The organism is Arthrobacter sp. E3 (genome assembly GCF_017353415.1).
GTDB lineage: Bacteria > Actinomycetota > Actinomycetes > Actinomycetales > Micrococcaceae > Specibacter.
Genome location: NZ_JAFMPX010000002.1, coordinates 115,344 through 173,014 on the forward strand (window position 1 = coordinate 115,344; position 57,671 = coordinate 173,014).

Here is a 57,671-nt window from a genome sequence, read left to right on the forward strand (position 1 = left end):
CTCAGCGGCACTGCGAAAATTATGGGGTCGACGCCAAATCGGGCCGTGACACCGGCTGCTGCAAAATACCAAAACAGCCCTGCCATTGCCCACATTACGGCAGCCACCACAATAAGAGCGGCGGACGGCGTCGGGCCAGCTGGGCCAACAGGTATGGCATTTGCGGCTGGACTGGTCGGAAGTCGGCGCATTTTGGCCAAGAGGGGGATCAACAGCACGGCAAAGACGCTCGCGCCAATGGCTGCAGGCACCCTTCGGGACGTTCCGGCCAGCTCTATGTTCAGCAGTGCCACGATCAAAAAAACAAGGGCGACGGCGGCCGTTGCCACCATGAGGGCGGCAACACGGCCCCTGATGGTTCCGCCAAACGGGGCCGAGGATGAAGCAGAGGCTGGCGGCATTAACGCGACAATGCTGCGCTGAGCCGTTCAAACGCGGCAGCGGCCGGGACGGTTTCTGTCTGTGCGGCGTCGCCGCTGCCGGAGAGCAGCGTCCACGTTTCCGACTCATCTCGTTTGAGATGAGCCGTCAGCGTAGTGCCCGAGGCGGGGTGGAAGGTGACCATTGCGGAGGCAGGAAGCCCGTCAGTGGCATCTTGGAGGTAGGCCTGTGAGAGCAGTACACCCAAACGGGGAAGCCCTTCGGCGGTGTCGACGGGACGCACCTGGTGCGCCCCTAGTCGGTTTAGGGACAGCAGGAGGGAACCATGCTCAGAGGCGGCAACGAACATGACGTGGTCTGAGCTGGGCGTCACGAAGGCGACCTCCAGCCACTCGGTGGCCGTTGTCAGGACCGCGGCCACCAGAGCGCCGCGTTCCACCGGGATAATGTCTTCGCCATTGGGTTCGGCCATGCCGCGGGCCAGCAGCGTAGTGACGCCGGCCCGTTCCAAGATATCGCGGTTCGCCACGGTTGACAGACGGAACAGGTCGCGTGTGGCCGCCGCGGCGTCGGTTGGATTCATGGCCAACAGTGCCAGGAGTTCGTGGTCGGTCAGCAAAAGCTCTGATTCGTCGGTCATTGTTTCCTTATGGTTGAAATCATGGTGGGAGTTCGGTACCAGCAGTTATCAACTCTATCCACCAGATAGCCAGCCCCACGCTTTTTTGGCCACATTTGCGCTCTGTTCACCAATCCAGCCGGCGCCTTCGGCAGCTTTGCCGCCCACCCATTTAGCACCGTCGCCGACCATCTCGCTGGTGCTGTCGTAGCCCATGGAATTAGCCAGCATGCCCGCACCCGCCCACGCAATTCCGGCAACAGCGAAGGCGGGGCCCACCACTGGGATGAATGAGCCAGCGGCCAAAACGGTGGTGATTCCGCCGTCGAGCATCTGGTTCGTGTCGCCATTCATGAGCCCATCGGCAAATTGGGCACCTCCGCCAATGATGCTGAGTACTCCTGCGGCACGTCCCAGCATGGAGAGCCCGTTGAGCAGTTGGGTTCCCTTGGCGTATTGTCCCAGTTGACCGGTCCGGGCGGAAAGCAGGGCCCACGATGATTCACGCAGCACCCCGGCCTGAACAAGTTTGCCCAGCACGACGTCGGCGAAGGTGCCACTGATCGAGGCGAGAAGATTGGCGCTTTGGTAGACGGAGTTTGAGCTGGCGTCCACCAGATCATCCAGTGACAAGTTGGCACCAGCATCGCCGCCCGGCCAGGCCGGAAGGCGGTCGCCGGGGCCGGCAGGCAGTTGGCTTCCGGTCCCAGGACCAAAACCGCCGGCCGCACTGGCTTGGACTTGCTCGTCCGCCTGATTTCGCAAAATGGTGGAGTACTGGGCCAGTACGTCGCCGGTGGAGTGCAGCTTCGACCGCATGCCGTTGTGCCACTGGCTGCGGAACCTGTCGCTGTCGGTGCCGGACCAACGTGCACCGGTGATGACACTGTTCAGTGATGTGGACAGCTGCTTGAGTGTGCTGCCCGAGGTCTCCATGGTTTTGGCCAACTCGCGCAATTGTTCGGGGTCTGCGCCGATCATGCCATCCGTCATGGAAAGTCCTGTCCTTGGATAAAGTGCGCCGTCATTGGGCCAGTGCTGCTTGTCCGTTTCACCCTATTCCACGAAGTGCCCATCGGACATGGGGAGAACTCACCACCGCGCCCGTCCCGCTACAATCAACAAATGCCTGCCGACTACAATCCCCGCACCGACTACTCGCATTGGGACTGCGGTTTATGGAACCGCGTCCTGGCCGCGTCGCGCGTGCGGAACCCGTTCACAGAAGAGCCTTTCAGCGAAGTGGCACTGGCGGGTCTGGGTGGGGGCATCGGCTTCATGATCTTCACTTTTGAGTACACGGACACCACCACCGCCTCTGTGGTGACACGCTTTCATCCAGGGCCGTACACCGAGAACTTGCTGCGCCGTTGCGGGGCCAACATCAATATTCAGCAAACCGGAAGCGCGCCCCTGGCCCAGTCGAGACTGGACGCTGCGTTGGAAACCGGGGTGCCCGCCGTCGTGCGGGTGGTGCACGGAACACTCCCGTGGGTGCCGGCAGATCCGCTCGCGGACATGGATTCCGTGGATGTAGCGGTGGTAGCCCGGGACGGTGAAGACTACCTCGTGGACGACGGCGGTGGGCGCCTTGAGCGGATCAGTGTCCCAGCGCTGGCTGCAGCGCGCGCCTCACGCAAAGCCGACAAACACTGGCAGGCCCATGTGGCAGGCGGCGGCGGGGAGGCGTTGAACGCGGAGGTGCTGCGCCACGCTATGGCTGAGACAGCGCAGGAACTTTTGTCGCAGCAGGCCCCACCTGGGGTTCCGCCCAGCTACGCGAAAAACTTCGGCATCGTAGGTATGCAGTCGTGGGCACAGCGGCTCCGCGACACCTCCACACGGCAAGGCTGGTCGCGGATCTTCGGTGATCCGCAGCGCGCAGTGGAGGGCCTGGGCATGTTGCACGGGCTGCTGACTGGAAAGCGGTTTAGCGGGCCCGGTGCGTTGCGGCCGTTGTATGCGCAATTCCTGCGCGAGGTGGCGCGGTACGGGCAGGGGAGTTCCGGCGTCGAACTTTCCGGGGTGAACCTGGAAAAACTAACGGACGCGGCTGAACATTACGATCTCCTGGGGGAGCAGTGGGAGGAGCTAGTTGCGTCGATTGGGGCTGCTGGAGAAACGAGCTTTACGCCCATGGCGGCGCAAGTCGAGGCGATAGCAGAACGGGAAACCGCGGCCGCGCTGGCCCTGCAATCAGCCGTGCGCGAAGCATTTTGAAGCCCGGGGCCCTCGCTGAGATAGGCTAGGGGGCGTGACTTATGAGATTGAGATTGGCCGTGGAAAGCGTGGACGCCGCGCATATTCGTTGGACGAGATTTCGATTGTGCCCGCCAGGCGCACGCGTGATCCCCAAGATGTGTCGGTGAAATGGCAGATCGACGCCTACCAGTTTGAAATGCCCGTCATTGGCGCGCCCATGGACTCGGTCATGTCCCCGGAAACTGCCATTGCCCTGGGCAAGTTTGGCGGCTTGGGCGTGCTCGATTTGGAAGGCCTGTGGACCCGCTACGAGGATCCGCAGCCGGTGCTGGACGAGATCGCAGCACTGGAAGGCTCCGTCATTGACCCGGAGACTACCCGCCGCCTGCAGGAGATCTACAGCGAGCCCATCAAAGCGGAGCTGATCACGGCACGACTGGCGGAGATCCGTGCTGCGGGCGTGACCGTGGCAGGTTCCCTGACGCCCCAGCGCACACAGGAGTTCTACAAGACCGTGATTGCGGCTGGCGTTGACATCTTCGTCATCCGTGGAACCACCGTTTCAGCCGAGCACGTCTCCAAAACCACCGAATCGCTGAACCTGAAGCAGTTCATCTACGAGCTTGACGTCCCCGTCATCGTGGGCGGCGCGGCAGGCTACACCTCAGCACTGCACCTGATGCGCACCGGCGCGGCAGGGGTTCTGGTGGGCTTCGGCGGCGGCGCCTCCACCACTACAAGCCGTGCGCTGGGCATCCGTTCACCGATGGCCAGCGCCATCTCCGATGTGGCAGCAGCACGCCGCGACTACATGGATGAGTCCGGCGGGCGCTATGTACACGTCATCGCCGACGGCGGCATGGGTTCCAGTGGGGACATGGTCAAGGCCATCGCGATGGGCGCCGACGCCGTCATGCTCGGTGCTGCATTGTCACGTGCCGCAGAGGCGCCTGGGCAGGGGTGGCACTGGGGTGCCGAGGCACACCACCAGGTGCTGCCGCGCGGTCACAGGGTGAAGATGAACACTGTGGGAACCCTGGAGGAAGTTCTATTTGGGCCTGCCCACCGGGCCGATGGAACCTCAAACCTGATTGGTGCACTGCGTCGCGCCATGGCCACCACAGGGTATTCAGACCTGAAAGAATTCCAGCGGATCGACGTCATTGTTTCGCCGTAATTGATTTGCGCAATGATGCCCCGGACCACTGTTGTGGACCGGGGCATCGTTGCGCTTGGGGCGGTTACTGCGCACCGATTCTGCCAATGCACAGGGTCTAGACTGGTAAGAGCTTCTTTGACCAAACGTCGCGAAAGGTACCAATGACATCGGGTTCGCTGGAACGCTACAACACAGAATTGACCAACCCCGGGTTGGTGATTTTGGAAATGGTGGCTGAATCCAAAGAGGACGCCGCCGCCCAATTGGCTGCCAAACTGTTTGAGCAGGGCAGGATTTCGGACCTTGATGGCTTCCTACGCGACGTCAACGCCCGCGAACACCAGATGGCTACCGGCTTGCCCGGAGGGATCGGCCTGCCGCACGCCAGAAGTGAGTACGTCAAGGAAATTTCTATCGCCGTGGGCGTCACCAAGTTCGACCACAGCCTCAATTTTGGTGCAATGGACGGCCCCGCCACCGTGATCTTGCTGATAGCCACCCCGGCCAGTTCATTCTCAGCCCACTTGGAAGTTTTGGCGACACTGGCGCGCTCGCTCTTCAAAGAGAATTTCCGCGAGTCCCTGCGCCGGGCACACGACGCCGAGGTCATCGCGGAGTTGATCAACTCCTCGCTGGTTTTCTTCGATCACTAGGGGCAGCATTCGCTGTTCTACAGAGAGACGAAGTAACGTTGAAGCGTGTTGAAAACTGCCGTCAAACCCAAATGGATCGCCGCGCTGGTGTTTGCGCTGGTCGTGGCTTCCGTCTTTGTCATCCTGAGCCAATGGCAGTTCTCCCGTTCGTTGGAAAAGGACGTGGCACCGCCTGAGGTGACGGAAAAGGTCCAGCCGCTGCTGGATACCTTGAAGCCGGGGGAGCCGATGATGGGCGACGTCGAAGGGCAGATCGTCACGGCGAAGGGCACCTTTGATCCGACGAAGCAGCTGCTTGTTCCTTCGCGGTTGCAAGATGGCAACACCGGATACTGGGTGGTAACGGCGTTCGAAGTGGATGGTGCGCCGGTTCTCAGCGGGGTGGCCGCCACCAAGGAAGTGGTCATCCCCGTTGCCCGCGGCTGGATTGCCTCCCCGGACAACGTGCCCGCCGCGCCAACCGGCAGCATTGATCTTGTTGGCCGGATGCTCAATTCCGAAGGTCCGGAACTGAATAAGAATCTTCCCGCCGGTCAGATCAGCATGCTGTCCTCTGCCGAGCTGAGCAACATTTGGAACGTCAGCACATACTCCGCTTTCGTCGTCTCCCAAACCGAGCTGGCCGACGGGCACGAAGTTGGCGCGGCGTCCACCAGCAGCGGCCTGATTCCCATCACCGTCACCGCAACCGACCAAAACAACAAGGTCAACTGGCTGAACATCTTCTACTCCATTGAATGGGTGCTGTTCGCCGGGTTTGCCGTGTTCGTGTGGTGGCGCCTGGTGGCCGATGACTACCGCCGTGGCCAGGACGAACTCTTTGACCTCGCTGGCGACGACGGCAGCGTCGAAGAAGACGACGCCAGCAGCTGACATCCCACAGGACTGACCCCCGCAGTGACAGAGAATTTATCCGGACTGGATTTTGGCCAGTCTGACACCACCCATAGATTGAGGAGAGCCGGCACCGTGACCGAGCCCAACAACGCCGAACCAACCAATACAGTGCCGAGCAACTCAGTGCCTGCCAGCGCCCCCGCGGCAGTACCGGCTGCCACGGCTGCCACGGCTGCACCGAAGCGCCGCTTCGGTGGTACGCCAGCACAGATTCTGAGCGCACTGAAGTTCTACAAGGTTCTTGCCTATGCAACCGGCACCATGCTGCTGCTGCTCGTCGTTGAACTTGTAGTGCGCTACGGGTTCCAGAGCGTGCTTGTGGCAGGCGGGACCGACACAGCAGGGGCTGCCCACGGGCTGGGGTTTGTCAGTCTTGACGGCGGTGTCATGGCCATCAGTGGCGGCGTGAACCTGTCCACCTTGGTGCTGATTGTGCACGGCTGGATGTACGTTGTCTACCTCATTGCCGACTTCCGCCTGTGGACGCTGATGCGTTGGCCGTTCGGCAAGTTGGTGCTGATTGCGCTGGGTGGAGTGGTCCCGTTCCTGTCGTTCATTGTTGAAGGACGGATCCACAAGGAAGTACTGGCCGAGGTTGCGGCCAATCCGAAGGCCGGCAAACGGTACTAACCCGCTGAGGCCCCCACCGCCCCGCTGACCTCCCGTACCCCACCGACGCTCGTGCACTTTTCGGGGCCTTTTCACGGACCCTTCTTCAATTGGGTGCGGGAGCGTTGTCCGATTGCCCCCGGAAGGTGCTGGAGCGTCGGTGGTGGGGAGGGGCTTGGCTGCAGTCTTGCTCATGAACACCTGCCAAACCACGTGAACACCTGCAAACCCACGGCAATTTTGAGTCTCTTGTCACGGAATGCTCGGCACCGTGACGTGGCGACTGCGCTGTGGGTTAAGATTGTTAGGTGACTAATCCCGCTCCGGCCCAGACATCCCAGAAGCCCGTCCTGGTTGTGGACTACGGCGCCCAGTACGCCCAGTTGATCGCGCGCCGTGTGCGTGAGGCCAACGTGTACTCGGAAATCGTTCCGCACACCTACACCACTGCGCAGCTGCTGGCCAAGAACCCAGCTGCCATCATCCTCTCCGGGGGACCCTCAAGTGTCTACTCTGAAGGCGCACCCAACGTTGGTGCAGACCTGTTTGAAGCCGGCATCCCGGTCTTGGGCATTTGCTACGGCTTCCAGGCCATGGCTGCTGCCCTCGGTGGAGTTGTTGCCCAAACCGGTCAGCGTGAATACGGTTCCACCCAGGTGCAGGTCCTGGGTGAAAGCCGTTCCATCCTGAGCGCCACAAACGCGGACCAGACCACCTGGATGAGCCATGGTGACAGCGTTCAGCAGGCGCCCGAAGGCTTTGACGTGCTGGCAACTTCGGCTGGCGCACCCGTTGCCGCGTTTGCCAATGAGGAAAAGTGCCTCTTCGGCGTCCAGTGGCACCCGGAAGTCAAGCACTCGGAGTTTGGTCAGAAAGTGCTGGAAAACTTCCTGTTCAACGGTGCCAAACTCGAGAAGAACTGGACTGCCACCAGCATCCTTGACGAGCAGGTGGATCGCATCCGCGAGCAGATCGGCGACGCTCAGGTCATTTGCGGCCTCTCCGGCGGTGTTGACTCGGCTGTTGCAGCCGCCCTCGTGCAGCGCGCCGTAGGCGACCAGCTCACGTGCGTGTTCGTAAACCACGGCCTGTTGCGCCAAGACGAGGCAGAGCAGGTGGAACGCGACTTCGTCGCAGCCACCGGAGCCAAGCTGTATGTTGCCAACGAACAGGACCGCTTCCTGAACGCGTTGGCCGGAGTCTCTGACCCCGAAACGAAGCGCAAGATCATTGGCCGCGAATTCATCCGCGCCTTCGAAGAAGCAGAGCGGGCGATCATGGTCGCTGCCGCATCCGAAGGCGAAGAGATCAAGTTCCTAGTCCAGGGAACCCTGTACCCCGATGTGGTGGAATCTGGCGGTGGTGAAGGCGCAGCCAACATCAAGAGCCACCACAATGTGGGCGGGCTCCCGGAGGACCTGCGCTTTGAGCTCGTTGAGCCACTGCGTGCCTTGTTCAAGGACGAGGTGCGCGCCGTGGGCGCCGAGCTCGGTCTGCCTGCCGAAATCGTCGGCCGTCAGCCGTTCCCGGGCCCCGGCCTAGGCATCCGCATCGTTGGCGAGATCACCGGCGAACGGCTGGAACTGCTGCGCAAGGCAGACGCCATTGCCCGCGCCGAACTAACCGCTGCCGGCTTGGACAATGAAGTGTGGCAGATGCCAGTTGTGCTGCTCGCAGATGTGCGCAGCGTTGGTGTCATGGGCGACGGCCGCACCTACGGCCACCCGATCGTGCTGCGCCCGGTGTCCTCCGAAGATGCCATGACAGCTGATTGGTCACGCCTGCCTTACGACCTGCTGGCGAAGATCTCCAACCGGATCACCAATGAGGTGGACGGCGTAAACCGCGTTGTCTTGGACGTCACGTCCAAACCACCGGGAACGATTGAGTGGGAGTAAATCCCCTCTAGGTACGCTGGAGGGCGCCTGAGTCACCTATTTCAGGCTTATTTAGGCACCCTCCAGTGTGCCGAACAGGCATTCTCAGGCTAGGAGCGATAGCCTTAAATACATGTCAGTATGGTCAAGACCGTTCCGCTCAAGTGCAGAGAAGAAGGCACCCGTGTCCGAAGTTGCAGGCCCCAATGAGAGTTCATTGGAGCTCCAAACCTGGCTTGCTGGATTGGATTCCTATTCCGGAGCCGACACGGCGCTTGCCTTCACCAAGACCGAGTATGGCAGCATCTCTCTCACGCACGCCCACCCCTCGGGCCTCGCCCAGCTTTTGGCGGGCCGCAAAACCCGCCTCTCCACGCTGATCCGCGAACCCGAACTCTATGCTGCAGCCAAAACAGCTGCCGCCGCCCTCCGTGCCAAAATCTTTGAACTCAGCACCGATCGCGGGATCGACGTCGGATACCTCGCCGCCGGGATTGCCCGCTGGTCCGCAGTCGGGGGACCAAGCAGTGGCGACGTCTGCGCGCCCGTGCTGCTTGCCGCCGTCGCACTCACCGTGCGTCCCGGGCAGGATGACTACGAGTTTCAGCTGATGGAGCAGGCCCAAGTCAACCCGGCACTGGTGAAGTACCTGGCTCAGCACTCCAATATCCACTTGGACGCACCCGCCCTGGGCCGCTTGGCCTACAGCACCGCACGCTTTGACCCCGCACCTGTCCTGGACCGGGTTCGCACGCTGCTGGCACCCATCGCCGGAGCCGAGGTGGAGCATGAACTCATCGTTTCAACGTTCGCCTTCCTCGCCGACAACCTGAACGATCCGGCCCTGATGGCCGGCAGCCCGCTGCTCGAACTCCTGCAAAGCCACAGCGGAGACGACGTCCTTCCGGTGGAGCTGGAACCGGACTTTTCTCAGTTTGACAGCCTGGACGAGAGAGACCCCAAGGACGAACTCCTGGTGCTGGACGCCGATCCGCAGCAGCAATACGTGCTGGACATGGTGCGCAACGGAGAATCCGTACTGGTCTCCACACCTCCAGGCACGGGCCAGACACAGACAGCCATCAACGCCATTGCCGCGTTGGTCCACGACGGCAAGAGTGTTCTGGTGGTGGGCGAACGCCGCGGAACTTTGAATGAGCTGGCGCAGATATTTGGAGAGCACGGCCTGGATTCACTGCTGCTGCAATTGAGTGCGCAAACCGGTCCGCAGCAAATCAAGTCACAGCTGATCAGGGCCATCACTCGCAACGAAAAGGCTGAAGAACCGAAACTGGGAAGCCTGCATGAGCTGTTGGTGGACCACCGCCACCAGTTAGTTGATCATGTGGCGAGCCTGCACAATGTGCGTGAGCGCTGGGGATGCTCGCCCTACGAGGCCATGCAGTCACTGGCTCAGCTGACGTCAATCCACCCGGCACCCTCCACCACCGTGCGTCTGAAGCGCAGTGTGCTCGACAGCATCCGCGACCGCACGGACCTGAAGGTGAGCTTGGGCCGTGCAGCCGATCTTGGCGCATTCAGCCGGGCCGCTGTGAGCAGCGCCTGGCACGGTGCCCGCATGGTGACCCGCAAAGAAACCGAAACGGCGTACCAACTGGCCGAACAACTGTTGACGCAGGTGCCCGACTTCGCGACAAAAATGCATGAAGTGGCAGAGTTTGGCCAGATCCGCCAAGGACATTCCTTTGCGGAATGGGGCCGACAGCTCAACATGCTGGTGGCCATCCGCGAAAGCCTGGACAAGTTCAGCGCCGATATTTTTGACTGGTCGACCGATGAAATGATCGCCGCCACAGCCACCTCCGCTTGGCGCAAGGAACACCGAGTGGAGATGCCTGCCCTGCAGCGCGCCCGCTTCCGCCGCAACGCCAAGGATCTGGTACGCCCTGGCGTCCACATCGCCGATCTGCATGCCTCACTGCTGCTCGTCAAGAAACAAAGCGTGCTGTGGGCCAAGGCCGCCAATGGCAAGCGCCACCCCACAGTGCCTTCCGGTTTGGCTGATTTAAGCCGGACTTACATGGGCTTGCGCGAAAAGCTCCTGACTTTGGGCGCTGTTCTCGATAAGACGGTTGACGGCGGGGACCTGCTGAATTTCAATGCAAGCGAACTCGTGGGCCGCTTGGAGGCGCTGGTTGCCTCGAAGGAGTCGCTGGAGACACTTCCCGAGCGAACCCTCCTCGTGGAAGGCATGCGTGAGCAAGGCCTGGGCGAGTTGCTCGATGACCTGGCCCGCCGTGAGGTGCCTGCAGGCCTAACTGGGCCCGAGCTTGAACTTGCTTGGTGGCAGTCCGCACTGGAGGCCATGATCAGCGGGGATGAATACCTTGCAATGTCCGACGGCGAGAACCTCCGCCGTCTCGAAGCAGAGTTCCGCATCGCAGACCAGGCACACGTTGCTTCCGGGCCGGGTCGGATCCGCTGGCGGTTGGCTCGGCGGTGGGCCGAGGTACTCGTTGGTGGCAACCGCCAAGGCGAGATGCTGCGCAACGTGTTGAAGGACGGCCGAGTCTCACTGGCTGCCTTGAGCGCACAGGCACCTGACCTGCTGCGTAATCTTGCTCCCGTTTTTGTACTGAGCCCACTTGTGGTGCCCACGGCCATTCCTGAAGGACTGCGTTTTGACGCCGTCGTGATTCTGGATGCCGAGGCGACATCTCTGCAATCCGCACTCCCGGCGTTGGCACGTGCTGAACAAGTAGTGGCGTTCGGCGACGAACAAACAGCGTGCCCGAAGAGCTTTAGTGTTGCTGTCAGTGCCCCGGGGAGCCGGGGTGCGGACCAGCACCCCTTGGAAAGCGTGTTTGGTGCGTTGTCCAGGGTTCTGCCCCGCCACCGGCTGACCATTGCGTACCGTTCCGTCGACGAGGACCTGGTACGTCAGCTCAGCTCCGGATTCTATGATTCCCAGCTCGAATGCCTGCCGGACGGCAGGGCACTGACGGGACTTGACCGTTCACTCACCGTGGACTATCTCCCGGACGGCAAGGGGCTTCCCAGCAGCGACGGCGTGGAGTCCGTGGTGGCCGAGGTGAACCGCGTCGTTGATCTTGTTTTTGAACACGCCAGGATCCGGCCGCTTGAGTCTTTGGCCATCATTACAGCAAGCGAACGTCATGCCGTCAGGGTTGCCCAAGCCATTCGCGTCCACATGGCGAACCACCCGATGCTTGCAGACTTCTTCGCCTCCGGCCCCGAGTCGTTCCGCGTAGTCACGGTGGACAGGGCTGCCGGGCTTGTCCGGGACCGGGTCATCTTCTCACTCGGCTACGGACGCACGCCCCACGGCAGGGCATTGCACGGTTTGGGCCCGCTGTCTGAACCGGACGGCCGGGCGAAGTTTGCGCTGGCCATGACCCGGGCGCGTTCGCATATCCACATTGTCACGTGCTTCAGGGCGGAAGATCTTGACGAGAGCAGGCTCAGCCATGGGGCTGTTGACTTGTTCGAACTGTTGAACCGTGAACTTGCCGGCAACTCGCTGCTAGGCACCCCTGCAACACGTGCACAGGACAGCGAACGGGAAACCGGGGAAGACCCGCTGGTGGCCGACCTTGCAGACAGGCTCCACGCCCGCGGCGCCCGTGTTTGGCACCACTATGACGGCGCCCTTGACATGGCGGCAGCCCCGGACCCGATCCAGCTGCTAGGCCGCGAGGAGCAGGAGATCCCGGTGCCAGTGGCCGTTGAATCCGACGGCACTGCCAAGTACAGGAACATGAGTGTGCGCGAACGCAGCCGGCTCCGCCCGCAAATGCTTGAACGGCTGGGCTGGCGGTATGTGTCGCTGTGGACCATTGAGGTCTTCACCGATCCTTCCAGCTGCGCGGATGAGATTGGGCGCTACTTGGGGCTGCCCTCCACTGCCGGAGATGCAGACTTGGCATCGCTGATAGGCACGTCCATGGACACGTCCATGACAGCCGTCATGGACTCACCCCGTTCCCGCCGCCGCAGCGGCACAGTAACTCCCAGTGCCGAGGACGCTACTTCGAATGCTGACACCGACAATACAGACTCCGCAGCTAGCGATGACGGCAGTGTTGCCGGTACCGATGACACTATTAGGGATGACGCAGGGGATTCCACGGAAACTCAGGTATGCGCCAACGACGTCACAGCACAGACGGACAACGCTACCGCTGACGGCAGTGCAGCTGACAACGGCAGCGCCGACAACGGCGCCGCAGCCGAGGCCGCTGCAGCAGCTAAGGAAAACGATGAAAGTGTGCCGCCAATGAGTGAAGAGGCTGGGGACCAAGGCAGCGAAGGGAAAGCTGTTGAAGCCGAGTCGAAAAGTGCTGCAACACCAGCAACACCGTCCATAGAATCGGAGGTGTTGCCCAAGGAGCCGCCGAACGACGCCGCACACACATGGGGTGACAACCCCGAGGACCGCGGCCATGACGCATGGCTGCGCGAGAACAAGCCTCCACATTGGGGCTAGATATTCAAAGGAATTCAATGGACACTCCGCCAAGGGTGCCTGGTCTGGGCGCCTTCCTGGACAAGGACACAGGTACGCCGAAACCACCCACACCACAGCTGGTGACAGTAGCCTCACGGCTGCTGTTGCTCGCCGCGGTTGTTCAGGCAATAGCCTCGGTGATTGCTGTGGTCTACGCCGCCTCACCTGCACGGCTGGATGCCATCCAGCTCCAGATTGACGCCATGACGGGGAACACTCCGAGCCTGGCAATGATGCGGAATCTGGGAATCCTCACCGTGGTCATCTCAGGGATCGCCACGATAACCGCGTACGTGCTCTTTGCCTTTTTTCTGGCCAAAGGCCGTTCCTGGGCCCGAGTTGCCGCTGGCGTGCTGGCGCTGCTCACAGTGATGCAGTTGCTGGGGATCACCCTGCCTGAAGGCCTGACTACCGTGGCTCAGATTGTGTTGGGTGCCGTGGCCGTGGGGCTGTGCTATCTGCCTGGACCCAATCATTTCTTTGCGACTGTCAAGGCAGCGAGAAGCTAGCCGGATCCTTGGCGCCTACCCGGTGTCAGGAAAAGCAGCGCAGGGCTAGTTCAACAAGATCAGGAAGACTTTCCCCCGGCTGATGGTCCCGGCCAGCCGCACGGCCTGCTCGGCAGAAGCTGCCACCACCACAATTCCCTCATTGTCTTGCACGGGGAGCAGCCCGCCATTTCCTTGTGACAGTGCTGGCGTCCACAGCACGGGGACTCTTTCGGCCAGGAGTTCATTGCCAACCGGTCCGTCAAGTCCAGCGCTGCTGCTGAGCACCACGGTGACAAGCTGACCTTGGCGCAACAGCGTGAGGGTGGAGGGATCACTGAGGCGCACAGGGACTGCCTGGCTTCCGGCCGGTGCACCAACAAGCAACCCATTCCCCAACAGCGATGCATCTGTGAGAACTTCCCCGCGCCTGACGGGACCGGAAAGCTGCTGGCCCTCCCAGACTGCTGCGTCAGCCCCATCCGCGACAAAAGTTGTCTTTGTGTCTGTGCTTGTGTCGGGGGGAGCGTTGGGTGCGGCCAGTGCGCCGTCGGGCACCATTTTGGGGCTGAGCGCGGCGGTGGCAAGATCTCCGCTGCGCAGAAGATGGCCAGCCGGAAGGTCGCGGGAAGCGACCATTACAGAAGTTGTGGACGGACTTGTGGGTGTGAGCTGTTGGACGGCTATGGCCGCAGCTGCGCACAAGAGCAGGGAAGCAAAGAGTCGCCGGCGACGACGGATCAGCCTGCGCAGCCGGGCAAGGGGCGATGACGGAGGGCCGGTCCATGGCTGGGACCGCCAAGCCGGCCCCGGATAGAGCGGAGGGGTTGGCGGAGTGCGAGAGCGCTTCATAATCCAACGCTAGGCCCATGTAGGTGGCGGGGGCTGGGGCCGTGGACACATTGTGGGCCGCTGTGCGCTGCGAGGTACTTGTGGAGGAAGCACTAGCCGGTTGTGGCGAAGCCAGCAGCCGCAAATCAGCGAAAAGTGATTAGCTTGCTGCCGTCGCGGGGGTTTTGGTCGCCTTGTTGCCGGAGGCTGAACCACCGGAAACTGAGCTACTCGAAGCCGAGCTGCTCGAGCCTGCTGTTGCAGACGAGACCTTGGCTGCGCTGGCCTGATCGCTTGAAGCCGCCGCGGGGACAGAACTTGAGATGGACCGTGAATCGGTGCGGTAGAAGCCGGAGCCTTTGAATACGACGCCCACGGAGTTGAACTTCTTGCGCAGCTTCCCGCGGCATTCGGGACAGACAGTCAAAGAGTCATCGGTGAATGACTGTTGGATGTCAAAGGCGTGGCCGCAATCTTTGCAGGCGTAAGCGTATGTGGGCACTGAATTTCCTCCTGGATGCATGCGTGGGGACCATGCGACGGGCAGTAATGTGGCTGGCAGTCCAAGGTCCCAAGTGCTAATTCTACCATCGCAAGGTACAACGGCATTGGGCGCCAGCTCATTCCCGCAACCTGACGCTGTGACGGCAGCCAACGCGTACCCCACTGGGGTCAGGGGCAGGGTTTAGGGAAGCGGCTCTGCAGGGGTGCCCAGCGCCTGGTATCGGTCGGGTGTGAGCGCATAATTCACCGGAGCGTCAAGTTCGTTGTGGGGAAGTTGCCCGGCAGGAAAGACTTCATGTTCATACACGAGCGCAGCGACCGGAATAGTGGTATTCGAAGGCAGGAACCGGTCATAGTACCCGCCGCCTTGGCCCAATCTCATGCCCGTGAAATCCACGGCCAGCGCTGGGATGAGGACGGCTGAAACTGTTTCCAGTCGCTCGAACGGGAGGCGGGGTCCAATGGGTTCCATGACGGGAGCAAATGCGCTGCGAACCATGGGTACTGCCGGGTACCAAGGTGTCCAAGACAGCTGGTGCGACGGCTCACATACGGGCACATAAACTTTACGTCCTGAGCCAAACAGGATCTGCAAAAGTTGATCAGTGGGTGGTTCCCCGGCCATGGAAACATAAGCACATACGCTCTCCCCGGCACCCAGGGAATCCAGGAAAGCAAGCCCTGTCCGGGCCAAGTCCCGACCCACGGTTTCCTGGTCCACAGTGGCGGTAGATGACACTGTCGCCGTAAGGTTCCCGGCGGCGTCGTACGTTGCTTGTCGCCGGGCACGCAGTAAGGTGCGCCATGCTGCCTTGTTCGGTGTATTCATGCCGTTCCTGTGCAGGGATGAAGTTGCTGTGTGACTAACAGTATCCCGGCAAACAGGCGAATTTCAGTTACCCTAGTGGCATGACTTCTGTAAAGCATGTACGCAAGGCGGTAATCCCCGCAGCCGGTTTGGGAACTCGTTTTTTGCCCGCGACCAAAGCGATGCCCAAGGAAATGCTGCCGGTGGTTGATAAACCTGCCATTCAGTACGTTGTGCAGGAAGCAGTCAGTGCCGGCTTGACCGATGTCCTGATGATCACCGGGCGTAACAAGCGTGCGCTCGAGGACCATTTTGACCGTGTCCCGGTGATTGAGCAGTTGCTCGAAGCTAAGGGCGACGTTGAGCGTCTCGCCGCGATTCAGCACGCCACCGACCTGGGTGAGATTCACTATGTCCGTCAGGGCGACCCTAAGGGGCTGGGGCACGCAGTGCTGCGTGCCAAAACCCATGTGGGCAATGAACCTTTCGCCGTGCTTCTCGGTGATGACTTGATTGATGAGCGCGACGAGCTCCTGAACACCATGATTGCGGTGCAGGAACGCACCGGCGGTTCGGTCATCGCACTGATCGAGGTGCCGCAGAACAAGATTTCAGCGTACGGCTGCGCCGACATGGAGGCTATTGAAGGCGAGGACTACGTCCGAGTCCGCCACTTGGTGGAGAAGCCGGCTGTGGAAGACGCACCGTCCAACTTGGCGGTGATCGGCCGTTACGTGCTGCACCCTGCCGTGTTTGAGGTGTTGGAAAACACCCCTCCGGGACGTGGGGATGAAATCCAGCTCACCGACGCCCTGCAGACACTGGCCTCCATGGAAGGCGAAGGCGGCGGAGTGTACGGGGTCGTGTTCCGCGGCCGCCGCTATGACACAGGAGACAAGCTCAGCTACCTCAAGGCCGTGGTGACTTTGGCCTGTGAAAATGATGAGCTCGGTCCTGATCTGCGCGAGTGGCTGGGCGAATTCGCCAACGGTATCAACGGCTAATTGAGTGTTGGATCAGGCCATCTGGCCGGTGACGTTGAAGTGTGGCGATTTAATTCTGCGTCCCATCAAACTGCGGGACAAAGCTGAATGGACGCGGGTGCGCGCCCGCAATGCCGCCTGGTTGCAGCCGTGGGAGGCGAGCAGCCCGGCCGGTCAAGACGGGCTGCCCACCTACTCGGGCATGGTGCGGGTTTTGAACCGGCAAGCACGGGAGGCGTCCGCGCTGCCGTTCATCATCACTGAGCGGGTCCCCTCCGTGCCCAAGCCCGTCATCGTGGGCCAGCTGACGGTCTCAGGGATCCAGTGGGGATCTGCCATGACGGCAACCTTGGGATATTGGGTGGACAAGGACCGGGCCGGCCGTGGCATTGTGCCCACTGCGGTGGCCATGGTTACCGACCACTGCTTCCGCCAGTTGGGGCTGCACCGGATGGAAATCAACATCCGGCCGGAGAACGCGGCAAGTTTGCGTGTGGTGGCAAAGCTGGGTTTTCGCGATGAGGGGATGCGGCCCCGCTACCTGCACATCAACGGCGAATGGGCCGACCATAGGAGTTTCGCCATCACGGATGAAGAAATTCCCGAGGGCATCCTCAACCGATGGCTGGCAACGCGGTAGCAGTGCTGGCCCAGCAAGTAAGCGATGAGCCAGCCGGCTCGCAATGTTCGCGACTCGGGGCGTAAGAAATGCGTGATTCGTCTCCTTCGAGGGCGACACACCGCCAGCAATGCAGGTGAGGACATGTTTCCCCTTTAGGGTTGAAATGTGGCCGGACACGCGGTGCCAGCCCACCACATCCAGCAGTCGCAGGAGACGTCCATGGAAAGCTCAAATTCCGACGCCCACATCCGTGTGGGGCCGGGACCTTCAACGGCTGTGCCTCCGGCTGTTGAGAAACCTTTGAAAATTCGCTGGGGCAGGACTTTCCTCGCCTTGGCAGGCCTGCTCGCACTCTTGGCGGCAGGCATCTCCGGAGCGTTGAACGTGTTCTCCTTGGGGTCCGCAGCTGTTTCCTGGACAGGACTGGTCGTGTTCGTCGCCGTGATCTTTGCCCTGCGCACTCTGGCTGTCCGCGATCAAACCGCACGCCGGGCAGCGCGCCGAGCTGCGAGCACGACGTCGATTGCACCACTCGCTGTTTCGCAGGCAACTGCGCTCGAACATCGAGAGACGGAGCTTTTCGATGGGGCCGAAGGCGCTCCTCCAGCGGCTGTTCAGAAGCCGCTCACGGCGGCTGAGTTACGTGCAGCCGCCCTGCGGGTCGCGGCCAAGGGAACTGCCGATGCTAAGTTGGCAGACACTGAAACTCTCGCCGATACGTGGGTGCCTGTTGAGGTCCCCGTGCCTGGCTACGTCACCGCAGCCCGTGCCCTAGGTTTGGAGAAGCCGCTGAACCTGCCGAAAGCCCCGACGTCCACAGGAGCATCCATCAAAGCCGACCAGGCTGGCGTGGGGGAGGGCCTCAACGGAGTTGCAGCAGTGCCGGAAGTTCCCGGTGTCGAAGCACCCAAAAAGAACGCTTCGCAACCTACAGCCCCGCCGGTATCCGTTCCTGCCGCAGAGCGCGGGAGCTACGCACTGAACAACCTGGATGACGTGCTGCAGCGCCGCCGCGCCTAGACTTTCCCAAAAGAGCCGGGTCCTTCGGGGCCCGGCTTTTTATTGCCTGGCACTGGTTTGTTCAGCACAGCCCGCGCGGTTCAGTGAACTGCTAGCCCGCGGCAACACTTGCATACATTTCTGCTGTGCACTGGCCCGCGAAGGGTTCCCAAGGGATTTGGTGCTGCCAGCCAACGGCCACCTGGGGTAGCTCAGGCATCAACCGTTACCCCCAACGGCAGTCCAGCAAAAACACTTCGGGCGGGCACCAGAATAAATTCCCGTGCCCGCCCGAAGGTTGCATTAATGCGATGTTGCGTGTCGGTGCTACCTGACGTTAGTGACTTGCAGACCTGCGGCGGCTTGCAGCGAACACGGCTGCACCGGCGATGAGCAGCAGGACTGCCATCCCGCCGAGCAGCGTGTTGTTGGCACCGGTGTTGGCCAGCTCATTCTGGGCTGCTGCACTGCCTGCAGCCGTTGTTTGAGCTGTCGCATTCCCGGCAGCACTGGTGGAAACCGTTGCCGTTGCGCTGGCAGCTGCGGCGGTGATGGTCAGGGGTGTACTTACCTGATGCGCCTTTCCGTCCAATCCCACACCGTCAATCATGATGCGGTGCTGGCCCGCCGGAATGTCCGACGGCACAACCACGCTCAAGCTCACAACTCCGTTGGCATCAGCGGTAGCCTTGCCCAACTGCACCGGCTCCGAGAGCAGCGTGAAGGTTGCGCTGCTCCCCGCTTTGAAGTCCTCCCCCGTGATGATGAGCTTGCCGCCCTGTGCCACGGTGTCCGCGCTCAGTTTGATGCCGGCCTTCGTTGGCTCCTGAGTCGGTGCCGCGGAGGTTGCAGAGGCCGACGGCGTCGCAGTCACCGAAGCGCTTGGCGTTGCCGTCGGTGCTGCTTCCAGCTCCGTGGTGCTGAGCTTGTTCCAACCTGTGGTGGATCTGTCGCCAGTCAAGGCCAGCTTGATGGCCGGGACGCTGTTGCGGGTTTTGTCCACGATGGCAACGGCGAAGTTGTAGCTGCCGGACGGAACGTCTGTGGGTGCAAATGCCGTGCTGTCGTTCGCATTGGTTCCCTTGATCCACGAACCGGGATCTACATCAGACTGCACCTGGTAGACGGGTTCGCCGGTGGCCTGATCGAACAATGCATAGGAAACCTGGTACTTGTTGTTCCACTGCGGATTGTTGTTGGGCATGCGGCCCACGCCTGTATTGCTCCATGTGGAGTCAATGGTGGCTTCGCGTGCGCCAATTGGAAGAACTGTGGGGATGCTGACGCTGCTGGGGGCCAAGCGGTAGCCGCCGTTGACTGCGAAGTCCTCCACGAGGTCAGGGTTGTCCACCACCCAAGTCTTTACATCCGGCTCGTGGCGAAGGTCGAGGTAGTTGGCATGCAGGTTCTTGGCGTTGGCGACGACGCGCTCCAGCATGGGGCGGTACGGCTTGGCGCCGGGCACCTTGAAGCTGTCGTCGCAAGAGGTCGCCCGCACAGTGAAGTTCTGGTAGCAGTTTTCGCCGACCAGGATCGTGCCTGGGAAGCGTTCCGCGATGGCGTTCTTTTGATCCTGAGGGAACCACAACGTGCTGCCGAGGCTGTCGCGCCGCATGATCGAGCCCTTGGCGATCTGCTCATCCAAGTGGTCGTAGTTGAGGGCAGGCGCAAAATTCAGCGCCAATAGAACATTTTGGAAGGAATCTCGGTAAAGATCACCCAACCAGCGCACGGTAGCTGCCGTTTGGGATGCGTTCAGCCCCTTCATATTGTGCATTTCACCCCAAGCGCCGATGGTGTTTGTATCGACGAAATCCACCTCTTCAGGGTCGTCGAAACGAGCACCGAAGGAGGCCATGAAGTTTTCAAACTTCTTCATGAAGACCGGGTTGTTCACATAGGGAGTGGTAAATGATGGTTCCGGATTTGATGCGTAGCCAGTGGCTCCGGCTTTGAAGACGAATTGGGGTGTTGCTTGCTGATGGGTGTCCCGGCTGTCAACAAAAACCCGGAAGGCCAAGCGCTGGCCGTGGTCCTTGGCCTGTTGGATGAAGGACTTGAAGTTGTCGTCCTCGTTCCAGGCGTAGTGGCCTTCCGTCGGTTCCAGCCGGGACCATGGAATACGCAAGTACACCACGGAGGAAGCGGCAGAATTCGGGCCCACTTCGCCCCAAAACTCATCGGCGTTGGCCAAGGCATGGTCAAATTCCTCGACGTACGCCATCCAGCCCATGCCCGGGTTACGCAGGACACTGGTTGTGTCGCGTTCCGGGGTAACAGTGGTCATGCCCGGCAGAACACCTAATACCAGTATCAACGTCTTATTTTTAGGTGAACTGCGCCGGTCAAACCAGGAACGAGACCTGTTCCAGCGGAGTGATGTGCACTTGCACCTGCGGAGGCAGACGCTAGTTGGTGTGGAACAGCTGGCAGGCGCTGGAGGTCGCCAAGGGTAGTTGGGCTGGGTCGTCCACTTCCCAGCGGTCATGGGGGGCCCAGCCAAGATCTGCAAGAGCATTCTCGGTGTTCCAGCGCTGTGCCGAGTCGAGGGAGACCGCGTGGTAAATGCCAAAGCCGGGCGAACGGTTCAGTGAGGCATCGACCAAACTACGCAAATCAGCTGTGGAGAACCATGTGTGCGCAAACTGTTGCTCAATCAACGGCCAGCCGGTCAAGCCGAGTCTGAGGCAGGAGACCGCATTGCCTTGTGAATCCTGGTGGAGCCTGGACAGCGCCTCGATGGCGATTTTGCTGGCTCCGTAGGGACAGCAGGGACGTGGGGCTTTCGTGGGGTCAATGGTGCTGACCCCGTCGCGGTAGTCCAAGCCAGTGGCGTGAACGGAGCTTGCGATGACAATGTGTTGCACATTGTTGTCCATCGCCGCACTGAGCAGATGGTCCGTCATGGCGATATTGACCAATGCCTCCCCAACCGAAGAGGCTGGGGAGGCGTTGGCGGCAAGGTGGACGATTGCATTGCAACCGTCCACCGCGACCCGGCAGAAGTCTGAATCTGCCAGATCACCGACCAAGAGTTCGTCTTCTGTGGCAAAGATGGAAGGACGCGCATCAAGCGGACTCCTTGTGGTGATCCTGATCCGATAGCTGCGGCGCAAGTGATCCAACAGCAGACGGCCAACCGTGCCATTTCCCCCGGTGAGGAGGAGAAGAGGTTTCAAAGCCGGGTGTTCCTTTCGATTATTTGCTAATTCCTACTGTCATGCCTTCAACAATCCGCCGTCCCAGCCAGATGAACAGTGCCAGAACGGGGGTGACCACCATGACGATGCCGGCAAAGAGCCCGCCCCAGTCGGCGCCGTTGAATTGCGCCTGGTCAAGGAAGGCCAGCAGTGCGATCGGCAGCGTGCGGTTTTCCGACGTCGTCAGCAGCACCAGCGAGAATAGCGTCTCGTTCCAGCCGGTGATCACAGCGAGCATGAACGCGGTGACCAATCCTGAGCGGGCAAGCGGCAGCACGATCTGAATAAAGGTGCGGATACCGGAGGAACCGTCGATGGCGGCAGCTTCCTCAATTTCGACCGGCAGGGAGCGGAAGAACCCTGCGAGCAGGAACACGGTGAACGGAATGCCCAGACCGACCAGGACGAGGACGAGTCCTTGAATGCTGTTGAGCATTTGCAGGTGCGAGATGTCCTGAAACTTGGCCATCATGATGTAGACGGGCACCAGCAGCACCTGTCCCGGAACGCCAAGCCCCAGCACAAATAGCAGCGTGAAGGTGGAGGAGAGCTTCCGGGTGGATTTGGCCAGAACATAAGCGGCAGGTGCCGAAATGGCAACCACCAGCAGGGAAGAGACGAGAGTGGCAATCACTGAGTTGATTGCCGCAGTGCCAAATCCTCCTGTGTTCCAGGCGTTGGTGAAGTTCTCCACGAACGGCACGGCGGGTACGCCGAGCGGATCGCGGACAATGTCCCGGGTATCACGCAGGGACGTTACTGCCATCCACACCAGGAGGAAGAGGTTGAAGGCCACCAGCAACCAGGCAACGGTCCGGCCCACATAGCCGCCGGGACTGATCCGGTCCTTTCGCGAGGACCGGCGACGCATGCGGGGTCGCGAAGGACCGGGGGCCGACACCGATTCGGTTGGAAGCGGGGGCTGAGTTATGACTTTGTTCACGGGTTCAACCTTGCTTCCTAGATTTCAATGGCTTCACGGCGCAACATGCGTCGCAGTCCGATGGTCAGGACGGTGACCAGGATGAGGCTGACAATGGCCGATGCGGCAGAGATGCCGAACTCCCGGTCGCCACCGCTGCCAAAGGCCGCCTGGTAGACATATAGGGCTGTTGACCAGGTGCTTGTGGGCGGTGCTTTTGCGGTGGATCCGCCAAAGACGAGAATCAGCTCGAAGACCTTTACCGAACTCATGGTCCACAGCACAGCACATACGGAGATGACGTCCCAAGCCAGGGGCAAGGTCACGTGCCGGAACTTGGCCCAGGGACCAGCCCCGTCAAGTCCCGCTGCCTCGTAGTAATACGCTGGGATTTGGTCCACGGCGGACATGATGATGGTGGTGAAGTAACCGGTAGCGCTCCAGATCATCACGATCATGATCATGTTGAACAGATTGTCCTGCGCCAACCACTTGGGCGGATCCTGAACGCCTACAAGCAACAGCAACTTGTTGACAGGACCGGCAGGGCTGAATAGGAAGCCGGCAAAGATGCCAAATACCATGGCGTTGATCAACGTGGGGAAGAACAAGACACTGCGCACAAACTTCTTGCCCATCATGTCCCTGAGGATCATGGTCAGGCCAAAGGCGAAGACAAAGGTGATGATACCCACGATGAAAAGAATCTTCAGGGTGTTGATGATGGAACCGATAAAGACAGGGTCTTTGGCCAAGCGGACGTAGTTGTCTGCGCCAATGAACGTCATCTGGTTGATGCCGTCCCACTCGTTGAGGCTCAGCCAGCCGGCGTAGATGATGGGAACAAGGTAGAACAGGGCCATCAAGATCAGCGCGGGCATAAGCATCGGCCAGAACAGCCGGCGCCTGCTGCGCTCAATTGCGGACATGCCGGCACGCGGGCGGCCAGAATTGCGCCCGCGTGCCAGCGGAAGTGCAGGGGTAGCCATCAGTTAGCCCTTGGCATTCCAGTATGCAACCATGGCGGTCTTGGCTTCCTTGACGTACTGCTCAGCAGTCACCTTGCCCAGCCAAAGCTGCTCAAAGGATGCGTTGAAGCCCTTGTCAGTGATGTCGCCGGACACGCCGTCGCTCGGAAGCCTGGAGGGATTGTCCGCCAAGATGGTGGCAACATCGGCCAGCTGTGCAGGTGCTTCGACGTCGGGACGGGCTGAGAGGTTGTCGGCCACTGTGGAGATCTGGCCCATGCGGTCCTTGTTCGCGAAGTAGGCGATGAACTGCTTCGCCTCGGCGGTGTGCTTGCCTGCCTTCGGGACTGCAAAGCCAAACGCGATGACGTCATTGGCCGTCGTGGACGACGCCGTGGTGGTTGGGAAGTTGAATGCGCCGTAGTCGAAGCCTTCGGCTGCATACTTTTGGGTTTCCGCCGGTGCCCAGCTGCCCATCAGGTAGTACAGAGCCTTGTCAGCGGCCCAGGCGTTCTGCTGCTCGGGGTACTTGGAAGCATCGTAGCCCTTGATGATGTAGCCGCTCTTAATGAGGTCCTGGATTTGTTCGGCAGTCTTCAACACGGCCGGATCGTCCCATGAAGCGCCGGTCTTGTCTTCGACCAGCTTCTTGAACGAACCGTCGCCGGCGTTGCGGTTGAGCAGGTAGTCAAACCAGTAGCTGTTGGCCCAGGTGGCATCGCCATCGGAAGCGATGCAAGCCATGTTGGCGTCTACGGCCTTCTTGCAGTTGGCCAGCAGCTCGTCCCAGGTCTTGGGTGCTTCGGGGGCAATCTTGTTGGTTTTGTTGTAGAAAACGGAGACGTTGGAGATCGTGTAGGGAACCATGTAGTTCTTCACGTCGCCACCATACGTGGGAATGACGTCGATGTACTTGGCGGGGATGACGTCGCCAACTGTCTTGCCGTCTTCGCCGGGAATTGACTCCTTGAGCACAGGAGCCATGTCCTCGAGCTGGTTGGTCTTGGCAAGTGTCGGGCCGAGGCCGTCGTAGGCCTGGTCAACCAAGTCCGGGACGTCTCCGGAGAGCAGTCCTGCAGTGACCTTGTCGAGGACCTTGCGTCCCTGCCACTGCACATTGACCTTGATGCCCGTGTCCTTCTCGAACGAATCGAGTGAAGTCTTCAAGACTTTGGCCTGGGGCTCAGTTTCGGTCCACATGGACCAGTAGGTCATGGATTTGGCACCGTCGCCACCGGAGGGGGCGTCGGTGGTGGTGCATCCGGAGGCCGTGAAAGCGACCGAGGTTGCCAAGATGGCACCGGTGGCAACTTTGAGCCAGGGCTTGATGTGAGTCATGAAGAATCCTTCAAAGTAGTCGTTGGTCCGCCGCCTGCTATGCAGTTGGGCTTGCCTGTGATTGTAGTCACTGAGCACGGTTGTTTGTCAACAGTTATTCACTTTATTTCACAAATTATAATTTTTAGGTGCATGTTATGCCCAACATGCATACAATCTGGATAAGATTGTTATTTATATTGACACTGGTAGCAGCGCTGTGCCCGGCAGCCGTGAGGTGCCGTAGACGCCGGTCCGTACACGCGGGGCGCCTGCCTGCGCACGCAGGACTGAAGATCTTGGACTAAGGGATGAAGCATGAAGATTACAAAGATTGAGACGTTTCAGGTTCCGCCGCGCTGGCTGTTCCTCCGCGTCGAGACAGAGAGCGGTTTGGTGGGGTGGGGCGAGCCAATCGTTGAAGGGCGTGCCGAAACTGTGGCTGCCGCCGTTGGTGAGATGTCCGACTACCTCATCGGTGAGGATGCTTCCAAAATCGAGGACCACTGGCAAGTCCTTACCAAGGGAGGCTTCTACCGCGGCGGCCCCGTCTTTTCCAGCGCAGTGGCCGGCATTGACCAAGCGCTGTGGGATATCAAGGGCAAGGCATTGGATGTCCCCATCTATGAACTTCTCGGCGGGCCCGTTCGGGACAAGGTGCGCATGTACACCTGGATTCACGGTGAGAGTCCGGCAGAGCTTGCGGATTCAACACGCGAGGCGATGGCTGAGGGGTTCACTGCAGTGAAGTTCTGCCCCGCAGGCAAGCTCGCGCCTCTGGACACCGCAGCCACCATCCGCAACATGGTGAGCTCACTCGCCGCGGTCCGCGACGCTGGCGGCGATGAATTAGACATTGCCTTGGATTTCCATGGCAGGTTCACCCCGGCCATGTCGCGGCGGATTCTGCCGTTGATGGAAGAGTACCTGCCCATCTTTGCCGAAGAAGTGCTTTTGCCAGAGCTCTCCGGTGACCTTGGTCTGATTGCCCAGGCAACGTCAATTCCACTAGCGCTGGGGGAACGCCTCTACTCCCGCTGGGATTTCAAGACTGTTCTGGGCAACGGAGTCAGCGTTGTCCAACCGGACCTGAGCCACGCCGGAGGCATCTCCGAAGTGCGCAGAATTGCCGCGATGGCGGAAGCCTACGGTGTCCAGCTGGCCCCGCATTGCCCGCTGGGCCCCATTGCCCTGGCCGCCAGCCTCCAGGTGGACATCGCCAGCCCCAACTTCCTGCTCCAAGAGCAGAGCCGCGGCTCCGGATACCAAGAGGGCCCGGACCTCTTTGACTACATGGAGCAGCCGGAAGTCTTCAACATGGGAACGGGTTACATTGCCCGGCCGGTGGCTCCGGGCCTGGGCATTGGCATTGATGAGGAAAAGGTCCGTCATGCCGCCTTGACCCCGCACCGCTGGCGCAACTCCATCTGGCGCCAGAACGACAACTCATTCCTGGAATGGTAGGCGCCGTGCCCATGGAATTCAGCGCAGTCTGCATGGGCGGTCCACGTGCCGAGTTGGGTGAAACACCAAGGGTCGATGCCCGCAGCGGTGAACTCCTGTGGACGGACATCACCGGCGGCAAGGTTCACTTGGGCGCCATCACCGGAACACGCTTTGAGCCGCTGCGCACCTTTGACGTGTCCGGCATGGCCGGGCCGCTCACGCCACTGCCTGACCCCGGGACGGGATGGGTCATGGCTCGTGAGAGCGAGTTGGCCCACGTCTCCCATAACGGCACAATTTCTGTGCTGGCATCGCCGGAGGCCGGCCGTCCGACGTCGTTCAATGATGGCGCAGCAGATACCGAGGTCAACCTGTGGGTTGGTTCCATGGACAGGAACGGCGTTTCCGGGCAGGGGCGAATGTGGCGCTTCGACACGTCCGGAAACGGCAGGGTTGTCTTGGACGGAATCGGCATCTCCAACGGCCTGGACTTCTCAGCTGACGGCCGCAGCGCCTACTACGTGGACACCAGCACGCGGGTACTCCGCCGCTTCGATATCGATCCGCAAACGGGGATCGTCGGCAGCGTGGATCTTGTTGCCTTCCCGCCAGGGGGAGGTGACCCGGACGGCCTGACCGTGGACGACGACGGCTGCATCTGGGTTGCGCTGTGGGACGGGTGGGCTGTCCACCGCTATTCACCCAACGGTGAGCTTCTCGCCGTCGTCAAGGTCCCGGCGGCACGGCCAACCGCCGTCGCACTTGCGGGGGATCTGCTGGTCATCACCAGCTGCAGCGGCTGGTTGGATGCCGGTTGGGAGCAGGCACAGCCCGACGCCGGGAAACTGTTCTGCGTCAATGTTGGCGTTGGCGGGCCGCCAGCACGCCCCTACCGCGGGTCATTGACAATTTCAGTGGCAGACGGTGTGGAGGGGACACGATGATCGACGTGCTTGCCGTGGGCGAAACGATGGCCGTTGTTGCTCCGATGACGGCCGAGCCGCTGGAAACAGCCTCCGTCTTTTCAGTTGCAACGGCCGGGGCGGAATCCAACCTTGCCCAGTGGCTGGCTGACTGGGGTCACACTGCTGCGTGGGCCAGCCGGGTTGGTGACGATCCACTGGGCAGGAGGGTGACGCAAGCGCTGGCGAAGAACGGTGTTGACATCTCCTATGTCGCCATTGATCCTGCGGCCCCGACAGGAGTGATGTTCAAGAACCCCGGCGTGGAGTCGACTACGGTCCACTATTACCGCAAAAATTCCGCGGCAGCCCTCATGGGGGCTGCAATGGTGGAGTCGTTGCCGTGGGGCAGGGTGCGGGTGCTGCACCTGTCAGGGATCACACCGGCTCTTTCGGACTCGTGCGCGAAGTTGGTGCAGCGGCTCTTTGACCGGGCAAAGCTGGAAGGCGTGGCAGTGTCATTCGACGTCAACTACCGCCCCGGTCTGTGGAGCGTGGAGAGCGCTGCTGAGGTTTTGTTGAACTATGCACGGCAGGCAAGCTACACCTACGTCGGACTGGATGAAGCGCAGACTCTGTGGCCAGGGCTTGAAAATGCCCGGGACGTGCGGGACTTGATTGGAGGCTCCGCCAGGCTCATCGTCAAGGACGGAGCCGTCGGTGCCACGGAATTCGATGGCATCGCATCCACGTTCGTTCCGGCGTCCGTTGTGGAGGTGGTTGAGGTGGTGGGAGCAGGGGACGCGTTTGCAGCAGGCTGGCTTTCAGCCATGCTGGAAGGTGGTGAAGCTCTTGACCGGTTGGCAAGGGGCCACCAGTTTGCGGCCCGGGCACTGTCCAGCACCAGTGATTTTCAACCTTTGAAGAAAGTAGCGGCAGACATTGAGTAACGAATTCTTTGACAATATGTTTCACAACGCCCCGATCATGGCGATTCTGCGAGGCCTTGGCGTGCAGCGCACCCTCGAGGTGGCCACCATGGCGTGGGACATCGGCGTGACATCCGTGGAGGTGCCCATCCAAACCTCTGAAGATCTAAAGACACTGGAGGCGCTGGCGCAGGCCGCCCAGGAGCGTGGACTAGTGGCAGGGGCCGGAACTGTCCTCAACGTCACCCATGTTGCACAGGCCAAGGATTGCGGGGCCGCTTTCACCGTCAGTCCGGGAACCAACCTGGAGGTGATCCAGGCGTGCGCAGATATAGGCCTGGCTCATCTGCCGGGGGTGGCCACCCCCAGCGACATCCAGATGGCTACGGGCCAGGGGCTGCAATGGGTCAAGGCTTTCCCGGCCAGCGTGCTGGGAACGTCTTGGTTGAAGGCGATGGGCGGGCCCTTCCCTGGGATCAAGTTCGTCTCGACTGGCGGCATGGATGCGCACAACGCCCAAGAGTTCCTTGATGCAGGTGCGCGGGTCATTGCGGTAGGCTCCGCTTTGGAAGATCCACGCCAGCTCGGGCTCCTGTCCGGGCTTTTGCGCGAAAGGGCCGAAGTGCCGGGAGATGGTTTGAAGGAAGCAGCGAATGGAGAGTAGCGGGGGTGCCTTGAAGGGCCTCCGGGCGAACAACACCCGCCAAGTACTTGAGCTGTTGCTGAACGAAGGGCCCGTACATAGGGCTGAGCTGGCGCGGCGCATGAAAACGTCGCGGACCACCATCACCAACATCATCAATGAGCTGTTGGAACGCAACGTGGTGCTGAACCTGAAGCCTGAACATAAATCCACCCGGCGGGGGCATGAACTCGTGGCCATCAACCCCTTGGCCGGTTTCAGCCTCGGGATTGACTTCACGCTCGATAAGGCGGCCATCTGTGTCTCCGACCTGGCCGGCAGCATCGTGGCCGAAACAATCTTGGCTGTCGATCCCTCCAACACTGCGGACTCCCGCGTGGCGGCTGCAGCTGGTGCTCTGCGCAGCCTGTTGGATGATGCGGGCATCGAAGATTCCAAGATCATAGGTGTCGGCGTGGGTGTGCCCGGACAAATCGACAGGCGCACGAACATGGTGGGCGGTTCCCTCCCTGGCCAGCCGTGGTCCATGGTCGACGCTCGCAGCGTTTTGGCCCGCCACCTGCCATTTCAGATTTTCGTTGAGAACAACGCGCGCCTTGAAGGCTTTGCCGAGAAGCAGTGGGGAACCGGGAAAAACAGCGAGAACATGTTGTATATCAACTTTTCCAGCGGCGTGGGCATGGCACTGTTTTCGGAGGGCCAGTTGTACCGCGGAAGCATCGGGGCAGCGGGGGAAATTGGGCACATGTCTACTGACATCAACGGTGCCGCCTGCCCGTGTGGCAACCGGGGCTGCTTGGTGCTCCGAACCGGAACGGCCCATGTGCTCTCGCTGTTGCGTCCGGCGTTGGGCGAGGCGGCAGACTGGAACGACGTGCTGCGTGAGACAGCCAATGACAACCGCGGTTGCCTGACTGTCCTGGCTGAAATTGGTTCCTTGACGGGACGGTTCCTGGCAGGCATTTCCAACCTGCTTGACCCGGAGCTCATTGTCATTGGTGGTGAGCTGGCGCAAACGGGTGATCCTCTAATGGGGCCGCTCACAGCAGCACTGAAGAGCCACTCGTTGCCGTTGACAAGTTCCCATGTCTCGGTGGTTCAGGCGGTTTTGCCCCCCGGTGCTGCCACCGGGGCCCGTGGCGGGGCGGCTTTGGCCATCAAGGAAATGGCTAAAACGTCAACCATCGACAAGCTGGGCACCCCCTAGACAGCGTCAGCTTCCAGCCCGGCTATTTTGTTGCCGCGGGGCTGCGGGTAGGGTGGCGAGCATGGTGATCATTGCAGTGGCGGGCGGGACGGGCACGGCGGGCCGGGCTGTGGTGGCCGACGCCGCTGCCCGAGGATTCACTGTGCGGTCATTGAGCAGGCATGTTCCTTCAGCAGCAGATCCGAAGCGTGTGCCCGGCGTCGACTATCTGCCCGTCGACTTCCGAACAGGCACGGGAGTTGAAACCGCATTGGCTGGTGCGGACGTCCTCGTGGAGACCCTTGATGCCCGCACTGGACCGGCGTTGAAGGCGCTTTTAGGAACCACAGTTTCGGTGCTGGATGCCGCCCAAAGAGCCGGGATTTCGCGCAGCGTGCTGCTGACCATAGTCAATGCGGCAGAGTGCTCCATGGGGTATTACCAAGTTCAGGCAGCCAGGGCGCGCAGTTACGAACGCGCGGATCAACCCACAGGTGTTGTGTACGCAACGCAGTTTCACAACCTGGTGGCCGGCATATTCGCTGCAGGGGCCAAGGTGGGGATCATCCCTGCGTTCTCAGGAGTGTCATTTCAGCCAATTGCGACGGCGGACGTGGCCCGGGCACTCGTCGATGAGGCCGTTGCCGGTCTGGAAGCAGACGCCGAACAGCACCGTTCAGTGCACGTCGGTGGACCGTCCGTGTGGTCCATGAAGGCGCTGGCGGGGCAGTGGAAGTCGGCGACAGGACGTCGCGGGCTGGTGACGTCCATGCCGCTGCCGGGTTCATTCGGCACATTTTTGCGTGCCGGGCGAAACCTGGTTCCGGAGGCCGCCGTCGGACGTGTTGAATTCAGCGATTGGCTGGCGGATTCGAACTAGGGGGGGGGCGCCTGAGGCGTCACTTTGGGTTTTTGGGCGCGAAAAGTTCCAGCGCAATGTTGTCCGGGTCGCGGAATTCCAGGATGAAGCCGTCGCCGATGTCCTTGATGCCGCCGTGGCTGATGCCGCGCACGTCAAGGAGTTCGACGGCGGCGTCTAGTTCGGCACGCGATGCAACGTCGAGGCTGAGGTGGTCCAGTCCGGTTCGGTCTTCGTCGAAGGAATCTGCAGAAACCGGCCGCAGGCCCAGGAGCGTATGGCCCAGGTTGTAGATGACTCCACCGTAGAGGAAGGCGAAGCGTGCTTGCTCAGGTGCAAGAGTGCCAGCTGGCATCTCAATGGCGACGGGCCAGGCAAAGAGGTCTTCATAGAAGGCACGTGAGCGTTCGATGTCCGTCACGGTCAGGCGGATGTGGTTAATGGAGCTTGTGTTGATCGGCATGTTTGCATCGTCCCACGTCGGTTTACCCACCGCTAGGGTGAAATTGTTTTTCACGGTTTTGGCCATGTAAATGTAGTAGCGTGAGAAGAATCCACACTTGGTCTACTTGGAGGCGAAAATGGAACTGATTCCTGGCGGCACGTTGATTACGGCAACTCCGGAAGAGGGGCGGCAACTGGCCATGATGCTGGCCCGAAAGAGCATTGGGGCGATCCAGCCGGATGCAGCAGTGCGGGACTCGCTGCGGCCAACCTATTCGCATGATCCCGACTCACTGACGGCGGCAGCCCATGTTGTGGCGATCGAGTTTGCCACCATTGCTGCGGCCAACAAGTACTGGCGCAAGAAGTCCTGAGTGCGTGGGCGGTAGAGCTTGGCTGCTGGGCGGTTTGTAATCTGCCGCTCACTGGGTTTAACCTAGAAAAGTTGGCGGTCTCATAACCGCCACGGGGCTATGGCGCAGTTGGTAGCGCGCTTCGTTCGCATCGAAGAGGTCAGGAGTTCGAATCTCCTTAGCTCCACCGAAAAGGGGTCTCTGACCTGCGGTAAATCGCAGGCTGGGACCTTTTTACTTGCCCAAAAATGCTTTACGACGGGCTCTGGACTGAATCGGCAGTACCTTACCGGTGGCAGAAGCCGGAGAACAATATTGCGTTTTTGCGGCCGGCAGTCGTGTTTCTCGTCTGCCGCAGACAGTTGTAGCCGCTTCGAAAGTCTGAGGAACGGTTGGAAAAGCGTTTCATTCCGACTTCCCGATCGGTGATGCACGTCACGAACGGCCCAAGTCTCGCATGGCCCGCGGAAACACAGTAGGTTGGTTCGACTTGGAGAATGGACAGGGTGGATCCGCTGGGTCTCTCGCGGCACGGCTTGGGCCTTCGCTTTATTCTTCCGCCTGGTCCCGCGCTGAAGGAGAGCATGACGATGAGTGAACGTGACATGGACATCGGCAAGGAAGTTGTGCAGCCGGAGAAAACCTCCACAACCGTGGTGGCTAACCCCGCCAACGCTAAAAAATCGCCAGCCGAAAATATTCCGAAAGTCAGGGTAACCCCAGCAAAGAAAGCAGCACCCTTAAAGGCCGCTCCAAAAACAACCAAGGTCGCCACAGCCAAAGCGGCTCCCGCGCGGAAGCCGGCAAAGGTTGGCGTTCTTAACGTCAAGGTAGCTAAACAGGAAGTCCCCGCTCCCGTCATGACCAGAGCCGTCCCCTCCGGCCCGGAAGCGCCGGAGGTCACGATTGGCACGGATGCGGCCTTCGCCACCGAGGCGCCACCCGCGGCAGTACCGAACATGATCCGAAACATCTCCGAGCTCCGCCATTTTTTCCGGACCAACAGTGTGCCGATCTACTTCATTGGCGCCACACCCTTCAACTTGCTGGGCCTGGACCGCTGGGTACGCAACTTTTCCTACATCAGCTACTACGATGCCTGGGACGGCGCACACCCTCGCGTCTTCACCCCAGTCCACAAGCCCTATGTGGAATTCGAGTCCGGTGAGGACATCAATAACTGGCTGCTGCTCAACGCCGAGGTCAGGTCCCGGATGAGCCTGAGCGTGCGTCCAGGAGTGCGCCCCAAGGTCGCCATGGTCTTCTTCAACGAGGAAACCGAGCGCATCTGCCGCGAGTTGGGCTACGACCTGATCCTGCCGGCGGCCGAGCTGCGTCACCGGCTCGATTCAAAGATGGTCACCACGAAGCTCGGAAATGACTTCGGAGTGCCCAGTGTCCCGAACGTGCTCCGCAAGGGAAGCACGTATGCGGCGTTGCGTGCCGATGCCGACATGGCCGGCTTGGGCAACGAGTTGGTCGTCCAAACCCCCTATGGAGATTCAGGAAAGACCACCTTCTTCATCGCCAATGAAGAAGAATGGGACAACCACTCCGAGGACATCATCGGCGAAGACATCAAGATCATGCGCAGGATCAAAAACCTGCCGGTGGCCGTGGAGGCCGTACTGACCCGCTCCGGAACCCTGGTTGGACCGTTCCTTACCGAGCTGGCCGGGTACAGCGACCTCACGCCGTACCCCGGGGGATGGTGCGGCAATGAAATGCACCCCGAGGTACTTTCGGCAACCCAACGCACCCGGGCCATGGATCTGGTCAAACGGATGGGGGATGGGCTGGCCTCGGAAGGCTACCGTGGGTTCTTCGAAGTTGATGTGCTGGTAGATCTGGATACGGATGCGGTCTACCTGGGTGAACTAAACCCACGGATTTCCGGTGCCTCAGGGATTACCAATGTGACGGCTGGCGCCTATGCCGATGTCCCGCTCTTTCTGTTCCATCTGCTCGAATATATGGACGTGGAATTTGATCTGGACATCGACGAGATCACAGAACGCTGGGAAGTCCTCTCCGGGGCTGACGTGTGGAGCCAGATGGTCATCAAGGAGAACTCGGACATCGTCGAACAGCTTACTCAAACTCCCGCGACCGGTCAGTACTACCTCGATTCCACCGGGGCAATGGTCTTCAACCGTGCGGCCCTTGACTGGCACATGTTGCAAAACGAATCCGAGGCGTTCTTCCTACGTATCCAAGGACCTGGCGACTACAGGTGGCATGGTTCCGACCTGGGAATTCTCGTCACGAAGGGGCGGTTGCAGGTCGAGGAAGGCGGGGTGTCCAAGCTCAACATCAGGGCCAAGCACTTCATCGACTGCCTTAGGGCTGGATTCGCAGGGGTGCCGTTGGATGAGGACGGGCAGGCGGACTTCACTCCGCGGCCGGGCGTCAAATCCAAGGGATAGGATCTGCATGAGACTAAACCGCATTTTCTGCGGCCATCGAAAGGAATGCTCGTGGACATCGCAGACGTAGGTTGGCCCCAGCCAGCAGTGGACTTACCGGCAGTAGTCGCGCCTTCAGCGGCCCTCCCCGTGGGGGGCCCACCCGCGTTGGACTTACCTGCAGCAGCAGCGCCGGCAGCAGGCCCCCCGGTTGTGGACACGAAGAACTGGCAGCTGGCAGAGAACCTGCGCTGGTCCTTTCAGCACATGGCTGATTTCCTTCCCACGGCACCGATTTGGCGCGGGGTCGGTCCTTCGGCGGCACTGCCAGTTGCGCCGTCGGACATGGATGCGGTGTTGGTGCCCTCCGGGTCCATCGATGAACCACCGGCGAGCGTGGGGTCCATCATGGCATCCACCGACACCGATGGCTGGATGCTGCTGCACCAGGGCAAAGTTCTCACCGAGCAGTACTTCGAAGGTATGTCAGCTTCATCTCCGCACCTGTTGATGTCGGTGAGCAAGTCATTGGTGGGAGCAGTCGCCGGGGCCATGGTCGACGCCGGGGTGCTGGATACCGCTGCCCCGTTGACCGCCTACGTGCCCGCATTGGCAGGCACCGGTTACGGTGGGGCCACGGTGCGCGATTTGTTGGACATGCGCTCTGGCATCGCATTTTCCGAGGATTACCTTGACCCGAAGGCGGAGGTGCGGATGCTTGAGGAAGCCGTCGGGTGGGCACCAGCGGCAACCTCGGGTCCATCCGGCATGTACCCCTACTTGATGACGCTGAAGCAAAAGAGTGTCCACGGCGGGGTCTTCGAATACCGTTCCTGCGAGACAGACATGCTGGGCTGGATCTGCGAGGTGGCTGGCGGGGCGACTATGCCTACGCTGATGTCCCACCTGTTGTGGTCAAAGATCGGCGCCGAGGCCGACGCTGTGATCGGCGTTGACCAATACGGCACCGGAATGTTCGACGGCGGCATCAATGCCAGGTTGCGCGACATGGCCCGCTTTGGCTCACTCTTTCTGGGTGACGGGACCTCGCTGACCGGTGAAAGGATCCTCTCCTCCCGGTGGATCGAGGAGACCCTCACCGGGGCTCCTGATTCGCGTACTGCCTTTGCCAGCAGCCCCGGGGACAACCGGATGCCCGGGGGGATGTACCGGAACCAGATGTGGTTCCCCTACGAAGGCAACGACGTGTTGCTGGCTTTGGGCATCCACGGGCAGATGATCTACATCAACCGTCCAGCGCAGGTGGTGGGGGTTAAACTCTCCAGCTGGCCCTACCCGCAGGATGCCGCCAAACTATTTGGCACACTGCGTGCCTTCGACGCGATGGCCAAGGTCCTATGAGGCAATCCGGGCTGCGTTAACGGAAGTTGGGTCGATTGTGGCTCATGTTTCTGGTGTTGCTGAAATCGAGTTATTAGGGTGTTTCATCCGCTGGGCCATACGATTAATGATTGCCGCCTGGCCACGGTCGCCAGTCGAGCTGACCAAGTGTGGCAACGACCAAGTACTACGTCTTCGAAAAACGGGATCATGTTCAACAGCATCAACAGCCTTCTCAGTGTGAGTGCCATTTTGTTTGCCGTCTACCTTGCAGCGGTAGCCCTGACGTTGGGCCGGAAGGATCGCGTTGTGTGCAACGCTCCGTTCAGGAAGAAGGGGCGGTGCAAGGACCCCATTCTCGTCGGTGGGGCCAACGACGGGATGTGCGAGGCTGCTCATGGGAACTCGTGGATCGGAGTCAACTACGGGTTTGCGGTAGTCATGGTCGCTGTCTCTGCATACCTATTCATTGCGCAACCGCTCACGGTAGGATCCTGATTACTGCAGAACACTCGCAGTTTGGGCCGGACAGTCGGGACGCACTCCACCACGTGTCGCTGCCCAAGCGGCGAGGAGCATCGCCACCCCTGCCAAGGCCGTCCACGTCGCGACAACCGTCTCCGTCCACGGAGTCGTGTCGTGTGAAATGTAGCCAGTGATCAAGGGTGTGATCATGAGGGAGGCCACGAAATAGTAGCCCATCAGGCTTGAGCCGAGCAGGAAGGCGCAGGCGATCATGGCAGCCCACGACCGCCGCCACCAAAGCACGCCGAGGGCAACCAAACCGGCAACCCCAATCCAGTCCAACGCCCACCAGTGTTGCAGTGGGGAAGGAGTGCCGATGATCCCCGAGACGAGTGCGTGCGCGCCGTTAAGCCCGAGCCAGGCTGCGACGAGCAAGGCAATGACGATCTCCATGATGGCAAAAACAACCCTGCGACGTGATGCCGCCCCCGGCAGTGCCAAGACACCGAACGCCATGGCCAGGACCCCGAGCGCCTGAATCAGAGTGCCCGTGCCGTAGACCTGGGCTGCTGTCCCAACGGACACCCAAGCATCAGTGGGGAAATTGTAGTCAAAGAGATGGTCTTCCACCGAGAGTTCCGTGGGCCCACGTGAGCCATTGAATACTACCCACCGCTGGATCGCAGCAATATGTTGCAGCACGGCTGAGCTGAGAAGCAGTCCAGCCGCCGTGAGTGACCAAATGACTGAGGCCCATGGGAACGGGCCGGTCCGTCTGTGCTGTCCAGAAGCCTCGATGGTCGACATGAGCCCACATTAGCAACGCCCCGGGGCATGTCAATCGAATTCAGCCCATTTTTGGCGGAGCAGCAGACCCGTACTAAATGGGCGGCCACGGGAACCGCATGCCTGCGTGTTGCACTCTCCAGCCCCACTATCCGTGCCTGCATCGCCGTGTTGCTCTCCCTTCCAGAGACGCAGACCGCCGTCGTTATTCATGAGAAGCACTGTGGCGTCTCGCCGTTGCGCACCGCATCACGCAGCGTTGAACGCTGGATTTGGCAGGTATTCGGGATTACCTTTGAAGGGTGAGTGATCGCCCTGGAATCGTCACCCTTGGTGGCTTGCGTACCTCCGGCCATGTCTACAAGGACCTGCGTCGGGAGATTCGCGAAAATCTGCTCGCTGCACTGGCGGCGGGCCGCGACCCATGGCCTGGGATGTACGGATTCGGGCGGACAGTCTTGCCGCAACTGGAGCGTGCCTTGATTGCCGGGCACGACCTTGTCCTGTTGGGCGAGCGTGGACAGGGCAAAACCCGTCTGCTGCGCAGTCTTGCGGGGTTGCTGGATGAGTGGTCGCCGATGATCGAGGGATCGGAACTGAACGAGCACCCCTTCGAACCCATCACCGAGCAGTCAAGGGCCCGTGTGCTGGCTGAGGGGGACCGGCTGCCCGTGACGTGGCGGCACCGCTCGGAACGTTATGTGGAGAAGCTCGCCACCCCCGATACCTCCGTTGCGGATCTGATTGGCGACGTCGACCCGATGCGGGTTGCCGAGGGCCGCCGGCTCGGGGACCCGGAAACCATCCATTACGGGTTGGTCCCACGTTCCAACCGGGGCATCGTGGCCATTAACGAACTGCCCGACCTCGCCGAACGGATTCAAGTTGCCATGCTCAATGTCATGGAGGAACGGGACATCCAAATCCGCGGCTACGTGCTGCGGCTTCCGCTGGACGTGCTCGTGGTGGCCTCGGCCAACCCGGAGGACTACACCAACCGCGGCCGGATCATCACGCCATTGAAGGACAGGTTTGGTGCCGAAATCCGTACCCACTATCCCTTGGAGCTGGACGACGAGGTCGCCATCATCTTGCAGGAGGGGCGCCTGAGCGCCAACGTCCCACCCGTCATTGTGGAGATCCTTGCGCGTTACACCAGGTCGCTTCGGCTGTCTCCGGCCATCAACCAAGACTCAGGTATTTCTGCCCGCTTCGCCATTGCCGGCGCCGAAACGGTGGCAGCCGCTGCCCTCCGCCGCTCCACCATGCGCGGGGAACCTGATGCCGTCTCGCGAATTGTCGATTTGGCTGCGGCGGTGGATGTGCTCACGGGAAAACTTGAATTTGAATCGGGGGAGGAAGGGCGTGAAGGCGCCGTCCTGGAGCACCTCCTGCGCATGGCCACAGCCGAAGCGGCACGGTTTCATTACCGCGGGTTGGACTTTGGCCCGCTCGTGGCGGCGCTCGACGGCAACACCACTGTGACCACCGGCGACGGCGTCACCGCCGCGGAGTTTCTGGACACCCTCCCGAGCTTGAATGGCAGCCGACTGTACGAGCTGATCGCCGAGCGGCTGAATGCAAAAAATGACGGCGAACGTGCCTCCGCCATCGAGTTGGCACTTGAGGGTCTCTTCCTTGCCCGCCGGATCTCCAAGGATTCCGATGGGGAAGAAACCCTCTACGGCTAAGCACTGAATCAAGAACAGGGCACATCATGACTGCGCACAACGGTTCGTCCAAGTACGGCCGGTACATTGGAGGCCCGGATCCGCTTGCCCCGCCGATCGATCTGGCCGAGGCACTGGAGGCTGTCGCCGAAGACGTCATGAGCGGCTACTCGCCGCGAAGGGCACTGCAGGAATTCCTGCACCGCGGCACACGGACCAATGCAGGCCTCGATGAGCTCGCCGGCCGTGTACAGCAGCGTCGGCGTGAACTGCTGGGCCGCCACCGGCTTGACGGCACGCTGCAGGAAGTGAAAAAGCTGCTTGAGTCCGCGGTCCTGGACGAGCGCAAGCAATTGGCCCGCGACGCCATGATGGATGACACCGACCGCGATTTCCGTCAAATGCAGCTGCAAAACCTACCCACATCGACCTCGGCGGCAGTCAACGAGCTTGCCTCCTACGACTGGCAGTCCAGCATGGCCCGTGAATCCTACGAACGCATCAAGGACCTGCTCGGCCGCGAGGTTTTAGACCAACGGTTCGCAGGGATGAAGGAAGCGTTGGAGAGTGCCACGGAGGAGGACCGTGCTGCCGTGAGCCGGATGCTCGGGGATCTCAATGCGCTGCTCGAGCAGCACCGGCTCGGCGAGGATTCTGACGCGGACTTCCAGACATTCATGGAACGGCACGGCCGCTTCTTTCCGGAGGACCCGCAATCCGTGGAGGAACTCATCGACATCCTCGCGCGGCGGGCGGCCGCAGCGCAGCGGTTGCTGCAATCGATGTCGCCGGAGCAGCGCGAGGAGCTGATGCAACTGTCCTCCCAAGCGTTCGGCTCAGCGGAACTCGTGGCGCAGCTTGAGCAGATGCATGCGAGCCTGCGCGTCCTGCGCCCCGGAGAGAACTGGTCTGGCTCCGAGAACTTCGAGGGTCAGGAGGGCCTCGGCCTGGGGGATGGGACCGGGGTGATTCAGGATCTCGCAGAGCTCGATACCCTGGCGGAACAGCTCGCCCAGTCGCATAACGGGGCACATCTGGACGATGTGGATCTGGAGGCGCTGGCCCGCCAGCTTGGTGAGAATGCCTCAGTCTCCGCACGCACACTGGCTGAAATGGAGCGGGCCATGCACGACGGCGGCTACCTGCGCCGGGGTGCTGACGGAGAGCTGCGCCTTTCCCCACAGGCCGTGCGGCGGTTGGGCAAGTCGCTGCTGCGTGACGCCGCCAAGCAACTCTCGGGCCGTCAGGGCAGCCGGGACACGCGGATGTTCGGTGCCGCCGGCGAGCAGACAGGTTCCAGCCGCGAATGGCAGTTCGGGGATGCTGAACCGTGGGATGTCACCCGAACCATCACCAACGCCATCCGCCGTACCATCGCCGAAGGCGGCGACCCGGGCCGCGGGCTGCAGCTGGCAGTTGGCGACATCGAAGTAACGGAAACGGAAGCACGCACCCAGGCTGCCGTGGCCCTGCTCGTCGATGTTTCCTTTTCCATGGCAGCCGAGGGGCGCTGGCTGCCGATGAAACGTACCGCACTGGCACTCCACCAGCTCGTTTCCACCCGGTTTCGCGGCGACAGCCTGGCATTGATCACGTTTGGCCGCTACGCGCAGTCGATGGACATTGGTGAGCTCACGGCGCTGCCGGCGCAACACGAACAGGGTACCAATCTCCACCACGGACTGCTGCTGGCCGGCCGCTTCTTCCGCAGCCACCCAACCATGGCACATGTGCTGCTCATCGTCACGGACGGTGAACCCACCGCTCACTTGGTGGCCGGGGGCGAGTCGCTGTTCTCCTGGCCCCCGGCCGAGGAGACCATTCAGGTAACCGTATCCGAGCTGGACCGCCTCGGCCGGACCGGCACGCAGGTGACGTTTTTCCGGCTTGGCGACGACCCGGGTCTTGAACGGTTTGTTCAGGGAATGGCCCGGCGCATCGGCGGCCGCGTTGTGGCACCTGCCCTTGAAGACCTGGGTGGCGCCGTGGTGGGGGAGTACTTCCGGGCCCGTTTCAAGGCAAACCACGACGGCGGCACCGGCCCGGTCTTCTGACTCACCTAGGAAGAGTGGGCCGACCACGCCTAGCGCCATCCAGCCCGCGGAGCGCTGAACACAAGCCACCGTTGGACCGAGCGGTGCGCTTGCTGTGTTCGTTGACTCTGGAGGTCCCCTTGCCATTGCCGCCAGGATTATGGTCGCAGCATGATCTTGCCCTTGCGGCCTGGAACGAAGTTTGCCAGTGCGGCAGCTCCAGCATCCTCGAACGAATAGCTTGCCTCTACGGGAAGCGTCAAAACGTCGCTGGCAATGTAGGCGACCAACTCGCCCAGCAGCGCGCCGCGCTTTTGGGCAGGCATGGAAGTGCTGACCGTGCTTCCCCAGAATCCGCGGACTGTGGCCTGCTTGAAAATGATGTCCCCCGAACTGATTTCCATCACAGGGGACTGCATCGCACCGAACACCACCAACGTTCCGTTCTCGGCCAGCAGCGAGAGCACTTCACCGCTTGCTCGGCCACCCACTGAATCAACGCCAGCGGTGATGGGCGCATCCCCGGCGATTGCGCGCACCTGGTCAACCCAGCCGGCGGCGTCGGTGGCGACGATGTTGTTGATGCCCTGACCGGCGAGCTCACCTATGCCTGCAGTGCGCCGGACGAGACCAATGACATTGATGCCGCGCGCCGCAGCCAGCTGGGCGAGGAGGCGGCCCACCGTGCCATTGGCGGCGTTCTGCACAAACCAGTCACCCTGGTTCAAGTTCAAGGAGTCCAGCAGGCTGATGGCGCTGAAAGGCATCGAAATCAGCTGTGCGGCCACTTTATCCGTGATCCCATCAACGACTGGAATCAAGGCGCCGGCTTTGGCAGTGAAATACTCAGCCCACACGCCGAAGGTGCCGCCGGTGGCAACCCGTTGACCCACTTCGAGACCAGTCACGTCCTCACCTACTGCGTCGATGACACCGACCGCTTCGGAGCCAGCGCGGGCCGGCAGGTCGGGCTTGAACCCGTAACTGCCGCGGATGGTCCATAGATCATGATTGTGGATGGGGGAAAGGACCAGCCGGACCCGGACTTCGCCCGGGCCGGGATCGGCAACCGGAATGTTTTCAACGGTGAGAACCTTTGAAGGATCTCCAAACTCGTGGTGAATCAGGGCGCGCATGATGCTCTCAATCGTGGGTCGGTGTGCTGCTTCAGCTTGGAAGCAGCGAAGTATTAAAGTGGGTTTCCACGGCAGCGGATGGTTGTAAGGGCTGCGTCTGGTGGGGATTTCCCTCCGTGCGGGGGTCAGTCTTCGACGACGGAGATGGTGACGTCGATGTTTCCCCTGGTTGCGTTGGAGTATGGGCACACTTGGTGGGCAGCATCCGCAAGTGCTTGCGCTTGCGCAGAGGCGATGCCGGGGATGACCACCTCAAGGGCGACGGCAAGGGAAAAGCCGCCCTGCCCGTTGGAGAGGACATGGACGCGGCTGCCCACCGACGTGTTTGACAGAGTGACTTTCTGGTTGCGCGCCACCATCTGCAAAGCGGAGTGGAAGCACGCGGCGTAGCCGGCAGCGAACAGTTCTTCCGGATTGGCGCCGGCCCCTGATCCACCCATTTCCTTGGGAATGGCCAGATCGAGGTTGACGGTTCCGGAGATGGTGCTGACGGAGCCATTCCTGCCAGCCCCGGTTGAGAGGGCTTCCGCGGTGTAGAGGGGGGTCATTGGCTGTGCCTTTCATCAAGGGGGTCTCCTGGTGCGGGTGCGCTGGAGAGGGTTCGAGCCACGCCATGCAGAATCGAGAGAGCGGCCTTCCCATCAGCCGGGGTGAGCCCCGTGGCCTCGGCAACGCATCCTGGAATATGGGCAAGCTCATCCCGCAAGGCCGTGCCGGCATCGGTCAGGGAGACGATCACGGCACGCTCATCAGTGGCGGAGCGTCCCCGCGTGATGAAGCCGCGTGTCTCCAACCTCCTGATCAGCGGTGAGGTGGTGCCCGAGTCCAGCATCAGGTGCCCGGCCACCTCCTTGACTGACAAGGAGGGGTGTGACCACAACAGCACCAGCACCAAATACTGGGGATAGGTCAAGCCCCACGGCGCCAAAAGCGCAATGTAGCGGCGGTTCGTTGCCCGTGCGGCTGCATAAAGCGCAAAGCAGAGCATTCGGTCAAGAGGGTCGGAACCCACCTGTGCGGAATCTTGGCTGTGACTCATGGGAAGAGTCTTGCACACACACTAGTTGTGCACAAGTTACTTGTGCACAAGCTAACCCCGTTCACGCGTCGGATGCTGCAGACAGTCCGCCGGGTTGGCAGGCCCGGCATGCTGGGTGTCTCAAACTCTTGTCTTTTGTATGCAGCTAGGCATATCGTTAACTATCGTTGTATATCGTTCAGAATTCAATCAAGGAGAACATCATGCGCAGTTCAAATCCCGTAGGCGGGTTCGGCGCCAACAGCTTCGACGGCATGTGGCAGGCCATGGAGGAATTCCGTTCACGATTTGAGAAGCGCTCGGGTACACGGGCAGGCCGAGGCGAGGTGCGGGCAGCGGTGCTGGCCCTTCTTGCAGAGCAGCCGATGCATGGCTACCAGATCATCCGTGAAATAGAGGAGCGAAGCAGCGGCAGCTGGAAGCCCAGTGCCGGCTCCATATACCCGGCGCTGCAGCTGTTGGCTGACGAAGGGATCATTAGCGCCGAGGAATCCAATGGCCGAAAGATATACTCGTTGACCGAAGCTGGCCGGGAGGAAGTGGCCGGTGATGATGCGTCGGCACCATGGGATTCCAAGGAGACGCCATCGGGTTCCGGGTTCGCTGCGCTGCCCAAGGCCGGCGTCGAACTTGCACAGGCCGCGGCGCAGGTGGGTCGCACCGGCTCCTCGAAACAAGTTCAGGAAGCTGTGAAGGTGCTCGAGGAGGCTCGTCGCCGACTGTACTCGATCCTCGCACAGGATTGACACGGGTGACGTCAACTTCTCAGGGAAGCTCAGTTTCGGCGCCGGGCTCGGGCAACACCCGTGCCCGCTACCGGCGCATCCTGCGCTTCGCCGCCTGGCATCTGGCGGTGGCTTGGTGGTTTGAGCTGATACTGCCGCGTCTTGGGCTGGCCAAAATTGCCGAACGCACGCGGGCGAATCGGATGCGCCGCTTCGCCAGGCGCTTCCACGCGCTCGCATTGGACCTTGGTGGTTTGATGATTAAAGTGGGTCAGTTCATGTCGTCCCGGCTCGATGTGCTGCCGCCGGAGATTACTGCTGAACTTGAAGGCTTGCAGGATGAGGTCCCTCCTGTTCCCTTCCCTGCCATCCGAGCCCTCGCCGAGGCGGAGCTGCATGCACTGCTGGACAAAGTGTTTGCCTCAGTTGAGGAGACACCAATTGCCGCAGCATCCCTGGGGCAGGCTCACCGTGCACAACTCCTTCCGCTCGACGCTGCAGAAACGGGGCTCGACAGCGTCGTCTTGAAGGTGCAGCGACCGGGGATCGACGCGATCGTTGCCGTTGATTTAGCTGCTTTGCGAAAAGTGGGAGGCTGGCTCAGCCACGTGCGCTTCGTGTCTTCACGCGCCAACGTGCCTGCACTGGTCGAAGAGTTTGGGCAGACCAGTCTGGAGGAGATTGACTACCTGCAAGAGGCAGCCAACGCTGACCGTTTTGCCAACGATTTTGCCGACGACGACAAGGTGACAGTGCCCCACGTCGTGTGGGAGCGGACCACCCGACGGGTGCTCACTCTCGAAGATGTGACGGCGATCAAGATCACCGATTCGGAAGCACTTCTTGCCGCTGACATCGATCCAGCTGAGGTCGCACCAGTTTTCGCATCAGTCATGTTCGACCAGATGTTCACCAATGGCTTTTTCCACGCCGATCCGCATCCGGGCAATATTTTCGTCACCCCGATTGCCGATCCCGCAGCCGAGCGTAAATGGAAGCTGACGTTCATCGACTTTGGCATGATGGGCGAGGTGCCGCCCAAGACTCGTACCGGCCTGCGAAGGCTGTTGATCGCGGCAGCCGCGCGTGACGGAAAGGGCTTGGTGGCAGCGATCAGCGACGTGGGCGTTCTAGCAGCGTCTGCCGACACAGCTGAGCTTGAGCGGGCGATGACTGCCCTCTTCGGCCGGTTTGGCGGGATGGGGTTCGCCGAGCTTCGCGAAGTGGACCCGCGGGAGTTTAGGAACTTTGCGGTGGAGTTTGGTGAGGTGGTTCGCTCCTTGCCGTTCCAGTTGCCGGAAAACTTCCTGCTCATTATCCGGGCCATGTCGCTGACCTCGGGTGTCTGCAGTTCGCTGGACTCCCGGTTCAACCTGTGGGACTCGGTGGAACCCTATGCGGCAAAATTACTGCGCGAGGAACGCGGCAATATTGTGCAGGATGTGGGGAAGCAGGCGCTCGACGCAGCCGGGGTTGCTTTGCGTTTACCCAAGCGCTTGGATGAACTCCTTACTCGAATCGAGGCCGGTTCACTGCCGGTTGCCAATCCTCGCCTTGAACGGCAAACGGCACGTTTGTACCGCACAGTGCAGCGGTTGGTGTCGATGCTCATATTCGGCGTGCTGCTGATTGCCGGTGCCGTGGTGAGGGCGGATGACACGGTGCTCGGCAGCGTGCTGATGATCGTCTCGGTGGTTCCGCTGCTGCACGGGTTGTGGGTGGGGCGCCGCGGCCCCTGAGTGGGATGACATGCTGAGACGCGGCTGCCATCCCCACGTATTAGATTGCTCCAGTGGACATCTGCTCAACGATGTATTCGGCCTGTCTGATGGCCAGGGCCACGATGGTCAAAGTGGGGTTGGCTGCGGCACCAGTGGTGAATTGGGAGCCGTCGGAAATGAACAGGTTCTTCACGTCATGCGCCTGGCCGAAGTTGTTGCAAACCCCATCTTCGGGCCGTTGGCTCATTCGGGCAGTGCCGAGGTTGTGCGTTGACGGGTAAGGCGGGGTGCGCACCGTGCCCACGGCGCCCGCAGCCTGGTATATCAGCTCCGACTGCCGGTAGGCGTGGGCCCGCATGGCCTCATCGTTGGGGTGGTCATCAAAGTGCACATTCGGCACCGGCAGGCCCAGCTTGTCCGTCACGGTGGTGTTGAGCGTGATCCGGTTGCTTGATACCGGCATGTCCTCCCCGACAATCCACAAGCCCGCAGTGTTGTCATAGGCGTCCATGATTTCGGTGAACCCCGGTCCCCAAGCCCCGGGGTCCACGAAGCTGGCCAGAAACGCCGGACCGAGCGCAATGGTCTGCAGATAGTAGCCGCCGACGAACCCGCGGTCGGCGTCGAACCGGGACTCGTCCGCCACCAGCCCGGCCATGGTCTCACCGCGGTACATGTGCACCGGCTTTTCAAAGCGGGCGTACACCGACCCGGTCGTGTGGCGCAGGTAGTTCCGTCCCAGCTGCCCGGAGGAGTTGGCCAGCCCGTCCGGGAACAGCGGCGAGGCGGAGAGCAGCAGCAGCCGTGGGGTTTCAATCGAATTGCCGGCCACGGCGACGGCGCGGGCCTGCTGGCGGTGCAGCACGCCCTCGGCGTCAGCATAGACGACGCCGTCCACCACGCCCTCCGCGGTGTGGGTGAGTTGGACCGCCTGGCTGTCCGGGCGAAGGTCCAGCTTGCCCGTCTTGACCGCCTTGGGGATCTCGGCGACCAGCGTGGACCACTTGGAGCCGTTCTTGTCGCCTTGGAAGTTGAAGCCGTCCTGGACGGAAGCTGGCCGGCCGTCATAGGGCTCGGCATTGGTCCCGTAGGGACCGGTGGCGAAGTGCCGGTAGCCGAGGCGTGCGGCACCGTTGGCCAGAACCGTGTAGTTGTTGTTCGCTGGTAGTGGTGGGCGCCCGTGGCGATGGGTACTGCCGAGCTTGCGTTCAGCCAAGTCGTAGTACGGTGCCAGCTCTTCAAGCGTGATAGGCCAGTCCAGCAGGTTGGCGCCGTCTACGCGCCCGTACACAGTGCGCGTCTTAAACTCGTGTGCCTTGAACCGTGGCGTGGCCCCCGCCCAGTGCGTGGTGGTTCCGCCCACGGCCTTGACGATCCAGGCCGGCAGGTTCGGAAAGTCCTTGGCAACCCGCCAAGAGCCCGAGGTGGTCCGCGGATCGAGCCACGCCATCTGGTTGAACGCCGGCCATTCGTCGTTGAGGTAGTCTGCGTTGCGCAGCAGCGGGCCCGCTTCGAGCAACACCACCTTTACCCCCTTCTGCGTCAGCTCCGCAGCGAGGGTTCCGCCGCCTGCACCTGAACCGACGACGACGACCACGGAGTCGTCGTCGAGATCGAAATGCGCCGACTCATAGCTGCCGGCGTCGAAGGGTTGCTGGGTGCGCCTGCTCATTGGTCTTCTCCTGGCTGCTGGGTCTTGCCTTCTGCTCCGATGCCCGACTGGGGGTGTGGGCCGGCTGCGGCAGCTGCGCTGCTGCCGCCGGAACCCTCTGTGGGAGGTGAGCCTTCAGCGGAAGGTGCGGCCGCCGTCGTCCGCACCTTGTATGGCAGCGGACCAACCTCGGTCAGCTCATCGTCGGTTTCCTCGATCCGGGCCTTGGGCAGCCAGTCGAGATCGTCGAAGCCGCGGTGTAGGTAGCCGCCTTGCGAGAAGGACTCGCCCTCGTAGCCCAGCGTCTTGAGCACGTCCGGGTCGCCGTAGAGGTTCAAGACGGTGGTGCGGCGGATGAAACCGAAAAACTCCAAGTCCTCCACGCGGCGCAGCAAGGCCAAGGCCTTCTCGTCGGAGAGGTCAATGAAGCGCTCGCCGTCCGCCAGTTGCGCCTCAAGGGTCAGCAGACCCTGGGTGAGCACCACACGAAACCACGTGGACGATACGGCCTCGCTGACAACCTTCTCGCACATGCGCTGGTAAGCGCCGTCCGGGAAGTCTGGGTGTGGAAAGGCAACCCGGATGATCCGTTCCAGGATTGCTTTGGCCTCCCCGCTGAGAGTTGTCTCGTTCAGGCTGGGATATTTCGCTGGGAAACTCATGTCGCGCCTTTCCTAGTTTCCATGACCACCGCACGCACCAGCTAGACCATGTCCAGCCAGCTGAAGACCTGATTCCAGTGTGCCCCGTCACACCGACGGCGGCAAGGTTTTCCGTCAGGGTGGCATGGGGCACGAAGCTGACCAGGGTGGACTTTGCCGCGGACCGACCTAAGCTGTCCGTAACAGGCACGCCACACCACTGCGGAGCATCGCAGGCAATCGCAGGCAAGGGAGCAGACGTTGAGTACGCAAAAGCCCGAAACCACCGCCATGGACCGAGTCCGGGAGAGTGAGCTGCTGGAGAGTGAAATGCTGACGGGGGAAGAACCCCATCCCGTCTATTTCCTTTCAGACAGCACCGGAATCACGGCGGAAACGCTGGGGAATACGTTGTTGACGCAATTCCCCGACAGCAATTTTGCGCGTACCACCGTGCCGTTCATTGACACCGTTGCGCAAGCACATGAACTGGTGGAGACCATAGATCGGCAGGCGGCGCTGGGGCTGACGCCGATCGTCTTTTCCACCGTGGTGGGTGCGGACATCCGCCAAACCCTGGCCACGTGCAAAGCGTCCATGGTTGATCTCATCGGCAGCCACGTGGGGCAGTTGGAGCTGGCTCTTGGCGAGCAGGCCAGTGGCGAGCCGGGTCGCGCGCACGGCTTGGGAAATGCGGTCCGCTACCAAACGCGGATGACGGCGGTTGAATACGCCATAGAACATGACGACGGGCAAAGCCTGCGCGCTTTGGAAAAGGCCCAGGTCATCCTGGTGGCTCCTTCACGCTGCGGGAAGACCCCCACCACCATGTACCTGGCTTTGCAGCACGGCATTTTTGCCGCGAACTACCCGCTCGTGGACGAGGACTTCGATGAAGTGGGCCTCCCCGCACCGCTGCGGCCTTTTGCGGACAAGTGCTTCGGGCTGACGTCCAACCCGCAGCGGCTTAGTCAAATCCGCACTGAGCGCCGCCGCGACTCGTCCTACGCATCCTTGCGGCAGTGTGGTTTTGAGCTGCGCAGCGCCGAGCGTTTGTACCTTGCCCACGGCATTCCCTACCTGAATTCGGCCAGCGTTTCCGTCGAGGAAATGGCGGCCACCATCTTGCAGCGGATGCATCTGCGCCATTAGAGAAAAATTTCACAAGTCTCATGTGTTGAACGTCACATGAAAAGCCTGTCAAAACCTGTCATGGTGGAGAGGTTCGCTGCCTTGCAACTGCCTCTCAGGGGAGCGATACCAACATGCCATCATTTGCAAAGGAGCAAATACCATGACGAAGGACACCCTGTGGTTCGCGGACCTAGGACTTAAAGACTTGGACAGGGTGGGCGGAAAAAACGCCTCGCTGGGTGAGATGGTGGCTAACTTGACGTCGGCGGGTGTTCAAGTCCCCGATGGCTTCGCCACGACGGCGGATGCCTACCGTGATTTTCTGGCAGATTCCGGCCTGGACGCGAGGATCGCCGCACGCTTGGAAGGCCTGGACACAGATGATGTGACCGCTCTGGCCGCGGCTGGCCAGGAGATTCGCGCGATGATGCGTGAAACACCGTTCCTGCCGGATTTCGAAGCGCAGGTCCGAGCCTCCTACCAGGAGCTGGTGGAGAAGCACGGGGGTTCGGATGAGCTGTCCTGGGCTGTGCGTTCAAGCGCGACGGCGGAAGACCTGCCGGATGCTTCGTTCGCCGGGCAGCAGGAAACGTTCCTGAACATTCGCGGTATTGAGAACATCCTGTTGGCCATCAAAGACGTCTTCGCCTCGCTCTACAACGACCGCGCCATCGCCTACCGGGTGCATCATGAGTTCAAGCATGCCGAGGTGGCGCTGTCGGCGGGCGTCCAGCGGATGGTCCGCTCCGACGTCGGCTCATCCGGGGTCATGTTCACCATGGACACCGAATCAGGGTTCCGCGACGCCGTCTTCGTCACCTCCTCCTACGGCCTCGGCGAGGCCGTAGTGCAGGGGGCAGTGAACCCGGATGAGTTCTACGTGTACAAGCCCGCTCTGCGGGAGGGGCGCCCGGCCATTCTCAAACGCAGCGTCGGGGAGAAAGCCATCCAGATGACGTACACGCAGAACCGTGAGGTGGGGCGCACCATTGACTTTGTCCCGGTGGAGGCTGCTCTGCGCAACCACTTCAGCATCACCGACGAGGACGTCGTGCAGCTCGCGCGCCACGCCCTCGCGATCGAGGACCACTACGGCCGTCCCATGGACATCGAGTGGGGTAAGGACGGCATTGACGGCGGGCTTTACATCCTGCAGGCCCGCCCGGAGACGGTCGAATCCCGCCGCACGGGCGGGCAGCTGAGCCGTTTCCGCATGAATGAGAGCGGGCCGGTGCTCGTGGAGGGCCGGGCCATCGGCCAGCGCATTGGCGCCGGTGCCGTCAGCATCCTGGAGTCGATCGATCAGATGGCCAGCTTCAAAACCGGTGATGTTCTCGTTGCGGATATGACGGACCCGGACTGGGAACCGATCATGAAGCGCGCCTCGGCCATCGTCACCAACCGGGGTGGGCGCACCTGCCACGCGGCGATCATCGCCCGCGAACTGGGGATTCCCGCCGTCGTCGGTACCGGCACAGCCACAGATATCCTCGTTGACGGAACCGAAGTGACCGTCTCCTGCGCCGAAGGTGAGACCGGCTTGATCTACGAGGGGCTGCTGGACTTCAGCCTCGAGGAATCAGGCGTGGCCGAGATGCCGGAGGCTCCTGTGAAGGTCATGATGAACGTTGGCACGCCCGAGCAGGCGTTCAGCTTTGCGCAGCTGCCCAACTCCGGGGTGGGCCTGGCGCGGCTGGAATTCATCATCAACCGGCAAATCGGCATTCACCCCAAGGCCCTGCTGGATCTGGACGGGCAGCCGGCCGGTGTGGCCGCGGAAATCCGTGAACGGATTGCCGCCTACGGGGACCCGCGCGAGTTCTACATCAAGCGGCTGGCTGAAGGGGTCGCGACGATCGCCGCCGCGTTCGCACCGGAACCGGTGATTGTGCGCATGTCCGACTTCAAGTCCAACGAGTACGCAAACCTGTTGGGCGGGCCGGCGTACGAGCCGCACGAGGAAAACCCGATGATCGGGTTCCGTGGCGCCTCCCGCTACTTGGAACCGTCGTTCCGGGACTGCTTCGATCTTGAATGCGAAGCGCTTTCGTTTGTGCGCAATGAGATGGGCCTGACCAACGTCAAGCTCATGATCCCGTTCGTGCGGACGCTGGACGAGGCCCGCGGGGTCATTGACCTGCTGGCGGAAAACGGACTGCGCCGCGGCGAAAACGGGTTGGAGGTCGTCATGATGTGCGAGCTGCCCTCCAACGCACTGTTGGCCGATGAGTTCCTCGACTACTTTGACGGCTTCTCCATCGGCTCCAACGACATGACCCAGCTGACCCTGGGCCTGGACCGGGATTCCTCGATTGTGGCTGGCAGCTTCGATGAACGCAATCCTGCCGTCAAGAAGCTGCTGAGCATGGCCATCAAGGCGTGCAAGGCCCGTGGAAAGTACGTGGGGATCTGCGGCCAAGGGCCTAGCGACCATGCCGACTTCGCCCAATGGCTGGTAGAGGAAGGCATCGATTCAGTCTCGCTGAACCCGGACACCGTGGTGGACACATGGCTGCGTCTGGCCGCCGCGGCGGAGAACGCCGCCGTCCCCGCTGCCTTGCGCTAAAGGTCTCACCGGCCATCTGTGGCCCGGTCATGACAACGACGGTCCGGCAGGTTCCTTCAAGGGAACCTGCCGGACCGTCGTCGCGTTGTCAGCGTTGGGGGGCTACCTTCCGCTACAACTTCCCGTGGCCTGCCGGACGACGGCGGACCAGGAGTGCAGTGCCAAGCAAGAGAACCATGATGCCTCCTGCCAGCCAAGGCACGATCATGGCACCGGTGTGTGCCAGATCAGCCGATCTCCCGGTTTCCGGAGTGGTTGACTTGCTGGGTGACGAGCTGCTGGGTGTCGAGCCGTCAGACACTGAGCCATCCGCCGTGGGCCCGCCATCGGACTTGGCGCCGGCGGTCACCGTGAGGGCAAAGGATGCTTCCGTCTTGATGCCAGCAGCGTTGAGCCCACGGAGAACAAGGTTGTGGGCCCGGACCTTTGTCCCCGCCGGAATGGTGATGGTTGTGGTTGCGGTTCCGCTGGCTGTTGTTTCGAGGTTGGTCAGCAGCACCGGCTCGCAGTGCAGCCAAAGCTCGGCTGCACTGCCCGGCAGCAGTTCCCCGACCGTAACTTCATAACTCTTCCCGGCCTTAACGGTCCCAGGTATGCTGCCATCGATGAGCAGGCTCAACTCGGGTGCTTTCTGAGCAGTGTGAACCTTGAATTCGGCCAGCGACTTGGTGGCTTCAACGTTGCCGGAGGTGTCGGTGGAGCGGTAGCTGAAGGTCGTAGCGCCCTCCGGGATGGCCACCGGCGCCTTGTAGTCCTTCCAGACGCCGCTGTTCAGCATGTACTGCGTCGACTGGATGCCGAAGTCGTCGGTTGCAGACAGGGTGACTGATGGAGCACTTGTGTACACACCAGCAGCATTGGGCGTCTTGTCAATGGTGGCTGTGGTTGTCGGGGCTGTTGTGTCCGGCGCTGTCGTGGCGTCGATGAGGGTCACCGGAAGCGAACCTGATGTCTCCATCCCGTTCTTGTCCGTGCCTGTGACCGTCAACGTGGCTTTGCCCGGCTTCGCGTCGGCGGGTATCGTGACGGCGAAAGTCACGACTCCGTCTGAGTTTGCAACGGCTGATCCCAGCTCGGCTGAGCCCAGTTTCAGTGTGGCGGAGGAACCGGGCTGTACATCCAGAACGCGAACCGTCACGGCCTGACCCGGGAGGATTTTGCTGGCGTCGGCGTCATCGGCAAGAACCACGTTCAAAGGTGTGGGTGCAGTAAGCGTCGCCTGTGCCTTGATGACGTTGAATTCGGCTACTGATGCGTACGACTCCACGTAGGAGCTAAGCGCGGTGAGCCTGACGAACCGTGCGTCCACATCGGCTGTGAATGGCATGATTTCCTCACTCCACTCCATCGGCCAGTTCTTGTCACCAGGGCTCTTGTCGTAGGTCGGGTACCAATCAAAGGTGCCCTCTACTGCAGGTGTCCACGTGGTGCCGTCCTTGGAGACCGAGACTTCGTAGTCCTTGATGCGGCCCCCGCGCCCCCCGTCCTGGCGCGGAAGGTACTTCGTGCCCGAGAGTCGCTGGACATTGCCAAGATCCACTGTGAGGCTCTGCGGTAACGTGCTTGATGGGCTTGAGTATTTCGAATGCCACATGGTGTAGGGATTGTTGTCAGTGGCATTTGCCGCGGAACCGTTTTCGCCTGCAGTTTCCTGGCTGGTCGCCGTGGTGGTCCAGCCAAGCTTGGATACAGCAGGCCCGGCAGCGCCGATGTTCCCACCCAATTCGGTGCCTAGGCTGGTGCGGCCTGTTGGGGCATCACCAATCTGCTCGTAACGGTCAAGGAACGTCGCCGCTGTGGTCTTCGTGTCAGACCAGGTGCGCTCTGCGACAACGGCCAAGGGGCGCCGGCTCAGGTAGTCATAGAAATCGTTGGAAAGGCCATAGGACTTGTCCGACCAGCGGCTCACACGGTAGCCGAGCACGTTTTCGTGTGATGCGAAGGCGTAGTTCGAGTAGGTGGTGTTCACATTGAAGAATGCATACGATCCCGGTGTGGAGCCGAATCCAGCGCTCACATACAGCGGCCCATCCTGGGTGCCGATCGTCTTGTAGCCAGAGTTTGCCCGGGCGAGGGGATCAGAGAGCCATTCATTGACGATGATGTTCTTGTCGGGACCGGTGGTGACTGGGCTGTCCCAATCCCACCACTGCCAGATTTGCGTGGTCTTGCCGTGCGACCTGACAGCCGCATTCATCTCGTTGGTGAAATCAACGAGGAGGTCACCGACGTAGTTGAATCCCTTGGCGGCCTGCGCGGCAACCAGTGACGGGCATTTGTTTTGTGCACCCTGCGTGGGAACTTCGTCGCCACCGATGTGGATGTAAGGTCCGGAGAAGGTCTCGGCGAGTTCTGCAATCAGGTCCTTGACCAGGGCCCGCGTTTCCGGCTTTGTGTAGTCAAGGGTCCAGCCGTCAATGTTGGTGCCTTCCCAATTGTTGTTCGGCTAGGACATGGACGGGCAGGTCAAGGCCAGGTCGGGACGTGCTCGGGAGATTTCCGTTGCATGGACAGGGACATCGATTTCGGGAACGATGGTGATGCCGCGCGCCGCCGCATAGGCATCGAGTCCCTTCAGTTCCGCCACGGTGTAGCTCTCCGGGGAGACAATCTCCGGATGTGAGGCGCTCTCGATGCGGTAGCCGTTCCAGTCCGAGAGGTGCAGATGAAGGGTGTTCATCTTCAGCCATGCCATCTGGTCGATCTGTTGCTGGATGTAGGCAACGGGAAAGTAGCGGCGGCCAACGTCAAGCATCTGGCCGCGGTCGCCCATGCGCGGTGCGTCAATGACGGTGCCTGAAGGAAGAGAAAGTGGGGTGGGGGTGGTGCGTAGGGACTGCAGGAGAGTCGTTGTTCCGTGCCGCAGTCCGGATGCCCCACTGGCAGCGATCTCGACACGGTCGGTGATCAACAGCGAGTAGCCTTCAGCGGCGGCGACTTCCGGCGCCGCTGACAAGGCCAGGGTGATGTCGCCAGGCCGGGCCGGGTCCAGGGTAATTTTCGCAGCAAAGCCGTAGTCGGCCAAAAGGCCTTCGGCGAGCAGTTCACCGGCGGCCCTTGTTGCTTCGGTGACCGAGATGCTTGTGGTGCCTGAAACGCGCCAGCCGTCCCCGGTGGCCGGGGCCCAGCTCTGCACCATGGGAACCGTGTCCGGGAAATCGACGGGAGCAGCAGTTGCCGGTTGCACGGCAGCCCACGGCGCACCGACCATGCCGACCGCTGCAGCAAGCGACAACACCAGGGACGATTTCCAAAGCCGGGGCCTGCCCGACGAACGAACTTGGGGTGGGGTGTGCATGCGCGCTCCATCTCTCTGACTGCTTTGTCCCGGAGCGATTGATGTCCGCGTGCCAAAAGTGCAAGTGGAACGACCCAACAATTCACTGAATCTCCGATTGGAGAGGTGGGGCAGCAACCTCAAGCATGCCGATACTTGAGTGACTTATGCAACAATATGCGCGAATATTGCGAATAATTTAACTATTTATCAACTTCTGTGAGTGATTTTGAGCGGACTTAGCGCTTAGCGGTGGACACGGCCAGATACGGAGCGGTGCGGCTTCCTTCCACGGCGGCCACCTGTTCCGGGGTGCCTGCGGCCATGAGACGTCCGCCGTCGGCCCCGCCGGAAGGACCGAGGTCCACCACCCAATCAGCTGAGGCGACTACATCCATGTCATGTTCCACAACCACCACGGTGTTGCCGGCGTCCACCAGACGGTTGAGCTGGTGTAGTAACAGGCGGACGTCCGCCGGGTGCAGACCCGTGGTGGGCTCATCCAGAAGGTAGAGGGTGTGCCCCTTGCGGGCGCGTTGGAGTTCTGTGGCCAGCTTGATGCGCTGGGCTTCACCTCCGGAGAGTTCGGTTGCCGGCTGGCCCAGCCGCAGATAGCCCAACCCCACCTCTCGAAGCGCAGCCAAGCTGCGGGCGGCCGCCGGAATGTCCGCTAGGAACACTGCTGCAGTATCCACCGTCAGTGAAAGAACGTCTGCGATATTTTTCCCGCGATACTTCACTTCAAGGGTTTCTTCGTTGAAGCGTGCGCCATGGCAAACCGGGCAAGGGCCATAACTGCCGGGGAGAAACAAAAGCTCCACGGACACCGATCCTTCCCCAAGGCAGTTCTCGCACCGCCCACCAGCGATGTTGAAGGAGAACCGGCTGGGGCTGAAACCGTGCTTCTTGGCTTCGTCCGTAGCCGCGAACTCGCGGCGGACGGCGTCGAATAATCCGGTGTAGGTGGCCAAGTTGGAGCGAGGCGTGCGGCCGATGGGGCGCTGGTCTACCTCCACGAGCCGATCCACAGCTTCCAGTCCGCTGACGGCAGCCACCGCCGTGTCCGTAGCCTTTAACTTCTCGCCGTTCTCCACCCCGTCGCGTGACTCAAAGGCTGCGGAGAGGACCTTCAGCAGCGAGGACTTGCCCGAACCGGACACCCCTGTCACTGCGCTCAGGACCCCCACCGGCACTGAAACCTCCAGGTTCTGCAGGTTGTGCAACGAGGCCTGGCGAATGTGAAGGCGGCCAAGTTCCTGACGTCTGCCTTGCTTGGGCGGCCTTCCGCCGCCTGCCGTACCGCCATCCAACGCCTCCAGCGGCGACGCCGGGGAGTCGCCGTCGAGCAGGAAGGGGCGGGTGAGGGACTCTTTGACATCAGCCAAACCTGGCACCGGGCCGCTGTACAGGATCCACCCGCCGTCGACCCCTGCCCGGGGTCCGACGTCGACAATCCAGTCGGCGCGGCGCACCAGATCCATGTTGTGCTCAACGACGAAGACGGTGTTGCCGCCGGCGCGCAGCTGGGCCAGAACCTCCAACAGCGGCTCGGTGTCCGCCGGGTGCAGGCCAGCTGAGGGCTCATCCAAGACATAGATAACGCCGAAAAGTCCGGAGCGCAGCTGTGTGGCGATCCGCAGCCGCTGCATCTCGCCGGGGGAGAGCGTCGGGGTGGCGCGGCCCAGGCTCAGATAGCCCAACCCCAAGTCCAAAAGCACCCCCACACGCTGCAGCAGGTCCTTGGCGATGGCCGCCCCCACTGCCTCCCGCGATCCATCGGACCCAGCAGGGGTGTTGGTGAGCGGGCCCAGCGCATCCTTGAATTCCTTCAACGGCAGGGCATTCATCTCCGCGATATTGCGCCCGGCGACGCGCACTGCCAAAGCGTCCGGCTTGAGACCGCTGCCACCGCATTCAGTACAGGGCCCGGAGTGCATGAAGGCCAGGGCCCGCTCGCGCATGGGCGCGCTCTTGGAATCCGCCAGGGTGTGCAAGACGTGGCTTCGGGCACTCCAGAACCTGCCCTTGTAAGGTTTTTCGATCCTGTCCCGCAGCGGCGTGACGGTCACCACAGGCTGTTCTTCGGTGAACAAGATCCAGTCGCGCTGCTGTTGCGGCAGCTTCTTCCAGGGAATCTCGACGTCGTATCCCAGTTTGACGAGTATGTCGCGGAGGTTTTTGCCCTGCCAGGCGCCCGGCCATGCGGCGACTGCCCCTTCGCTGATGCTCAGCTCCGGGTTCGGCACGAGGGACTCCTCGCTGACAGTGTGCGCGGTGCCTAAACCATGGCAAACGGGGCACGCACCGGTAACGGTGTTGGGGGAGAAGGAATCGGAATACAGGATGCTGGAGCCGTCCGGGTAGTCACCGGCACGGGAGAAGAGCATGCGCACAGAGTTGGACAGCGTGGTCACGGTGCCCACTGAAGACCGTGTGCTGGGTGTGCCGCGGCGTTGCTGCAGCGCAACGGCAGGGGGCAGTCCGGTGATGGATTCCACGTGGGGGTTGCCGCCCTGCTGGATCAACCGGCGGGCGTACGGGGCAACGGATTCGAAGTACCGGCGCTGGGCCTCGGCAAAGATCGTACCGAAGGCCAAGGAGGACTTGCCGCTGCCGGAAATGCCGGTGAAGGCGACGATCGCGTCACGGGGCACATCGACGTCGACGTTCTTGAGGTTGTTTTCCTGCGCCCCACGAACCCTGACGAACCCGTCCAACAAGTCCTCGGCGGACGGCGGGACGGGCAACATCGATTCAATACTCTCCATTCCCCCCACACTAGGGGACTGGCCGGTGGCATGGGCGTTTCTTCTCACTGGGCGAACGCGCCGGAACCGCGATCCGCGCAGCATAACTGGTGAACACGCGGTGCACAGGTCGGGATGGGGCCCTGGGCACGGTACGGATCAAGCCTCGAACAGGCTGCGCACGTCGTCGGCGGAGAGCGTGGAGGAGAACATGGCGTCGTCGTCCATCACGGCGGAGAACAGCTTCGCCTTCTTCTCCTTCAACGCCATCACTTTTTCCTCAATGGTGTCCTTGGCGACCAGACGGTAAACCATCACGTTCTTTTTCTGCCCGATTCTGTGGGTGCGGTCCACCGCCTGGTTCTCCGTGGCAGGGTTCCACCACGGGTCCAGCAGGAAACAATAGTCCGCCTCCGTCAGGTTCAAGCCGAACCCGCCGGCCTTGAGGCTGATGAGGAACACCGGTGCGGTGCCGGATTTGAATTTCTCGATGACGTCGCCACGCTTGCGGGTCTTGCCGTCAAGATAGGCGTACTCGATGCCGGCCGCATCCAGCCGTTCGGCGGCCTTGCCCAGGAAGCTGGTGAACTGGCTGAAGATCAGCGCCCGATGCCCCTCCGCCACCACGTCCTGCAAGTGATCAAAGAGCACGTCAAGCTTGCTCGAAGGGGAGCTGGCATATTTCGCATCCACCAGTGAGGCATCAAGGCTGAGCATGCGCAGCGTGGTCAGCGACTTGAAGATCGCAAACCTGTTCTTGTCCATGTCCGCGAGCATGCCGAGCACCTTTTGGCGTTCACGCTGCAAGTGGCGCTGGTAGATTCGCCGGTGCTGCGGCGCCAGTTCCAGCTCCAAGATCTGCTCCTGCTTGGGTGGGAGGTCCTTGGCGACGGCATCTTTGGTGCGCCGCATGATCAAGGGGCGGATCCGGCGTCGAAGTTGCTTCAGCTTGTCCGCATCCCCCTCCTTCTCCACTGGTTTGCTGTAGTAGTCGGCGAAGGTTTTTGCCGAAGGGAACAGCCCCGGAGCCGTGATGGCGAACAG

General features: G+C 61.4%; 49 protein-coding genes, 1 tRNA gene and 1 pseudogene (2 of these 51 cut by a window edge). 29 read left to right on the top strand and 22 right to left on the bottom strand.

Annotation, left to right across the window (positions count from 1 at the left end; all coding sequences use genetic code 11):
* The 3 genes in view from JMA46_RS01765 to JMA46_RS01775 are tightly spaced (at most 54 nt apart) and all read right to left on the bottom strand, a layout consistent with a single transcriptional unit that may run on beyond the window.
* Window positions 1-401 carry the 5' portion of a hypothetical protein gene (locus JMA46_RS01765; protein ID WP_207343570.1) on the bottom strand. Its footprint begins 82 nt before the window's first position, so the window shows 401 of its 483 coding nt (coding positions 1-401); it begins with the start codon at window positions 399-401; its stop codon lies beyond the left edge, outside the window.
* Complete coding sequence (locus JMA46_RS01770; protein ID WP_207343571.1) at window positions 401-1,021, bottom strand: hypothetical protein; 621 nt, start codon at window positions 1,019-1,021, stop codon at window positions 401-403. The genes JMA46_RS01765 and JMA46_RS01770 overlap by 1 nt, the downstream gene beginning before the upstream one ends.
* A 54-nt stretch (window positions 1,022-1,075) precedes the next feature.
* Window positions 1,076-1,993, bottom strand: coding sequence for a WXG100 family type VII secretion target (locus tag JMA46_RS01775; protein ID WP_207343572.1), 918 nt, complete (start codon window positions 1,991-1,993; stop codon window positions 1,076-1,078).
* 132 nt (window positions 1,994-2,125) lie between these two features.
* Here JMA46_RS01775 and JMA46_RS01780 point away from each other — a divergent pair, with 132 nt between their 5' ends.
* The 8 genes from JMA46_RS01780 to JMA46_RS01815 all read left to right on the top strand — a co-directional run bounded on the left by JMA46_RS01780 (window position 2,126) and on the right by JMA46_RS01815 (window position 13,395).
* Entirely contained in the window at window positions 2,126-3,220 is a 1,095-nt protein-coding gene (locus JMA46_RS01780) for a BtrH N-terminal domain-containing protein (RefSeq protein ID WP_207343573.1), read from the top strand.
* A gap of 34 nt (window positions 3,221-3,254) precedes the next feature.
* Complete coding sequence (locus tag JMA46_RS01785; protein WP_207343574.1) at window positions 3,255-4,379, top strand: GuaB3 family IMP dehydrogenase-related protein; 1,125 nt, start codon at window positions 3,255-3,257, stop codon at window positions 4,377-4,379.
* A gap of 143 nt (window positions 4,380-4,522) precedes the next feature.
* Window positions 4,523-5,014, top strand: coding sequence for a PTS sugar transporter subunit IIA (locus JMA46_RS01790; RefSeq protein WP_207343575.1), 492 nt, complete (start codon window positions 4,523-4,525; stop codon window positions 5,012-5,014).
* Window positions 5,015-5,059: 45 nt separating this feature from the next.
* Window positions 5,060-5,887, top strand: coding sequence for an SURF1 family protein (locus JMA46_RS01795; RefSeq protein ID WP_207343576.1), 828 nt, complete (start codon window positions 5,060-5,062; stop codon window positions 5,885-5,887).
* 147 nt (window positions 5,888-6,034) lie between these two features.
* Window positions 6,035-6,541, top strand: a complete 507-nt coding sequence (locus JMA46_RS01800) for a DUF3817 domain-containing protein (protein WP_207343639.1) — start codon at window positions 6,035-6,037, stop codon at window positions 6,539-6,541.
* Window positions 6,542-6,828: 287 nt separating this feature from the next.
* On the top strand, window positions 6,829-8,418 hold the full coding sequence (guaA, locus tag JMA46_RS01805) for a glutamine-hydrolyzing GMP synthase (RefSeq protein WP_207343577.1): 1,590 nt from the start codon (window positions 6,829-6,831) through the stop codon (window positions 8,416-8,418).
* Window positions 8,419-8,530: 112 nt separating this feature from the next.
* Window positions 8,531-12,865, top strand: a complete 4,335-nt coding sequence (locus tag JMA46_RS01810; protein ID WP_207343578.1) for an AAA family ATPase — start codon at window positions 8,531-8,533, stop codon at window positions 12,863-12,865.
* Window positions 12,866-12,882: 17 nt separating this feature from the next.
* Window positions 12,883-13,395, top strand: a complete 513-nt coding sequence (locus JMA46_RS01815; protein WP_207343579.1) for a hypothetical protein — start codon at window positions 12,883-12,885, stop codon at window positions 13,393-13,395.
* 45 nt (window positions 13,396-13,440) lie between these two features.
* On the opposite strand, the gene JMA46_RS01820 is transcribed toward JMA46_RS01815, so the two are convergent.
* From JMA46_RS01820 to JMA46_RS01830, 3 genes are all read right to left on the bottom strand, one after another.
* Entirely contained in the window at window positions 13,441-14,226 is a 786-nt protein-coding gene (locus JMA46_RS01820; RefSeq protein ID WP_207343580.1) for a flagellar biosynthesis protein FlgA, read from the bottom strand.
* A gap of 139 nt (window positions 14,227-14,365) precedes the next feature.
* Complete coding sequence (locus JMA46_RS01825; RefSeq protein WP_207343581.1) at window positions 14,366-14,707, bottom strand: FmdB family zinc ribbon protein; 342 nt, start codon at window positions 14,705-14,707, stop codon at window positions 14,366-14,368.
* A gap of 183 nt (window positions 14,708-14,890) precedes the next feature.
* Window positions 14,891-15,538 (bottom strand): 5-formyltetrahydrofolate cyclo-ligase, encoded by a 648-nt coding sequence (locus JMA46_RS01830; RefSeq protein WP_207343582.1) that lies wholly within the window; start codon window positions 15,536-15,538, stop codon window positions 14,891-14,893.
* Between the two features lie 80 nt (window positions 15,539-15,618).
* Here JMA46_RS01830 and galU point away from each other — a divergent pair, with 80 nt between their 5' ends.
* The 3 genes from galU (at window position 15,619) to JMA46_RS01845 (ending at window position 18,142) form a co-directional block, all read left to right on the top strand.
* Entirely contained in the window at window positions 15,619-16,521 is a 903-nt protein-coding gene (gene galU / locus JMA46_RS01835) for a UTP--glucose-1-phosphate uridylyltransferase GalU (protein WP_207343583.1), read from the top strand.
* A 4-nt stretch (window positions 16,522-16,525) separates the two neighbouring features.
* Window positions 16,526-17,140 carry a GNAT family N-acetyltransferase gene (locus JMA46_RS01840; protein ID WP_207343584.1) on the top strand — a complete coding sequence of 205 codons (615 nt, stop codon included), beginning with the start codon at window positions 16,526-16,528 and terminating at the stop codon, window positions 17,138-17,140.
* A 201-nt stretch (window positions 17,141-17,341) separates the two neighbouring features.
* Window positions 17,342-18,142, top strand: coding sequence for a hypothetical protein (locus JMA46_RS01845; protein WP_207343585.1), 801 nt, complete (start codon window positions 17,342-17,344; stop codon window positions 18,140-18,142).
* 316 nt (window positions 18,143-18,458) lie between these two features.
* On the opposite strand, the gene JMA46_RS01850 is transcribed toward JMA46_RS01845, so the two are convergent.
* The 5 genes from JMA46_RS01850 to JMA46_RS01870 form a co-directional block, all read right to left on the bottom strand.
* Window positions 18,459-20,408: a DUF4832 domain-containing protein gene (locus JMA46_RS01850; RefSeq protein WP_207343586.1), complete on the bottom strand. Its 1,950-nt coding sequence runs from the start codon at window positions 20,406-20,408 to the stop codon at window positions 18,459-18,461.
* Between the two features lie 121 nt (window positions 20,409-20,529).
* A complete protein-coding gene (locus tag JMA46_RS01855) occupies window positions 20,530-21,300 on the bottom strand; it encodes an NAD(P)-dependent oxidoreductase (protein WP_207343587.1) in 771 nt (256 codons plus the stop codon).
* Window positions 21,301-21,319: 19 nt separating this feature from the next.
* Window positions 21,320-22,264, bottom strand: coding sequence for a carbohydrate ABC transporter permease (locus tag JMA46_RS01860; RefSeq protein ID WP_207343588.1), 945 nt, complete (start codon window positions 22,262-22,264; stop codon window positions 21,320-21,322).
* 17 nt (window positions 22,265-22,281) lie between these two features.
* On the bottom strand, window positions 22,282-23,232 hold the full coding sequence (locus JMA46_RS01865; protein WP_207343589.1) for a sugar ABC transporter permease: 951 nt from the start codon (window positions 23,230-23,232) through the stop codon (window positions 22,282-22,284).
* A gap of 3 nt (window positions 23,233-23,235) precedes the next feature.
* Window positions 23,236-24,549, bottom strand: a complete 1,314-nt coding sequence (locus JMA46_RS01870) for an extracellular solute-binding protein (protein WP_207343590.1) — start codon at window positions 24,547-24,549, stop codon at window positions 23,236-23,238.
* A 297-nt stretch (window positions 24,550-24,846) separates the two neighbouring features.
* On the opposite strand from JMA46_RS01870, the gene dgoD reads away from it, so the two are divergent.
* The 6 genes from dgoD to JMA46_RS01900 all read left to right on the top strand — a co-directional run bounded on the left by dgoD (window position 24,847) and on the right by JMA46_RS01900 (window position 30,514).
* Window positions 24,847-25,992 (top strand): galactonate dehydratase, encoded by a 1,146-nt coding sequence (gene dgoD, locus JMA46_RS01875; protein WP_207343591.1) that lies wholly within the window; start codon window positions 24,847-24,849, stop codon window positions 25,990-25,992.
* Between the two features lie 11 nt (window positions 25,993-26,003).
* Window positions 26,004-26,918, top strand: coding sequence for an SMP-30/gluconolactonase/LRE family protein (locus tag JMA46_RS01880; protein ID WP_207343592.1), 915 nt, complete (start codon window positions 26,004-26,006; stop codon window positions 26,916-26,918).
* On the top strand, window positions 26,915-27,826 hold the full coding sequence (locus JMA46_RS01885) for a sugar kinase (RefSeq protein WP_207343593.1): 912 nt from the start codon (window positions 26,915-26,917) through the stop codon (window positions 27,824-27,826). The genes JMA46_RS01880 and JMA46_RS01885 overlap by 4 nt, the downstream gene beginning before the upstream one ends.
* A 16-nt stretch (window positions 27,827-27,842) precedes the next feature.
* Window positions 27,843-28,469: a bifunctional 4-hydroxy-2-oxoglutarate aldolase/2-dehydro-3-deoxy-phosphogluconate aldolase gene (locus JMA46_RS01890; RefSeq protein WP_207343640.1), complete on the top strand. Its 627-nt coding sequence runs from the start codon at window positions 27,843-27,845 to the stop codon at window positions 28,467-28,469.
* Window positions 28,459-29,655 carry an ROK family transcriptional regulator gene (locus tag JMA46_RS01895; protein ID WP_207343594.1) on the top strand — a complete coding sequence of 399 codons (1,197 nt, stop codon included), beginning with the start codon at window positions 28,459-28,461 and terminating at the stop codon, window positions 29,653-29,655. The genes JMA46_RS01890 and JMA46_RS01895 overlap by 11 nt, the downstream gene beginning before the upstream one ends.
* Window positions 29,656-29,716: 61 nt before the next feature.
* Window positions 29,717-30,514 (top strand): NAD(P)H-binding protein, encoded by a 798-nt coding sequence (locus tag JMA46_RS01900; RefSeq protein WP_207343595.1) that lies wholly within the window; start codon window positions 29,717-29,719, stop codon window positions 30,512-30,514.
* Between the two features lie 19 nt (window positions 30,515-30,533).
* On the opposite strand, the gene JMA46_RS01905 is transcribed toward JMA46_RS01900, so the two are convergent.
* Entirely contained in the window at window positions 30,534-30,956 is a 423-nt protein-coding gene (locus JMA46_RS01905) for a VOC family protein (protein WP_207343596.1), read from the bottom strand.
* Window positions 30,957-31,074: 118 nt separating this feature from the next.
* Between JMA46_RS01905 and JMA46_RS01910 the strand changes: the two genes are divergently transcribed.
* The 5 genes from JMA46_RS01910 to JMA46_RS01930 all read left to right on the top strand — a co-directional run bounded on the left by JMA46_RS01910 (window position 31,075) and on the right by JMA46_RS01930 (window position 35,534).
* Complete coding sequence (locus JMA46_RS01910) at window positions 31,075-31,311, top strand: hexameric tyrosine-coordinated heme protein (RefSeq protein WP_207343597.1); 237 nt, start codon at window positions 31,075-31,077, stop codon at window positions 31,309-31,311.
* A gap of 93 nt (window positions 31,312-31,404) precedes the next feature.
* A tRNA-Ala gene (locus JMA46_RS01915) sits at window positions 31,405-31,477 on the top strand.
* A gap of 403 nt (window positions 31,478-31,880) precedes the next feature.
* Entirely contained in the window at window positions 31,881-33,716 is a 1,836-nt protein-coding gene (locus tag JMA46_RS01920; protein ID WP_247646960.1) for a biotin carboxylase, read from the top strand.
* A gap of 51 nt (window positions 33,717-33,767) precedes the next feature.
* Window positions 33,768-35,057 (top strand): serine hydrolase, encoded by a 1,290-nt coding sequence (locus JMA46_RS01925; protein WP_348770022.1) that lies wholly within the window; start codon window positions 33,768-33,770, stop codon window positions 35,055-35,057.
* Window positions 35,058-35,246: 189 nt separating this feature from the next.
* Window positions 35,247-35,534 carry a hypothetical protein gene (locus tag JMA46_RS01930; protein ID WP_207343599.1) on the top strand — a complete coding sequence of 96 codons (288 nt, stop codon included), beginning with the start codon at window positions 35,247-35,249 and terminating at the stop codon, window positions 35,532-35,534.
* Here JMA46_RS01930 and JMA46_RS01935 read toward each other — a convergent pair whose 3' ends face one another.
* A complete protein-coding gene (locus JMA46_RS01935) occupies window positions 35,535-36,308 on the bottom strand; it encodes a hypothetical protein (RefSeq protein ID WP_207343600.1) in 774 nt (257 codons plus the stop codon). It abuts the gene before it with no gap.
* A gap of 27 nt (window positions 36,309-36,335) precedes the next feature.
* On the opposite strand from JMA46_RS01935, the gene JMA46_RS01940 reads away from it, so the two are divergent.
* The 3 genes from JMA46_RS01940 to JMA46_RS01950 are packed head-to-tail and all read left to right on the top strand — an operon-like array spanning window position 36,336 to window position 40,011.
* Window positions 36,336-36,593, top strand: coding sequence for a hypothetical protein (locus JMA46_RS01940; protein WP_207343601.1), 258 nt, complete (start codon window positions 36,336-36,338; stop codon window positions 36,591-36,593).
* Window positions 36,590-37,978 (top strand): sigma 54-interacting transcriptional regulator, encoded by a 1,389-nt coding sequence (locus JMA46_RS01945; protein ID WP_207343602.1) that lies wholly within the window; start codon window positions 36,590-36,592, stop codon window positions 37,976-37,978. The genes JMA46_RS01940 and JMA46_RS01945 overlap by 4 nt, the downstream gene beginning before the upstream one ends.
* Window positions 37,979-38,004: 26 nt before the next feature.
* Window positions 38,005-40,011 carry a VWA domain-containing protein gene (locus JMA46_RS01950; RefSeq protein WP_207343603.1) on the top strand — a complete coding sequence of 669 codons (2,007 nt, stop codon included), beginning with the start codon at window positions 38,005-38,007 and terminating at the stop codon, window positions 40,009-40,011.
* Between the two features lie 137 nt (window positions 40,012-40,148).
* Here the strand turns inward: JMA46_RS01950 and JMA46_RS01955 are convergent, their stop codons facing one another.
* The 3 genes from JMA46_RS01955 to JMA46_RS01965 form a co-directional block, all read right to left on the bottom strand.
* Window positions 40,149-41,126, bottom strand: a complete 978-nt coding sequence (locus JMA46_RS01955; protein WP_207343604.1) for a zinc-binding dehydrogenase — start codon at window positions 41,124-41,126, stop codon at window positions 40,149-40,151.
* Between the two features lie 125 nt (window positions 41,127-41,251).
* Window positions 41,252-41,674 carry an organic hydroperoxide resistance protein gene (locus JMA46_RS01960; protein WP_207343605.1) on the bottom strand — a complete coding sequence of 141 codons (423 nt, stop codon included), beginning with the start codon at window positions 41,672-41,674 and terminating at the stop codon, window positions 41,252-41,254.
* Window positions 41,671-42,165 carry a MarR family transcriptional regulator gene (locus tag JMA46_RS01965; RefSeq protein ID WP_247646961.1) on the bottom strand — a complete coding sequence of 165 codons (495 nt, stop codon included), beginning with the start codon at window positions 42,163-42,165 and terminating at the stop codon, window positions 41,671-41,673. Before JMA46_RS01965 ends, JMA46_RS01960 begins: the two co-directional genes overlap by 4 nt.
* Window positions 42,166-42,368: 203 nt before the next feature.
* On the opposite strand from JMA46_RS01965, the gene JMA46_RS01970 reads away from it, so the two are divergent.
* Both JMA46_RS01970 and JMA46_RS01975 read left to right on the top strand, forming a co-directional pair.
* The gene (locus tag JMA46_RS01970; protein WP_207343606.1) at window positions 42,369-42,911 is read left to right on the top strand and encodes a PadR family transcriptional regulator; all 543 of its coding nucleotides are present in this window, start codon (window positions 42,369-42,371) and stop codon (window positions 42,909-42,911) included.
* A 5-nt stretch (window positions 42,912-42,916) separates the two neighbouring features.
* Window positions 42,917-44,629, top strand: a complete 1,713-nt coding sequence (locus JMA46_RS01975; RefSeq protein ID WP_207343607.1) for an AarF/UbiB family protein — start codon at window positions 42,917-42,919, stop codon at window positions 44,627-44,629.
* Between the two features lie 40 nt (window positions 44,630-44,669).
* Here JMA46_RS01975 and JMA46_RS01980 read toward each other — a convergent pair whose 3' ends face one another.
* A complete protein-coding gene (locus tag JMA46_RS01980) occupies window positions 44,670-46,283 on the bottom strand; it encodes a GMC family oxidoreductase (protein WP_207343608.1) in 1,614 nt (537 codons plus the stop codon).
* Window positions 46,280-46,924 (bottom strand): hypothetical protein, encoded by a 645-nt coding sequence (locus tag JMA46_RS01985; RefSeq protein ID WP_207343609.1) that lies wholly within the window; start codon window positions 46,922-46,924, stop codon window positions 46,280-46,282. Before JMA46_RS01985 ends, JMA46_RS01980 begins: the two co-directional genes overlap by 4 nt.
* A gap of 309 nt (window positions 46,925-47,233) precedes the next feature.
* Here JMA46_RS01985 and JMA46_RS01990 point away from each other — a divergent pair, with 309 nt between their 5' ends.
* On the top strand, window positions 47,234-48,055 hold the full coding sequence (locus JMA46_RS01990) for a pyruvate, water dikinase regulatory protein (protein WP_207343643.1): 822 nt from the start codon (window positions 47,234-47,236) through the stop codon (window positions 48,053-48,055).
* A 142-nt stretch (window positions 48,056-48,197) separates the two neighbouring features.
* Window positions 48,198-50,603: a phosphoenolpyruvate synthase gene (ppsA, locus tag JMA46_RS01995; protein ID WP_207343610.1), complete on the top strand. Its 2,406-nt coding sequence runs from the start codon at window positions 48,198-48,200 to the stop codon at window positions 50,601-50,603.
* Window positions 50,604-50,715: 112 nt separating this feature from the next.
* Here ppsA and JMA46_RS02000 read toward each other — a convergent pair whose 3' ends face one another.
* The 4 genes and pseudogenes from JMA46_RS02000 to JMA46_RS02015 form a co-directional block, all read right to left on the bottom strand.
* On the bottom strand, window positions 50,716-52,443 hold the full coding sequence (locus tag JMA46_RS02000) for a discoidin domain-containing protein (protein WP_247646971.1): 1,728 nt from the start codon (window positions 52,441-52,443) through the stop codon (window positions 50,716-50,718).
* Window positions 52,423-53,901 (bottom strand): annotated as a pseudogene (locus tag JMA46_RS17055) (family 20 glycosylhydrolase); the annotation flags it as partial. The pseudogene JMA46_RS17055 and the gene JMA46_RS02000, both read right to left, overlap by 21 nt.
* 218 nt (window positions 53,902-54,119) lie before the next feature.
* A complete protein-coding gene (locus JMA46_RS02010; RefSeq protein WP_207343613.1) occupies window positions 54,120-56,648 on the bottom strand; it encodes an excinuclease ABC subunit UvrA in 2,529 nt (842 codons plus the stop codon).
* A gap of 138 nt (window positions 56,649-56,786) precedes the next feature.
* Window positions 56,787-57,671, bottom strand: the final stretch of a protein-coding gene (locus tag JMA46_RS02015) for a DEAD/DEAH box helicase (protein ID WP_207343614.1). It continues 2,553 nt past the right edge of the window; the window shows 885 of its 3,438 coding nt (coding positions 2,554-3,438); the start codon falls outside the window, past its right edge; its stop codon occupies window positions 56,787-56,789.

Bases quoted from the DNA above. Each gene is read 5' to 3' on its own strand.
- JMA46_RS01815 (WP_207343579.1), top strand. From the start codon at position 12,883: ATGGACACTCCGCCAAGGGTGCCTGGTCTGGGCGCCTTCCTGGACAAG.
- ppsA (WP_207343610.1), top strand. From the start codon at position 48,198: ATGACGAAGGACACCCTGTGGTTCGCGGACCTAGGACTTAAAGACTTG.
- JMA46_RS01885 (WP_207343593.1), top strand. From the start codon at position 26,915: ATGATCGACGTGCTTGCCGTGGGCGAAACGATGGCCGTTGTTGCTCCG.
- JMA46_RS01775 (WP_207343572.1), bottom strand. From the start codon at position 1,993: ATGACGGATGGCATGATCGGCGCAGACCCCGAACAATTGCGCGAGTTG.
- JMA46_RS01890 (WP_207343640.1), top strand. From the start codon at position 27,843: ATGTTTCACAACGCCCCGATCATGGCGATTCTGCGAGGCCTTGGCGTG.
- JMA46_RS01960 (WP_207343605.1), bottom strand. From the start codon at position 41,674: ATGACCCCCCTCTACACCGCGGAAGCCCTCTCAACCGGGGCTGGCAGG.
- JMA46_RS01870 (WP_207343590.1), bottom strand. From the start codon at position 24,549: ATGACTCACATCAAGCCCTGGCTCAAAGTTGCCACCGGTGCCATCTTG.
- galU (WP_207343583.1), top strand. From the start codon at position 15,619: ATGACTTCTGTAAAGCATGTACGCAAGGCGGTAATCCCCGCAGCCGGT.
- JMA46_RS01955 (WP_207343604.1), bottom strand. From the start codon at position 41,126: ATGCGCGCCCTGATTCACCACGAGTTTGGAGATCCTTCAAAGGTTCTC.
- JMA46_RS01990 (WP_207343643.1), top strand. From the start codon at position 47,234: ATGCTGACGGGGGAAGAACCCCATCCCGTCTATTTCCTTTCAGACAGC.
- JMA46_RS01770 (WP_207343571.1), bottom strand. From the start codon at position 1,021: ATGACCGACGAATCAGAGCTTTTGCTGACCGACCACGAACTCCTGGCA.
- JMA46_RS01980 (WP_207343608.1), bottom strand. From the start codon at position 46,283: ATGAGCAGGCGCACCCAGCAACCCTTCGACGCCGGCAGCTATGAGTCG.
- JMA46_RS01820 (WP_207343580.1), bottom strand. From the start codon at position 14,226: ATGAAGCGCTCTCGCACTCCGCCAACCCCTCCGCTCTATCCGGGGCCG.
- JMA46_RS01790 (WP_207343575.1), top strand. From the start codon at position 4,523: ATGACATCGGGTTCGCTGGAACGCTACAACACAGAATTGACCAACCCC.
- JMA46_RS01950 (WP_207343603.1), top strand. From the start codon at position 38,005: ATGACTGCGCACAACGGTTCGTCCAAGTACGGCCGGTACATTGGAGGC.
- JMA46_RS01970 (WP_207343606.1), top strand. From the start codon at position 42,369: ATGCGCAGTTCAAATCCCGTAGGCGGGTTCGGCGCCAACAGCTTCGAC.
- JMA46_RS01985 (WP_207343609.1), bottom strand. From the start codon at position 46,924: ATGAGTTTCCCAGCGAAATATCCCAGCCTGAACGAGACAACTCTCAGC.
- JMA46_RS01830 (WP_207343582.1), bottom strand. From the start codon at position 15,538: ATGAATACACCGAACAAGGCAGCATGGCGCACCTTACTGCGTGCCCGG.
- dgoD (WP_207343591.1), top strand. From the start codon at position 24,847: ATGAAGATTACAAAGATTGAGACGTTTCAGGTTCCGCCGCGCTGGCTG.
- JMA46_RS01810 (WP_207343578.1), top strand. From the start codon at position 8,531: ATGTCAGTATGGTCAAGACCGTTCCGCTCAAGTGCAGAGAAGAAGGCA.
- JMA46_RS01905 (WP_207343596.1), bottom strand. From the start codon at position 30,956: ATGCCGATCAACACAAGCTCCATTAACCACATCCGCCTGACCGTGACG.
- JMA46_RS01920 (WP_247646960.1), top strand. From the start codon at position 31,881: ATGAGTGAACGTGACATGGACATCGGCAAGGAAGTTGTGCAGCCGGAG.
- JMA46_RS01880 (WP_207343592.1), top strand. From the start codon at position 26,004: ATGGAATTCAGCGCAGTCTGCATGGGCGGTCCACGTGCCGAGTTGGGT.
- JMA46_RS01865 (WP_207343589.1), bottom strand. From the start codon at position 23,232: ATGGCTACCCCTGCACTTCCGCTGGCACGCGGGCGCAATTCTGGCCGC.
- JMA46_RS02010 (WP_207343613.1), bottom strand. From the start codon at position 56,648: ATGGAGAGTATTGAATCGATGTTGCCCGTCCCGCCGTCCGCCGAGGAC.
- JMA46_RS01965 (WP_247646961.1), bottom strand. From the start codon at position 42,165: ATGAGTCACAGCCAAGATTCCGCACAGGTGGGTTCCGACCCTCTTGAC.
- JMA46_RS01895 (WP_207343594.1), top strand. From the start codon at position 28,459: ATGGAGAGTAGCGGGGGTGCCTTGAAGGGCCTCCGGGCGAACAACACC.
- JMA46_RS01935 (WP_207343600.1), bottom strand. From the start codon at position 36,308: ATGTCGACCATCGAGGCTTCTGGACAGCACAGACGGACCGGCCCGTTC.
- JMA46_RS01910 (WP_207343597.1), top strand. From the start codon at position 31,075: ATGGAACTGATTCCTGGCGGCACGTTGATTACGGCAACTCCGGAAGAG.
- JMA46_RS01780 (WP_207343573.1), top strand. From the start codon at position 2,126: ATGCCTGCCGACTACAATCCCCGCACCGACTACTCGCATTGGGACTGC.
- JMA46_RS01845 (WP_207343585.1), top strand. From the start codon at position 17,342: ATGGAAAGCTCAAATTCCGACGCCCACATCCGTGTGGGGCCGGGACCT.
- JMA46_RS01930 (WP_207343599.1), top strand. From the start codon at position 35,247: ATGTTCAACAGCATCAACAGCCTTCTCAGTGTGAGTGCCATTTTGTTT.
- JMA46_RS01940 (WP_207343601.1), top strand. From the start codon at position 36,336: ATGTCAATCGAATTCAGCCCATTTTTGGCGGAGCAGCAGACCCGTACT.
- JMA46_RS01850 (WP_207343586.1), bottom strand. From the start codon at position 20,408: ATGACCACTGTTACCCCGGAACGCGACACAACCAGTGTCCTGCGTAAC.
- JMA46_RS01900 (WP_207343595.1), top strand. From the start codon at position 29,717: ATGGTGATCATTGCAGTGGCGGGCGGGACGGGCACGGCGGGCCGGGCT.